The sequence below is a fragment of the Bacillus sp. MRMR6 genome, from assembly GCF_001940785.1.
Classification (GTDB): Bacteria; Bacillota; Bacilli; order Bacillales; family Cytobacillaceae; genus Neobacillus.
In genome coordinates this window covers 171,772-229,442 of the sequence record NZ_MSLS01000001.1, presented here as the reverse complement: position 1 = coordinate 229,442, position 57,671 = coordinate 171,772, and the positions used below count along the sequence as shown (strand labels likewise).

The window sequence follows — 57,671 nt, the reverse complement described above, 5'->3', positions numbered from 1 at the left end:
CTGGGATAACACTAGTGGCTGCTAAAAAACCTTGTTCAAAAACTGCAATCGTTGTCGAACCGCCACCAAGGTCAATAAGAGCAACTCCTAGGTTCTTCTCATCCTTAGAAAGTGCGTACTCCCCCGCAGCAAGCGGCTGTAAAACGATATCTAATATTTCAAGACCCGCTCTTTCAACACAGCGAAGTGTATTAATAATAATTGTCTTAGAACCGGTAATTAAAGTACCATCCATCTCTAAGCGAACACCGATCATCCCTCTTGGATCATGGATCTCGTCTTTTCCGTCAAGAATGTATTGTTTGGCAACAACACCAATAATTTCTCTGTCAGGCGGAATAGAGACTACCTGAGCTGCTTCAACCACACGCGTGACATCTTCGTTCGTGATTTCGCGATTTTGACTGGATACTGCAACTACACCACGGCACGGCTGAAGCATACAATGGTTTCCGGTTATACCTACAATGACTTGGCGGATTTCCATGCCAACCATTCTTTCCGCTTCTTCAATTGCCTTCTTAATAGAATGAACGGTATCATTGATATCAATGATAGAGCCTTTACGTAATCCTTCAGATTTAACATTTCCTACGCCGATAATATTTAATGAGTCATTGACCATTTCACCAATGATAACTTTTACACTGGATGTACCGATGTCAAGACTTACATATATTTCATTGCTGTTCATTCTCTGGCACCTCCTTTTGCATTCCTTCAGTCCAACACCAATTATTTTTATAAGAAAAAAGATAAACATTCTCCACTATATCTTATAAAATTATTCGTCAAAACTAAATGATTCCCTTTAAAAAAATCAAATTTTTTCTAATTTTTCTTTGTTTGTTGACCATTTTGTCAATAAAATCCGTCTAATGACGGCAATATTTTGAAATAAGCGAACACCAAAGGCAAAAACTGCTGCTAAATACAAGTCTACACCAAGATGGACACCTAGAAAAGCTAAACTTGCAGCAAGTAAAATATTGAAAAAGAAGCCTGAAACAAACACTTTTTCATCATAAATATTTTGCAAATGTGCCCTAATTCCTCCAAACAGAGTATCTAAAGCAGCCAAAACCGCAATCGACAAATAATTGGAATATTCATCGGGAATTCTTATATCTGTCAACAGTCCAAGAATAACACCAACAATTAATCCAAGTAACGGAAGCCACATTATGTATCGCCCCCTTCAGTTGCTTTCACAGACTCCAAATAGCGAATTCGTATCTGATTATCATAGGCAGGAATGGTAATTTCCGTACTTGGTTCAGAAATTGTTAGTTTAAGGTTATCAATGAAAAACTCCTCAACCGCTCTCGATACTTTCATCCTATTAAACAGCTTTTCTGCTGCAATGAGATTATCTACGCCTACTCTAATCTCAATAGGTAGGTTTGTTAAAGGATATCCATCTATCTTGGTTTCATTATTAATATCTCTAATAACCGTCGTGTTAATTACTCTTCGGCCATCTATTGAAACATATTTCGCTTCGTACATGTTCAATTCATTTAATAACCGTTTGAGAAGTTCAGGAGATATCCCGCTAGAAGATGGGAGTCCAACTTGGATTTCCTCAAAAATTGGTTGAACTCTCAGGATGATTCCTGGTGATTTTACTTCTGTTAACCCAGCTTCACTTTTTAATTCCTGAAGAGTATCTATTAACACTTGTTCTTTACTTTGCCTTCGCTCAGATTCATAGGCGGTAATTTTTCCTTCAATGGAACCAATTTCACTTAGTAAATTGGATTGGAGTTCTTTTTCCTTAAGTAAGGCTTCCCGCAGCTGCCAAATATCTCGTGTATCTCTTGCAATCGGTTCTTTCACCGTTTGAAATTGAATCGCAAGCATAAAACCAATCACAGCAGATATGACTACAAAACTAAGATTTTTATGTTGCTTGTCCACTTGTTTCACCTAACCTTTTAAATTATTCCTATCTTACGTGGACAATCCATCATTTACGAACTTCCTAAAATTGGATTTAGTATAATTTCGTTCTTTTTCTCTAGAGTAAAAACTATATTGTCATTAACAAGCTGGTCTTTTACACCGCCAGTTAAATTAAGTGCAGAGGACAAAACATCAGGATCGCCAATTGCTGTAATAACAAATGGTGCCGGATGTTCAACACCATCGACAGTGATTACAGGTCCTGTACAAAGAATATATGAATGACTTGTTAATCTCTGGCCATTTACAGCTATCGCTGCAGCACCTGATATGTATAGCTCATTAATAACTTTAAACACGTGATATTCATGAACAAGATAGTTATTAATATTCTCTTCCTTAGGATCATAGGCACCGTCAGCCAGAGTTACACTAACACCTTTACCTTTTACCTTAACCTTTCCTAGGAACATCCGATATTTTTCTGCGTCCTCTGCAAAGGTTAAATAAACCTGTGCCTCCTTAGAGAGGTTCTTTTCATTTTCTAAAACCTTGTCTTGTTTTAGATGTAACTCTTCAGTAAGTTTTCGATTTGTTTCCTTTTGAGCAATCAGTTCATTTCGCAGCTTAAGTGTTCTTTCATATTGCTTACCTGATAAATTAGTATGTTCTAGTTTTGCTTCCTTTTGAGTAAGATGATAGGAGAATGCCATCATGAACCCAAGAACTAGAGAGACGAGGGATAGAACGACGTGTTTACCCTTCACCTTGATCATCTTCACCTGACGTCTCCTCCACTTCTAATTCATAAGCCTTGAAGTACGTACCTACCTCCAGATCAATAATTCCTTTTTTATTTGAATCCAATTGGCTTACAATTGAAGGATAATGAATCATTTTCTCTGAGAAACTCCTTAATGTTGCGTTCACTTCAAAACCGTCATTCATAAATAAAGAAATATGATATTGATCTGTTTCCTTAGGTGTGTAATGAATTTCAGATATAGAGTTTGTAATTTCCTCAGGAAGCTGGTCAAGATTCATAATCAATTCTTCTAGTATTGCACCCTCTTCAAATTTAAGTAGAAGAGGAGCATTTACCGGTATCTCATTCATTTCCCTGTTCAAAAGAATTTTCGCATTATCAATGACAGGATAATATGATTTATCATTTTCTAAATAGGCAATTCTTTTCCGTTCATGTACATGAATCTTGATAGAATTTGGAAATACAACTTCTATTTCCGCTTTCTTAATTTCATCTAATTTTTCTAATTCTAAGACAATATCTTTTTTCTTTACACTCCAGATATTGGTTTTGCTTGTAAGATTTGAGATATTAATAATTTCATCTGAAGAGATAATCTCATTACCCTTTATGGTAATCTTTTTCACATGACTTAAAGGTGATTGTACGTATGCAACAATAGCAATCATTGTAAAAAACAATAAAAGCAGAAAAATTAGTCTTTGGTTTGCCTTTTTACGTCTTTGCTCCTTTAGCTTAGGAATCCGATCCTCAAGAGCAACAACCTTACCTTTATCCATACCTTTCCCCCCTAAAACCAGGTACGCATGTCCTAAAAGAAAACCAAAAAGAGTTAACTCCAGAAAATACCCATCTATAAAGTGAAAACAACGGCACAAAACATCATGCCGTCATTCATTTACCACAATCTTTTACCATATTATAATGTGTAATTATATCACAATATTTGTAATTTTGTAGGACTATTTCTATTTACACCCTACCGATTATTTCTACCTCAGTTTCTATTTTGACTCCATATAATTGATCAATTGTAACTTTCACATGTTCAATCAAATCAAGAACATCTTTTGCTGTTGCGTTATGTGCATTCACAATAAAATTACCGTGCATTTCCGAAATTTTTGCCCCGCCGATACTATATCCCTTTAAACCAGCATCCTCTATTAACCTACCCGCAAAATGGGGAAGCGGATTTCGAAAGATACTTCCTGCACATGGAGAGTTCCAAGGCTGGGTCTCTTTACGGTAATCCTTGTTTTTTTGCATTTGGGCAACGATCGCCGACTTATCTCCCTCTGTAAACTTAAATTTTGCTTCTAAAACAACACCTGGTCGCTTTTTCTGCAAAACAGATGTCCGATAGGAAAATTCCATCGCTTCATTCGAGAGCCACTCCATCGTTCCATCTTCGAATAAGATATGTGCTTCTGTTAAAATCCTACTAATGTCTGAGCCATGTGCACCAGCATTCATATAGACAGCACCGCCGACCGAACCAGGTATTCCACTAGCAAATTCAAGGCCTGATAATCCTTTTTTACTAATCATGGTTGATAAGCTTACGAGTGAATGACCAGCACCAACTGTGATTTCTGTACCAGCAATCGTAAGTGTATCAAGCCCTGGGCCAAGCTTAATGACTATACCTTCAATCCCCTTATCGGAAACCAATAAATTGGAACCCCTCCCAATGGCTGTCCATGGCAGGTTTTGCTTCCTAATTAGTTCCATTACTTTCGTCAAGTTTTCTATTGAAGAGGGTTCTACAAGGAGATCTGCAGGTCCGCCAATTTTCATCGTAGTGTGCCGGGCAAGCGGTTCATTACTTTTAACTGTACCTATATTTAATTCTTGTAATTGTGTGACTAAATGGTCCATACTATTCACCTATCTTTCCAAAGCTTGCGTTAAATTCAGTTTATGCAGAAAATTTAATTGGGCTACCTTTGTTTTTTATTTTACAAGCTGTTTCATCAGTTCATGAAGTTTTGTAGCTGAGTCAGGAACACCCAATTCTTTTGCTTTTATTTTCATCGCTTCTAGTGTTTGTTTGTTTAACAGAATCCTGTCAATATGCTGCACGAGACTTTTACTATTTAATTCCTTTTCTAAAAGTAATGTCGCTGCCCCGTGATTACTTAATGATTTTGCGTTCTTTTCTTGATGGTTATTTGTTACATAAGGACTTGGCACAAGAATACTTGGTATGCCTAAGGAGGTTATTTCAGCCAGTGTGGTTGCTCCTGCTCTTGAAACCACTAAGTCAACGCCCGCAAGAACCTCAGGCATATTATGAATAAATGGCTTAATCACTACATTTTTAGGGTTACCCACTAACTCCACTTCGTTTTTCACGGCCTCAAAGTGGACATCACCTGTGATGTAAAGGACTTGATAAGGCTTTTCTCCCAATTCCGATAGTGATTTAACTACTGCATCATTTATTGGTCTAGCACCGCGACTTCCTCCAAAAATTAATACTACTGGCTTTGTTGTACTCAGACCCGCAGATAATCGGCCGCGTATCCCATCTTGTCCCATGACTTCTGATGCACGCGGATTACCTGTAAATACGATTTTATCAGCCGGGAAATAATCTTTTGCCTCATCAAAGCATACAGCAATTTTGTTAACGTAACGGCTCAAGAATTTATTTGTTAATCCTGGCACACTGTTTTGCTCATGTATGATGGTAGGAATGCCCAATTTTGCAGCTGCATAGACTACTGGACCACAAACATAGCCTCCTGTACCAATGACAATATCGGGCCCAAATTCTTTTAAAATCTTTTTACTATCTCTAACCCCTTTAAAAAACCGATAGACCGTTTTAATATTTTCAAATGAAAGCTTCCTTTGAAAACCAGTAATATAAATTGACTTAAAAGGGATCTTCTCCCTAGGAACAATTGTACTTTCGAGTCCATTCAATGTTCCAATGTATAGAAACTCTGTATCTGCTGATTGTTTTTGTATTTCTCTAATAAGGGCAAGTGCTGGATAAATATGTCCACCAGTCCCGCCACCACTTACTACTATCCTCATATATCCACCTCGATATAAAATGCTAACTCTAATTTCATACACTATCTTACTATAAATTCGATTGAAAGAATGTAAATGAAAGAAGAATGTTATGTAAATGTAAAGTATCATGAATTAAACAAAAAGAACCCTGCCTTAAACAGGGTGATGTTAGTATCTTGCATAGCGGCTTATATTTAGAAGAACACCTATTGCCATTAGCATCAGAGTTAAGGATGAACCCCCATAGCTCAGGAATGGCAGGGTAATTCCTGTAACTGGCATTAAACCTGTTACAACCCCTATATTAATCATAACTTGAATAGCTACCATTGAAATGATTCCAACCGCTAGAAAGCTTCCATATAAATCGGGAGCTCCTAATGCAATTCGAATACCCCTCCATAACAATAATGCAAACAAAAGGATGATAAATGATCCACCAATAAAACCTAGTTCCTCTGATAATATTGCAAAAATAAAGTCAGTCTGAGGTTCAGGCAAATAGAAAAATTTTTGTCGACTCTCTCCTAACCCAAGTCCAAACAATCCACCCGGTCCAATTGCATATAGTGATTGAATAATTTGAAAGCCGCTTCCTAACGGGTCTTCCCAAGGATCTAGAAAAGATGTTATCCGCTTAATTCGGTAAGGTGCTGAGGCAACCAATGCGATAAAACCAGCTAATCCTAATAGTCCTAAAAACGCGAAATGGCCAATTCGAGCCCCTGCAATAAAGATCATGACCACACAAGTCCCAATCATTACAGTACCTGTTCCTAAATCAGGCTGGAGCATTATAAGTGCAAAGGCAGTAAATACTAGTCCAAGTGATGGAACAAGTCCTTTTTTAAAGGAAGTAATGAGCTTTTGTTTTTCAGATAAAAACTTTGCTAAAAATGCAATCATCGCTAATTTCATAAATTCTGAAGGCTGAATAGAAAACGCTCCAATACCAATCCAGCTTCTTGAACCATTCCGAACATTTCCGATTCCCGGAATCAGAACGAGAATTAATAAAACAAAGCAGACAATCAGAATGACTTTAGACCACTCTCTCCAAGTCCAATAATTAATATTCATAATAAAAAACATGGCAGCAATTCCAACACCCGCAAAAAGTGTCTGTCTTTTTGCAAAGAAGAAGGAATCATCAAACTTATATTCGGCCCAGACAGCACTAGCACTGTAAACCATAATAAGTCCCACTGCCAATAGCGTTAATGTTACAATTAATAAAATAAGGTCAGGAGTCGTTTTTTTTGTCGGCACTACTATACACCTCAACAACAAGTTTTTGGGCTTTGCAGTCTCCGTACGTATTTTACTGTCTAGTTGCAGCGGCTAGGGGCTCGGGTCATAAGCTCGTCTAGACTCGCGCCCCTGGGCACTAAGGAAAGCGCCTTAGAATGATCCTCGCAAAAACAAGCTGTGCTTGTTCCGAAGCCGCCTCATGTTTCTGTGGACAAGCCCTTATTTAAGCTTATGCACGGCATCGATAAAAATGTCTCCCCTGACTTCAAAAGTTTTATATTGATCCCAGCTGGCACACGCTGGAGATAATAAAATGACGTCTCCTGGTTCAGAATACCGATATGCAACAGGCACAGCCTTTTCAACATTATCGACACGCTTTATCAGATTTATTCCCGACTCCGCAGCAACCCGCTCTATTTTTGCTGCTGTTTGCCCAAAGGTTACAATTGCTTTTACGTGCTTTAAATAAGGTTTTAACTCATCAAATTCATTTCCTCGATCCAGTCCACCCGCTAAGAGAATCGTAGGTTTGTTAAAAGCGCTCAGTGCCTTAACGGTAGCTAGAATATTCGTAGCTTTTGAGTCGTTATAAAATTTCCGATCATCCATTTCTGCTACAAACTGAAGGCGATGCTTTACACCCGTAAAAGAACGCAGTACTGCCTGAATATCCTTGTTACCAACACCCGAAAGCTTTACTGCAGCCATACTTGCGAGAATATTTTCAAGATTATGTACACCAGGCAAAGCAATGTCATCGATGAGCATTACCTGTTCGCCATGAAAACAGATCCAGCCATCACGTATATCAGCACCCGCACTAAGTAGTTTAGTTGTTGAAAAAGGTACAATGACCGCTCTTGACTCCTTGGTAATCTCCATCACTTCTTGTTGATCCGCATTAACAATCAAATATTCTGTTTCAGACTGATTTTTAGTAATATTCGCTTTTGCCTTGGTATATTCTTTTCGCGTTCCATGGTAATCCAGGTGGGCATCATAAAGGTTAGTAATGATCGCAATTTTCGGATTAAACGTAGTAACTCCCATTAATTGAAAGGAAGATAACTCAATGACAATTAAGTTCTCTTCTGTCGCTTCCTCAGCGACACTAGATGCAACAGTTCCGATATTTCCAGCTATTAAAGGCTGTTTTTGTCCTTCCCTTAACATTTCGTATATTAGCGTCGTTGTTGTGGTTTTACCATTTGTGCCTGTTATGCCAATGAATGGTGCTTCTGAAATTTGGTAGGCTAGTTCAACTTCAGTAATGACTGGAATCCCTTTTTTGACAGCACCTTCAACAATTGGATTTTGATATGGTATCCCAGGATTTTTCACAATAAGTTCGAATCCATCTTCAAGGAGTTCAACAGGATGTTCACCACAAATTACTTTAATTCCCTGTTCTAAAAGCCCCTGGGCTTCTGGATTCTCAGAAAGAGGCTTCTTATCGTTAACAGTGACAAAAGCACCAAGCTTATGTAAAAGTGCAGCAGCAGTTACCCCGCTTTTTGCTAACCCGAGTACAAGTATTTTTTTATGACGATATGTTTCGATCTTCTTCAATTACAACCACACCTCAATATAGATACCAAGTATCGCGAATATTAATCCAACACTCCAAAACGTTACAACAACTCTCCATTCAGACCAGCCAACAAGCTCATAATGATGATGCAATGGGCTCATTCGAAAAATCCGTTTCCCGGTGGTTTTAAAAGATATTACTTGCAAGATAACCGATAATGTTTCAATAACAAAAACTCCCCCAATTATAACAAGTAGCAACTCTAGCTTGATTAGAATCGCTATTGTTGCAATTGCTCCTCCAAGAGCTAAAGAACCGGTATCTCCCATAAATACCTTTGCGGGATGGGCGTTAAAAACTAAGAAACCTAAAACAGCCCCAGCAACTGCGACAGAAAAAATTGCGACCTCAATCTGAGATTGGTTCCAAGCCAGAACGGCAAAAGCACCGAATGCAATCGCAGCAGTACCTGAAACAAGACCGTCAAGTCCATCTGTTAAATTGACTGCATTTGAGAAACCAACAAGCCAAAAAGTGATAAAAAGTACAAAAAACCATCCCAAATCAATGGTATAACCACTAATTGGTACAGTAATGACTGTAGGAAAACCATTTTGTTTATATATAAGATAAAAAATTACAGAAATAATAATTTGTCCTAAAAGTTTTTGTTTTGATGTTAAGCCAAGATTTCGTTTCATCACTACTTTTATGAAATCATCAAGAAAACCTAAAAGCCCAAATCCTAAAGTCACCAGTAGCATCAAATAGGTTTTCACAGTTGGCTCAGCAAATTTCCCTGTCATGACGAGGGTAGTGAGGATAATGGAAAATAAAATCATAATTCCACCCATTGTAGGTGTCCCAGTTTTCGCCTGGTGGGATTTAGGTCCTTCTTCACGAATGCTTTGTCCAAATTTCAATCTTCTTAAGAAGGGGATAAAAATTGGAGAAAGCAAGACCGTTATAAGAAAGCCCATCAAGATTGTGAAAAAAATAACTTGCTCCACCATTTTATTCCCCTCCTTCTTCTTTTTTACTTGAGCGAATCTTTTCCAGCATTACAGCTATATCATATGTTTGTTTATTTTCTTTGAGAAGTTCTTTATTAAAAAGTACAAAATTTGTTATTTTCATCTTATCTATTCGTTCTCCATCTAATTTTTGAATATAGGTTTGCAACAGTCTGCCTGCTGCTATTATTGGATCATCTGTAAAGAAAACAGGAAAGTGGTTCGGGGTATAATGCGGTAATTCTCTTTGGCGGTCCCAAATCACGGCAATTGCACCGTTTGCAATTGCCTTTAATAATTCTCCTGATTCCTCGTTCAACGGCATAAAAACCCCTCTTTGCTGAGGAATATCAGCCCTATCACAGACTATATAGTACTCATGGTCTGCCTCTTTGATCCCCGTTCTATCAACAAACATTGCAGATAAATCGTTAAAGGCTAAATACATTCCTATCTCCCCTCGATTGCTTTCCGAGCAACCACTCGGTCATCAAAATCAAATACATCCTTGCCAATAATTTGATAGGTCTCATGGCCTTTTCCGGCAATTAAGATGACATCACCTGCAGAAGCACGCTTGACCGCTGCATTTATTGCTTCCTCCCTATCTGGAACAACGATGTAATCCTCTCCTTGTACTCCATTCTCCATATCTTTCAGAATCTCGATTAAGTTTTCACTTCTTGGATTATCTGATGTGAAAATAGGATTCGTTGCATACTTACAAGCAATTGCTGCCATTACAGGGCGCTTTGTTCGATCACGATCCCCCCCACAACCGACAACGACAAATATCCTTTTCTCAGCAAATTGCTGAATGGTTTTTAATACATTTTCTAGGCTGTCAGGAGTATGAGCATAGTCGACTACCACTGTAAAATCTTGACCTGCATTAACAAGTTCAAATCTCCCAGCTACTCCTTTTATATTCTCTATCGAGGTGATAATTTGATTTATCGGTATTTTAGATACATATGCAGCAGCAATGCTTGCCAATACATTATATACACTAAATTTTCCAATCAATTGCATCTGAACGGGGTGATTCTTTCCCTCCATTACTAAATCAAAGGAGGTTCCTTTTGATGTCAATTTAATATTCCTAGCTAAGAAATCAGCATCTTGATCAATTCCATATGTAACTACATGTGCTGCAGTTGATTTTCGGTAATCTATGGAGGAGGGGTCATCCGCATTCAAAATCGCAAACTTTGGGTTAGATAGGTTAAAAGTGTTTCCAAGCTGGGCAAACAATAACCCTTTTGCATACTTATACCCTTCCATTGTTTTATGATAGTCAAGATGATCCTGAGAAAGGTTCGTAAACACCGCTACATCGTAGTCACAACCGTGAACTCTCCCGATATGCAAGGCATGTGAGGATACCTCCATAACAGCCACATCCACTTTTGAATCTACCATCTGCTGAAAACTCTTTTGCAAAGTTAAACTATCGGGGGTTGTATTCTTCGTTTCTATAATACGTTCGGCGATTTTAGTATACATAGTGCCAATTAGACCAGTTCGATGATTTGCTTCTCTGAAAATACTTTCGATAATATGACTAGTAGTAGTTTTCCCATTGGTACCTGTTATTCCAACTAAATGCAACTTTTTACTAGGTTGACCATAATAGGCATCAGCAAGAACAGCTTGAGCTCTAGTAGTATCATTAACGGTTATAACTGGCACCGGAAGAGTTAGTGGGCTCTCAGCAATAATTGCAGCTGCACCTTTGTTAACCGCAGACTCAGCAAAGTCATGTCCATCAACCGTATATCCTTTTATACAAACAAATAAGCTTCCCTTTTTAACTTTACGATCATCGTTTTCAATTGAATCAATCTCAGGATTATCACCGCGGTAAGGAACAAGAAGGTGCAAATGTTCAAGTAGTTCATTAAGCTTCATCGTCTCATATCCCCTTATGACTTTTACTTATACCACCAGATAACAGTATTCACCATAAAAGTCCTCAGTTGAAAGTTTCATCTTATTTTACATGAAAATAACCTATAATGCTATTTTATCTTTCCATATTACCTTATCCTACAAAACAGGCGGCGGAAAATTTTCCGGCCGCCTAAAAACTTACTACCCTATTCCTTTTTATTAAAGTAAAGCCTAATAGTTGAACCTTCTTCAACTTTTGAACCAGGAGCAGGCGACTGACTAACGACAACATTTCCTTCCCCGCTGGCATCAATTTTTAAATTTAATAGTTGCTCCGTTATTTCCTGCTTAGAAAGACCTGCTAGGTCAGGCAGGGTAATTAATGGAACATCAGGCCATTTTAATTTTTTTTCAATTTGGTCTTTCCTAGGTTCTACCCCCATGGCTCTCAGCCCATCATTCATAATTGCACCAACAATAGGGGCAGTAACGGTACCACCAAAGGCAAGAGTTCCTTTGGGATTATCAACGGCCACATAGACGACTATTTGCGGGTCATCAGCAGGGGCAAATCCCATAAATGAAACGATAAAGTTATTTTCCAAGTACCTTCCGCCCTGGGCTTTTTGTGCCGTTCCTGTCTTACCTCCAACCCGATATCCATCAACAAAGGCTTTTCCGCCTGTTCCTTGTGCAACGACACTTTCTAAAGCGCGTCGTATTTCCTTGCTGGTTTCCTCAGAGATTACCCTTCTTTTCTCCACAGGTGTATTTCTCATTACAACTTCTTTAGTTACTGGATCGATTAATTCCTTAGCAATAAATGGCTTATATAGAATCCCTCCATTTATTGCCGCAGAAACAGCTGCCACCTGTTGCATCGGCGTAACAGAAACCCCCTGTCCAAAAGCAGTTGTTGCTAATTCAACAGGACCAACACGCTGCAAGTTAAACAGGATCCCCGTTCCTTCGCCCGCTAAATCAATTCCAGTCTTTTGTCCAAAACCAAAATCTTTCACATATTTAAATAGAGTATCTTTCCCTAATCTTTGACCTAGCTCTACAAAACCAGGGTTACAGGAATTTTGAACAACCTCAAGGAATGATTGACTTCCGTGCCCGCCTCTTTTCCAGCATTTCAGTCTGGCTCCAGCCACTTCAACAGAACCCTTATCATGAAAATGCTCTTTCTCTAAGTCAACTTTTCCTTCTTCCAATGCAGCTGCCAGTGTAATGATTTTAAAGGTAGATCCTGGTTCATAGGTAGACCATACAGGTAAATTTCGATTATACACCTCTTGTGGTACATTTCGAAAGTTTGCTGGATCAAAAGTCGGTCTGCTTGACATGGCTAAAATTTCGCCATTGTTTGGGTTCATTGCAATCGCAATAATACCATCCGGATTATAGGTAGCCTGTGCGATATCAAGCTCTCTTTCGACAATGGTTTGAATTTTCGTGTCAATGGTCAGTTTAAGATCAAGACCATCAACCGGATGCTCGTAATCATCAGCCATATCATCCATGCGTTCACCTTTAGCATTGGCATAGAACTTAACAGATCCTCTTTCACCGTTTAGTTCCTTGTCATAAAAAAGCTCTAAACCCATTAACCCCTGGTTGTCCACTCCAGCAAAACCGAGAACATGAGAAAGATAACTTCCGAATGGATAATGTCGTTTTGAGTCTTCACCAATGTAAATACCTTCAAGTCCTAATGCCCTGATTTCCTTAGCTTTTTCGTGTGAAATTTTTCTTCCTTCTTTGATTCGAACGATTGATTGACCTTGAGTAATCTGTCGATAAGCATTTTCTTTTGACATATTTAAAACGGCAGATAATTTATCAGCTGTCCCAGCTGGATCTTTAATCTGTCTCGGAACAACCCAGACTGTCGGGGCACTGACATTTGTCGCTAACGCCACTCCATTCCGATCTACGATTTCTCCACGTTCAGGCTCAAAAGGTATATTTCTGCTCCAAGAACCCTTTGCTTGGCCTGTCAGCATATCCCCAAGAATAAATTGTACATACCCTAGACGAACATCAATAATCAGGAAAATAAGAAATCCGACAAACATTGCCACCATTAACCGTTTCCTAACAGTTACATTTGAAACACGCATATTATGAACGCTTCCTCCCTTAACCCGTTGCATGGGTTTCTACCCCCACACTTGGAGGTTTCACTTATCTTCGTTCATTTATATGCTTGTACTCATTTGATTAGAACGCTTATACAGTTTGATCTCTTAACTAATCCCGGATTAGTTCCTCTAGTTCTTGTTCGCTATCATTTAATTCTTCTCGTTCAGCTTTCAGCTTTTCTTCGGGTGTTTTTAATTCAACAATTAAGAAATCATTTTTCCTTAATAATGCACCCTCTTCAATATTTTGTTTCACCACATAACCGCTGCCAGTGGAATTTAATTTTAATCCAGCCACCTTTGCAATCTTCATTACGTCTCTAAGTGACCAGCCCGCCATATTCGGAGCAGTTAAATCACCTTTTGTTTGTAAAACCACTTTCTCCCCCTCAAGAACGGTTGTACCCTTGACAGGAACCTGAGCGATTATTTCAGCTCCTGAACCTAGCACTACTGGGACAATTCCCTGTTCATTTAAGTATTGGATGGTTTCTTGAATGGATTTGCCTGTATAATTTTCAAGCTTCGTTGATTTCGAAATCTCTTGAACGGAAGGCTGTATGTTTAAATAGTGGAGGCTATTCTTCATGACAGAATTAAAAATCATCGAAACAGGAATAGAGCCGTCACCGTAATAATTTATATCTGGCTGTTGGACTGCTACATAGACAATCAATTCGGGATCATCCTTAGGAGCCATTCCTAAAAAAGAAAAGATGTAATTATTAGCTCCTGTCAAGTATCCCTTAGGGCCGGGAATATTAGCTGTTCCTGTTTTTCCGGCTACACTATAACCTTCAATCTGGTAACGATTCCCTGTCCCTGTCTCTGTATTCGTTACGACAGTTTCAAGTATATCTCTAACTTCCTTAGCAGTTTCAGCCGAAATCGGGGTAGAAACAACCTCGGGCTCTGATTGATAGAATACTTCATCTGAATCATGGCTGACTATTTTGTCTACTACCTGCGGCTTCATCATTTTCCCATCATTCGCTATAGCTGTTGCCGCTTGAATCTGCTGGATAGGGGTAATTGCAGTACCATGTCCGTATGCAGTGGTTGCCTTTTCAATAGGGTAAGTAAACTGAATCTTTCCTGATGTTTCAAAAGGCAGGTCGATGCCTGTGGTACGATCAAACCCAAATTTTGTTAAATACTCGCGAAATTTTTCAAATCCTAATTTTTCTGCTGCAATCTTCGCAAAAGCAACATTGGAGGACCTTTGTACCCCCTCAAGATACGTAATGGTTCCCCACCCGGTACGGTTATGATCATGAATCGGAGTATCTTTAGGTGTTACTTTGTAAGAGCCAGATTTAAAATATTCATTTGGGTTAAAAACATTTTCTTCAATCGCAGCTGCAAGCGTAAATACCTTCATCGTCGAGCCGGGTTCAAAGGACGTTTCAATCGCTTCATTATGCCAGCTGTTATTAATGCCCTCTTTTGTTTTTGGGTGGAAAGACGGTCTTTGACCCATTGCTAAGATTTTACCTGTTTTAGGATCTGCTACAATTGCGATAATCTTGGCAGGTTTATATTCTGTTACTACTTTATTCATCGCATCTTCTAAGAAGGTTTGAATTTTTTTATCAATATTTAAATAGACGTCATTTCCATTTTGAGCTGGAGTTATTTTTTCTTTTCCATCCGGAAGTAAATAGCCCCATAAATCACTGTCATAGTTTATTTTTCCTTTTGTCCCTGTTAACTCATCATTTAACGTTTTCTCAATTCCCATTTTGCCGACATATTGATAAGATCCATCCTCTTCATCAATTCGGTCAGCATAACCAATTAAGTGCGACGCAAAAATACCATTAGGATAGAAACGTTTTGAATCACGTTTAAACGTGATTCCTGGTAATTTTAATGCATCAATTTCTTCTTTTGTTTGATGTGAAATATCTCTGCCAGCTCTGCCAAACTCAACCTGTACTTTGTCTTTTGTTAAGATGCTATAAATCTCTGATTCTTCCATTTCAATAAATTTTGACAGTTCACTTGCTGTAGTCTTAAGGTCTGTGACATGCCTAGGCTTTTTTTCGTTTGTCGTCATTTTCTCATCTAAAACGGCGATTAACGTGTAGGCAGTGGTATCCTCCGCAACAACTTCGCCTTTACGATCATAAATCACTCCTCTTACTGCTTCAAGGTAGCCTTCTCTGCTGTATTTTTGCTGTGCCTTTGCAGCAAGCGGCTGTGAACCTACTTCACCTGTAAATTGTATGGAATAGTATCTAAAGATTAATATAAAAAAGAGCAGGCCGAATATTACAAATAATATCGCTGCTCCGAGATTCATATTTGGCTGTTTCTTGTTCATTTCTCCTGCACAACCTTGACGTTATTTTCATTCAAAACAAGTCCCATTTGTTTCGCTTTGTCCCATATCCGCTCATACGTACTTAATTCTTTCACTTGAACCTCTAAATCACTATTTACCTTTTGCTGCTCAACGACCTGGGATTGTAATGTTTGAATCTCTTTATTTACCTGATAAATTTCCGCTTGATTCGAGATGAGTTGGACAGCTCCAAAGCAAACCATACCTGTAAAAACTAATCCAATTATTTTTTCACCTGGAGTAAGCCAGTACTTTTTAGTTTTTACGATACCTCGTTCTTCAACAGTCCTTTCTACTTGTTGCTGTTGCTGAAATTTCCTGGCAAGATTACTCATTCTTTCCCCTCCAGATTTAATTTATATATAGTGTTTATAGTTTTTCTGCAATACGAAGTTTCGCAGAGCGTGCTCGATTATTTTGTTCTAATTCCTCGTCAGAAGGAAGTATTGGCTTTCTGGTAATCAACTTTAAAATTGGCTTAAACTCGTCAGGAATAATTGGCAAGCCTGGAGGAAGGTTAGGAATTTCACTAGCCTTCTTAAAAGTTGCCTTACAAATTCGATCCTCTAAGGAGTGAAAAGTGATCACACTAATTCTACCTCCTTGATTAGTCAGCTCGATCGCTTGCTGTAAGGATTTCTCAAAAACAGCTAGTTCATCATTCACCGCGATCCTTATTGCCTGAAAAATTCGTTTCGCAGGATGACCGCCTTTTCTTCTAGCAGGAGCGGGTATCCCCTCTTTAATAAGGTCAACCAATTCAAACGTTGTTTCAATTGGTTTTATTTCTCTAGCTTTCTCAATTTTCCGAGCAATTTGCTTTGAGAATTTTTCTTCACCATAACGGAAAAAAATCCTCACCAAATCCTCATACGCCCAATGATTAACCACATCATACGCTGAAAGCTGTGCCTCATTGTCCATTCTCATGTCCAGCGGAGCATCATGATGATAACTAAATCCTCTTTCAGGTGTATCTAATTGTGGAGATGACACGCCAAGGTCATACAAAAGTCCATCTACCTTAAAAACACCAATGTTCTCAAGCTCTTCTTTAAGATGTAAGAAATTACTTTTAATAATGGTAAGTTGACTTCCATATTCCGATAATTTCTCTTTTGCATTTTCAATGGCTACTTCATCTTGATCAAAGGCAAACAACTTACCCTTTTCATTAAGTTTCGAGAGAATGAGGGAACTATGACCCGCACCACCTAATGTACAATCAACGTAAACGCCATCCGGTCTAATATTTAACCCATCAACGGCCTCTTTTAATAAAACAGTAGTATGTTCAAACACTTTATCACCTTTTCCAATAAACGATATATAACAGAATAGAATTATACTAACATAATTTGTCCATTATATATCAAACCCAATCATATTTTCTGCAATTTCAGCGAAAGATTCTTCTGACTGTGAAAAATAGTCTTCCCAAATCTGCTTACTCCAAATTTCAATTCGATTGGAAACGCCCAAAATTACACATTCTTTTTCTAATTTAGCATATTGAAGCAGTGGTGCTGGGATGTTGATTCTTCCTTGTTTATCAAGCTCGCTTTCTGTAGCTCCTGAGAAGAAGAACCTAGTAAACGCACGGGCATCTTTTTTAGTCAGTGGCAAGCCTTTTAGTTTTTCCTCTATTAGCTCCCACTCAGACATTGGGTAACCAAATAAACATTGATCTAGACCGCGTGTGATAATAAACATTTCGCCTAGTTCATCGCGGAATTTTGAAGGCACTATCATCCGGCCTTTGTTATCAATGCTATGATGGTATTCACCCATGAACATACCCGGTACCCCCACTTTCTATATAAAATGTACCACATTCCCCCACTTTCCTCCACCTATTTTTTACTTATTCGTTCCGATTTCTCTAAATCCTCTTAAAACTTGTAATTTTTCTCAAAAAAAGAAACCTCACTTTAATAAGTGAGGTTCCTCTATATTCTTATTACCTTATGACGACCGTCAAACTCGAAAGGAAGGTCCATAATATTATTAACTAATTCCGGCCCGTACAGATTTAAATAATTGAATATATTCCACACCCGCTCTTGTGGGAAGCCGTCTGGGCGGAGTGAGAAGTCTATTCGAGTAAACTTATTCAAGATCACATCGTGCTGTAATCTGACCGAATCCTCAATTTTTTTCTCCATAAATCCAATTTGCTTTAGCAAATAGTTTTCATTCTTCTTGATCAGAGGTAGTAAACTCCTGTCGATTTGATTTGCCTTCTCCTCAATGATTCCATATTGTTCTAAAAGCTGTGTTTTAACCGCTGAAAACAAATCCACTATTTCCTTATCCTTAATTGAATCTAAAAACGCTTCTTTTTCCTCCAGTGTTCCCCTGATTAGGATTGAATGTAAATCTAATTGCAATTCGTTGACATCCGTTTCAATTGACCGGTCTAGGAATGTGATATTTAGCCTAGGGACAATCGGCGGCAGTTTTAGTTGAAAATGTTCAAAAACAAGTTTTAATTCTGCCCAATATGATATTTCACCTGGACCAGCGATAAACGCTAGTGTTGGGAACAACCACTCCTGCATTAATGGCCGAGTTACCACATTATTACTAAGCTTAGCTGGGTCTTGTAGTGCAATATCCACTAACTCATCCTTCGTAAAGGAAATGACTCCACCTTTCCCCACAAAGCGATTAAGATTTGGGTCAAAATCAAGCAGAATTCTTTCGTTCAGCCGCTTATCATAATAAAAAAGGTTGGCCGCTTGTTTATGTGTTTCTATCGTAATCGGGAACCCTGACTCTCTAATCACTGCTTGTTGCTCGAGTAAGAAGCTGGTAATGGAATCATGTTGCTGAATCTGCTGGGTTAAGTATTCCTTTTGCAGCTGACGGATGCCTGAGTCTCCAGAATCCACAATGAGCAGTCCATAATCCTTAAACAAGTCCATTACAATATTTGCGAAGAATTCTACAAAGGTAGAAGATTTCTTTACTTGTTGCTCAGCAAATGCTAACAAGTTCTTTGTATACTTTGTTTCACCAAAGTTTTCAATTAAATTCTTCACCCAAGTTAGACAGACATCTTGATTAAGTTCAATATCTGACACCATAATCTTTTGAAATACCTTCTCTGGATAGGTCCATTTATCTACCTTTTGTTGATGATTAATGAAAACATGATTTACTTCTTGAAAATCGTGGTCTTCACCTGCAATCCAAAATACCGGTACTACAGGAACACCCAATTGCCTTTCCTTTTGTTCCGCTAATTTAACTATTGAGATAATCTTATGTATTGAATAAAGTGGTCCTGTTAAAATCCCTGCCTGCTGACCCCCAATGACGACAACACTATTTGGCTGTTTTAATTTATCAAGAGAATTTTTCACCGGTTTTGAATTTGAAAACCGCTCCATATAACCTTCAATATGGGCAGCAACTTCATCGCGGGGAAAATGGCGTTTACTTAATTCATTTAATCTTTTTTCATCTTCTAAAGTGTCATTAAAACGATAGTGAAAAAAGGGCAATATTTCATTAGAATGCTCGAGGTAACAGGATGCAAAACGGTTTGTAGCTGATAAAGAGAGATTTAAAACCTCCATTAAGAACTTCCTTTCTGATAAAGTGAAACTTCATCAGTGGGGGTTTTCTTGATCTTCCACTGATGGTTAGTTGAACTAATCGGGCTTTTACGGGCAGTTATCCCCCACCTAGAAAATTCTTGTTTTCACTCATTATCTTGAGGTGGGGGTCTTACTGCCCGTTAATGCGGGATAAAACAGTTTCGTTCATTTGAGTATAGCACTAACCTCGAAAATAAAAAAAACCTTTGCTTATGAAAAAAATGTAAAGGTAAATGCACGGTGTAGTAACCCGAACACTGTAAGGGTGAAATAGGCTAAAAAAAAGAAAAGGAAATTAAATCTCCAAAAACCTTTAAAAACCTTACTGAAATCAATTTCACCTTTAACCTTCCAATGGATAATGGCAAAAGCCATTGCAATTATGAGCATAAATAGTACGATTAACCAGAGAAATGATTTTCCCCAAATAGTAATGATTAGAAAATGAACAGCTAATATAAACAATAATGTTGAATAATCAAAAGCTTTATGCAAGGAACTGCGGAGATTATTTGTAATGACTCTAGCAAGAATAAAAATTAGAATAAATCCTAAAACTGGGATCGTTAAAAAAATGGCTATCAGCATGGAAATAACGCTTGTCAATCAGAATCCCCCCTATCCTTTTCTTTTCCTTTTACCAAATAATAATACCCCTCTGTTACGATTGCTTTTTTTCCATTCCTTTTGGCCTCGGCTAATATAAACCCTAGGATTGCATCTACCTCTGTTCTTCTATTTTTCTCTATATCTTTTAGCATGGAAGAACGGTTATCAGCTGTTCTTTTACAAATATTGATTATATTCTTCAAATGCTCATCAGGATTCGTAAGATTTAGTATGACCGAAATCTCAGAAAAAAAGGCTGTTAATGCCTTATAGTAGAATGAATTATTGACTAACTCACCATTATTGACTCTAAGAATTGCTGTTAGCGGATTAATCACCGCATTTGCGATTAGTTTATTTACTAACATGTCATAGTAATTGTCCTTTATCGTAATAGGAAAATTTGTAGGAGCAAGGCTTACAAATCGACGAATAAGGGTACCATCTCCTTTATAGACAGCTATATTCATAACGCCTTTGCCATGATGAAGGACTGTATTTTCGTTTTCTTTGACTGCTCCGTGCTCTACGGATCCGATCAATATAGTATTCACTTGAAGAGTTCTTAGCAGTTCAAGATGTGACATCCCGTTTTGAATAAACAATATCGCTGACACGGGGTTCTTTAAGTCATTAATCTTTTGGATGATTGATTCAAGCTGATATTCCTTTACAGCAACAATCATTAATTCCTCTGTGCCTTGCCATTCAGAGATCGGATAAACACTAAGTTGCGTTCTAGTTATTAGTGAACCCGTTTTCAAAAATAGTCCATTCTGTCTAATTTCTTCTGCTTGGCCATCTGTTCTAGTATAAAGCGTTACTGAAAAAGCACTACTTAAGTAAGATGCAAATAATAAACCAAGAGAACCAGCACCAACAATTGCTATATTCATGAACTACCCCTCATTTTACCTCTACTTTTATACTATTTTAGCAGAAGGTGTCGGGAAATTGTAGAACGATTACAAAAAAGAAAAGTCCCGTTTCGTGAACGGGACTTTTCCTTTTAGACCGGATAAACAGGGTGCTTACGGTCACTAAAGATGACTTCCTTTGTTTCATAATATGAAAATCTTTGAATTAATACATTTCTCAGCTCTGAAGCAGCAACTATTTCATCTACTATTAATTCTGAACCAAGCTTATAAATGTCGATATGTTCCTTATATTCCTGCTGTTTCTCCTGGACAAACCTTATTCGTTCTTTAGGATCTTGAATTTCGTTAATCTTGTTTGAATAAACCGCATTGACTGCAGCTTCAGGACCCATTACAGCAATTTGTGCTGTTGGTAAAGCAATACAGCAGTCAGGTTCGAATGCAGGTCCAGCCATTGCATATAATCCTGCTCCGTATGCTTTCCTGACAATTACTGAAATTTTTGGAACGGTAGCAGAGCTCATCGCAGCAATCAATTTTGCACCATGTCGGATAATCCCAGCACGCTCTACTTTTGTTCCAATCATAAACCCTGGTACATCCGCCAGGAATAATAAGGGAATATGGAAAGCGTCGCAAAGCTGGATGAATTTTGCTCCTTTATCAGCAGAATCGACAAAAAGCACTCCGCCCTTTGATTTTGGCTGATTAGCAATGATACCAATCACTCTACCATCGATTCTAGCAAATCCAGTTATTAACTCTGCTGCGAATAACTTTTTAACCTCATAAAAACTACTCTGATCGATAAGCCGGTCAATAGCCTCATACATATCAAAGGGAGCATTTTGATTTTCAGGAATAATCGCTTCTAATTCACGACCCTCCTTAGGGGGCCTTGACTCGGTTATGATTGATTTCCCCTTGAAACTTGCTGGAAAATAACTGATATATCTCTTTGCAGATTCAATTGCTTCTTCTTCACTGTAGGTAAGGACATCCCCACAGCCACTGATTGTGCAGTGCATCCGTGCTCCGCCCATTTCTTCAAGCGTTACTTTTTCTCCAATTACTTTCTCAGCCATCCTTGGAGAGCCAAGATACATAGAGGCGTTCTGGTCAACCATAATAACAATATCACAAAAAGCTGGTATATAAGCCCCGCCGGCTGCTGAAGGTCCAAATAAAATACAAACCTGAGGGATCATTCCTGATAACTTAACTTGGTTATGAAAGATTCGCCCCGCCCCTCTGCGATTAGGAAACATTTCTAATTGATCTGTTATTCTTGCACCAGCAGAGTCGACAAGATAAAACAAGGGGACCTTTAGTTTTTCTGCTGTCTCCTGAATTCTTATGATTTTCTCAACTGTACGTGCTCCCCATGATCCTGCTTTAATCGTTGAATCATTTGCCATGACACACACCGTCTGCCCATTGATTTTCCCAACAGCGGTTACAACGCCATCTGCAGGCAAATCCCCCGCTGTAACATTAGCAAACTTGCCATCTTCTTCATACTTGCCATCATCAAACAATAAATCTAACCGGTCCCGAACAAACAGTTTATTTTGTTGTTTTAGTTTTTCGTGATATTTTGGGTGTCCCCCAGCATCTATTTTTCCCTTTGTTTCCTTTAGTTTCCCGTTTATGGTATTAGCTGCAGCCACAATTTATCCTCCTCAAGACTTCTATTCTAGTACAATTAGAACATCTTCTTCGTTGACAAAGTCACCTATATTTACTTTTACTTCCTTTACTACACCTTCCACCGTGCTCTCAATCGGTATTTCCATTTTCATTGATTCTAGCATCAAGACTTCCTGCCCTAAACTGACCTGATTCCCAATCGACACAGAAACATTTAAAACGGTTCCTGCCATGGATGCATTAATTACCTTCATAGATTATCTCTCCTTATTTAATTAGTGTTTCTTATACTTTCCTATTAGCTAAAAAGCTTGTAGTATACTGGCCTGCTCTGAATTCAGGGATTGATAATATGTCAAGGAAAAGTGGTACATTGGTTTTTATACCTTCTAGCTTCATTTGTGAGAAAAAATACTCTGCCCTTGCTAGGACAATCTCCCTTGTTTCTCCATGGAAGATGCACTTTGCAACCATGGGATCGTAAAAGGGTGTTACTGTGTTTCCTTTCTCATATCCTGAATCAATTCGTACCCCCTCAGTTTGTTTCCATTCTAGCTTGGTTATTTTACCTGGTGAGGGCAAGAAACGGATGGGATCCTCAGCATAAAGCCGGAATTCCATAGAGTGTCCAAATGACTGAATTTCCGTCTGTAACAACGGCAGTTTTTCACCACGTGAAACTAGAATTTGCCATTTTACTAGATCTAGTCCCGTGATCATTTCGGTAACAGGATGTTCGACCTGAAGTCTAGTATTCATTTCTAAAAAATAATAATTTTCTTCTCGATCGACAATAAATTCAATTGTTCCTGCATTAGTGTAATCAACTGCTTTAGCCGCTTTCAAGGCTGTTTCGTATATTTTCTTCCTTGTTTCATTAGACAAAAATGGAGAAGGAGACTCTTCAATAATTTTTTGATGTCTTCTTTGAATGGAACAATCTCTTTCAAATAAATGAACGATGTTGCCATGGTTGTCACCAAATATTTGAACTTCAATATGGCGGGCATTATCGATAAACTTTTCTAAAAATACTTCATCCGACCCAAAGTACGTCAATGCTCTTGTTTTGGTAGAGGTAAAAGACTTAATGAGCGCCTGCTCATTTTCACAAAACACCATCCCAATTCCACCCCCGCCGGAACTAGCCTTTAGCATCACTGGATATTGGATTACTTCAGCCAGTTTGCAGGCTTCTTCAACGGTCTTCATCCCTTGGCTATTCCCGGGTACAACAGGCACACCAGCCTGCTCCATTATGGTTCGTGAGACAATTTTATCGCCCATCTTTTTTATTGTTTCCGGTTTAGGGCCAATAAAGGAAATGCCTTCTTTAATAACTCTTTTTGCAAAGGCGGCATTTTCAGATAAAAACCCATATCCTGGATGAACTCCGTCAACCTGCTCAATTTTGGCAATCTCTAAAATTTTTTCTATTTGTAAATAAGATTTATTTACAGGCGGCTCCCCTACACAAACGGCTTTAGTAGCTGCTTTCACAAATGGCAACTCTTGATCAGCCTCTGAATAGATTGCAACCGTTTCGATTCCCAACTCTTTACAGGTTCTTATAATCCGAAGAGCAATTTCTCCCCTATTCGCAACTAGAATTTTTTGCACATGTTTTCCCCTTTCATCATGTTTCTAGCTTCAATCAATTTATTTCTACAACCTTAAATGAATATCCTGCTATTTTTGAAAACGCTTTCCCAAAGATTATATAAAGAATTTTTCGTTTATTTGTTATATAATGAAATAAATTAATTAAATTCTTTTCAAGATTAAGTCATCTCCATATTTATTCAGTAGTTCATGAATATATACGATTGATGGTTATCATATTTTAAGGAGGCTAGTTTATGGGCTTTAAGGTAGAAAAGTTGAGAGTAAATTTCAAAACGCTAGAGGAATTTAAAAAGTTTAAGGAATATGGTATCCAAGAGTTATCAATGTCAGAGGATTTAGAAGCCAATATGGTAGATAATGATAGTGAGTCACCTTTCTACGGAATATATTTTGGTGACAAATTAGTAGCTCGTATGAGTCTTTATCAAATTGACGAGAAGTTTGACCGTTATTTTTTTCCTCCACAAAATTACTTAGAATTATGGAAGCTTGAAGTACTTCCTGATTATCAAGGTAAGGGCTATGGTCAAAAGCTGGTCGAGTTTGCCAAAAGCTTTGGCTTGCCTATAAAGACAAACCCACGTGTAAAATCAAATGATTTTTGGGGGAAAATGGGTTTCATAAATGTTGATTATGAAATGGACCGGGACCGTGGTGAAAACCCGCTTGTATGGTACCCTGAAGGTGTCGAGGCACAACAAAAGAATTAAAAAAGCGGACTTCTGTCCGCTTTTTCCTATTTTTCAACTCTTTCCAAATTACCATTTTTATCCATCTGGAATCTAACCTTTTGCTGACGATCTTCATCCTGAAGGACAACCATTTTTCGTGCCCTTTCCATAATTTCAATTAGTGAACGGTAATCTTCTTCAATGGCTCGTAAGTTTTTGGTGAGTCTTTCATTTTCGGCTACAAGAGAATAGACTTTCTTTTCTAGGTCTTTAATTTTTAAATATGACTTTTCTTTTGCCTCTTCATTACTTGCAGAATCCACTGCCCTTTTATTTAACTCCTCTAAGAAATGAATAACACCAGTGAAAGTAATAGGATCTCCCTTGGCTTTATTAGGCTGTATATCTTCACTCGGCAGAAATTCCTCAGTTTTAATCCCTACTTCGTTAGTAACGGTATGTTTCTTCAACTCCTTGCGCTGTTTCTTTGCTAGCTCAATACCAGATTTATATTGCTTTCTTACAAAAGAATTCCATCGAAAACCACAGGCTGCTGATGTTCTTGAAAGTTGTTTTCCTACTTCTTCAAATGCTTGAAGCTGTGTCCCTCCTTCACGGATCTGTCTTAACACAACTTCAGCCAGTAATAAATCTTCATCTTGGGACCATGCATCTTGGCGTGTTGGTGACATCAGTATATCCCTCCTAGTGTTTTTATTCATACATATGCATCTACTAGAAAAGATAGACTGCTGACAGTTTGTCTTTTATTCGGTATTCTGTGTTTTTTTATTAATAAATCTGTTAACTTGTTCAATATGTGTTTCACTTTCCCATAGAACTGCACAATTCATTACTTCTTTTTCTATTCTTTCACGCAGCCCCGTTTCTTCCCATTTCCTAATCCACATCATTTTATATGATTCTAAAACCGTTAAATCAATGGATAATAACCTTCTAAGATAGCGCTCACATTCTAGCACTGAATCTTGATTATATACTTCATTAATAAAGCCAATATCTCTCAAGGTTTCAGCAGTATAGATTTCTGCCTCCATAAGCAGTTTCATGCTAGTTGAAGAAGAGAGTTTTTCTGTTAAAATGGATCCTCCCCCCCAGCCTGTTGTGATCGCCTGATTTCCTTGGACAAATCCCGCTTTAATCCCTTCTCTAGCTATTCGAAAGTCACACGCTGCAGCCAGTTCACAACCACCGCCAATCGCAGCCCCGTTCATTAGGGCAATCGTCGGCTTTGGGCAAATTAGGAGCGAATAAAGAACAGTAGCCATCTTAGAGAGCATCGCATATGCAGCTTCTTTTGTTTTAAGCAAATGGAAAACTGATAAATCTCCTCCGGAACAAAAAGCCCGGTCCCCTTCACCGGTGATAACAAGTGCTTTAATATCTGTCTGTTTTGCCCTGTTGATTGCTTCTGATAACCCATTCATTACATCATAATTAATGGCATTCCTAGTTTCACTTCTCCTAATCGTAAATAACAAATAGCCCTTTTCTCTTATTTCGATTGTATAGGCCAAGGATTCATCCTCCCTTTTAACTTTTTAGATATATTATGTATAAGAAAAGTCTGATTGTAAACGACAAAAGCACAAGGGGTTAATATCCCTTGTGCTTTTTATCCTAATGGAAATTAGTCGTTTACAACGTCTTTTCCTTTGTATGTTCCGCAAGCTTTACATACGCGGTGAGTAAGTTTCATTTCACCACAGTTTGGGCAACTTACCATACCAGGTACGTTTAATTTGAAATGTGTACGACGTTTTCTTTTTGCCGTTTTAGAAGTCCTTCTAAATGGTACAGCCATTCTTCCCACCTCCTTAAAGATTATAAGAAAGTAATGAAGGCCAGGAATGCTGGTTCTTCACTTTGCTTCTTGTTTTGATGATTAGATTTACGAAGAAGAATTGTTTTCGTCAAAAAACTTTGCAAGTCCTGCGAGTCTTGGATCAATCTTTTCAGAACGATCCTTATCGTGAACTACTTCCCAATCCTTACCGGATTGCGGAGCCGCGTCATCACGATTAACATCATCACAGAAAATCTGCATTGGAACTTCAAGCAAAAGGATTTCTCTAATGACTGGCATTAGGTCCACTACATCACCTTTTACTTGATAAACTTCCTCTTCAGTATCGTATTCTGATCCTTGCAAGAGGAACGTTTCAGTTGTTTCGACATTAATTGGAAGTTTAACATCCACTAAAGTACGAGAACAAGGAAGTATTAAATGACCTTCTATTTTTAAATGAAATGTCACTTTTGTTGAATCGATATCCCCCCGACCCGTAATATGCATCGGTGAGATTTCACGTATAGATGAGTCAGTTTCCTTTATCTCCTCATCTACTCGTACTATATCATCAATCAAAAAATCCTTGTTTCGATATTTTTGTAACTGACTTAATGTCCATTTCAATTGAATCACCCCAAGGCAACAAAGGTAATTATAGCCTTCGATTATATTTTTGTCAATGTTTTTTCTTTACACCTATAAAGCGGTTTACATTTAGTACTTTGTCATCAAACATATCCTTATAATAGTTTACCCAGAACCTTTCATTTACAATCCCATGCCAGCTGTATCACAATAATTTCTCCTTTTATTGGCATTTTTGTTATACTAAGAAAAAATATCCTATTTAACGAGAAAATAAAAGGAGATTATGAATGAATGAAAGCTGTTGGTGTAATTGTTGAGTATAATCCTTTTCATAATGGACATGACTTTCATCTGCAAGCTGCTAAGGAAGCTGCTCAAGCTGACTTAGCCATTGCTGTTATGAGCGGAAATTTTCTTCAACGGGGTGAACCTGCTCTTGTTTCAAAATGGTATCGAACAAAAATGGCTCTCATGAATGGCGTTGATTTAGTAGTTGAACTTCCATACCAATTCGCTACCCAAAAGGCTGAAACCTTTGCAAATGGTGCAGTTTCTATTTTAAATGCAATTGGCTGCGATTCACTTTGCTTTGGAAGCGAAAGTGGAGATCTCACTACTTTCTTACAAACCATTAAATACCTCGAAGAACACCGGACACAATATGATGAGAAAATAAAAATGAATATCAAAACAGGTGTAAGTTATCCTAAAGCATTATCGTTGTCTTTTCAGTCTTTGTCAAGTACCGAAAATCTTGTAAGATTAGACCAGCCTAATAATATTCTTGGTTACCACTATATAAAAGCGCTTAAACAGCAAAAAAGTTCGATGGTGCCCATAACGGTCAAAAGAAAAAATGCCGACTACCATGATGAACATTTTGCAACGGAGACGATTGCTAGTGCCACAAGCATCAGAAAGGCATTATTCTCTCCTGAAAAAGATTCAAGTATTATTCAGCAATATGTACCCGCGGCAACAAGTCAGCTACTAAAAGAATACATACAACAGTACGGCACTTTTCACGAATGGGAGAATTATTGGCGTTATCTGCAATTCCGCTTACTTCAAAGTAACCCTGATGAACTTAAAGATATCTATGAGGTAGAGGAAGGAATCGAGCATCGGATTATTTCTGCTTCCCTTCATGCCTCAAACTTTAGAGAGTTTATGGAGAATGTTAAAACAAAGAGATATACCTGGACAAGGCTTCAAAGAATTTGTGTGCATATATTAACGAATACAAAAAAAGTTGAAATGAAGATGGGTTCTGAAAGGGCCACCTATATAAGACTCTTAGGTATGTCCTGCAAGGGAAAAGAGTACCTAAATAAATATAAATCAGAATTTGACCTGCCGCTCATCTCTAAGTTATCATCATACAAACAGCCAGATATCTCACTAGATATTAGAGCTTCCCGAATATATTCTCTTGGCTTAGCGGGGGGCATGGCTGCAAATGGATTATTACAGCAAGAATACACTCAGCCACCTATCTATGTGGATTAAAAAAGAAACTCGCTTGGGCGAGTTTCTTTTTATTTCATTGGCAGTTTCTTTAAATAATTTACAGCATCATCAAAATCATCCACTGGAATTATTTTCATTTTAGATTTTATATCCTCAGCAGTCTTTAATGCTGCTTGATAATTACTGCCGCTATTTCCGTTTTCATTAGGAGCGAAAAAGATATCTGCACCAGCCTTATCCGCCGCCACAATTTTTTGTTCAATCCCTCCAATGGGGCCAACTATCCCCTCCGAATCAATTGTCCCAGTCCCAGCAATTCTATAGCCTTTCGTAAGGTCCTCTTTCGTTAATTGATTATAAATTTCTAATGAGAACATTAATCCAGCTGAGGGACCACCGATTTCGTCAGTATTTACCGTGATTTCTGGTTTAACGATAATTTCCTTATCATCTACCAAAGAGATGCCTATTCCCACTTTATTCGGATTGTCTTTAAAAGGCTGTACATTTACATTAACTGTTTTGGTATCGTTTTTCCTATTAACGGTAAAGGAAAGCTGATCGCCAGCTATTTTCTTACCAACATAATCAATAAATTCTGCAGATGAAGTAAGTGGTTTTTCATCAACCTTTATTACATGGTCTCCTGGAAGTAATTTTCCTTCTGCAGGCATTCCAGGAATAACCTGTACAACGTAGATTCCGTTAAATTTATAATCAACGGTTATTCCTGCTTTTTTATAAGCTACTTCAATGGCATTCAATTTAGAACCTGACATGGCATGAAGCTGTCTTGCATTATATTCCTCAGGTGATTCAGTATCATGTAATATTGCTTCTAGAGGATAGATCTCCTCATAATCAAAAAGCATTGCTTCAATATAAGAGTAAATATTTGCCCGCCCCATTCTTACTGTTGTAAGCATAAAACTTCCCTTGCCATCGAAACCATCTTCAACTTGGATAATTGGTTCTAGTTCTTTGGCCATTCCTGGCTTTGAGACATAATAGGGCAGAGAATAAAATACCCCGCCAATCATCAGTAATGAAAAAAGAATCATCGAGCCTATATATATTTTCTTACGCATTACTGTAACCCCTTCCAACTCTCAATTGAGCTTTTTATCTCTTCAAGGTGTTTATATGTTTCTTCTTCACCAAGTTTAATAATTTCCTCTATATTTGTAAAAGCTCGAGAGCTATATGTTTCTACAGGAGGTCGAATCATGATGTCCGAAGCAATTGCCCGATTATTGATGATTTCTTTTTGCATAATGTCTATGCTTTGCATAATCACATCATAAATGGAAGTCATCTCAGCATTTCGCTCTACTCCAGATACATCTACTGCAATAATAAAATCAGCACCCATCTCCTTCGCTACGGATACAGGAACACGGTCCGAAACACCGCCATCAATTAAAATCCTGCCGTTGTATTTTTCAGGAACAAATATGCCTGGAATGGATATACTTGCTCTCACTGCTTCCGCTACAGGACCTTGTGTAAAAACGACCTTTTCTCCCGTCAATAAATCAGTTGCTACTATTCCAACAGGGAGATCCAACTCTTCAATGTTTTTACCATGAGTGAAAACTTTTATAAACTCTTTTACACGCTTCCCGGCGATAAACCCCATCTTTGGAACTGTAAAGTCCAAAAAGTATTTACGCTTAAAGGCAGTAGATAATTTATATAAGTGGTCAATTTCGATACCTGCTCCATAAAAACTGCCTACTAGAGCACCCATACTGCTGCCAGCGATTAGATGAATGGGGATCCCCGCTTCCTTAAGTACCTTTATTACCCCTAAATGGGCAAACCCCCGTGCTCCCCCAGAACCCAGCACCAGCCCGATCTTAGGTTGATCCATCTCCCTCACTCCTTTTTTACAGTACATTAAGCCCTCGGTAGGACAATCTTTATATATACAAAATCTCGTTCAATCTTATGGTCTAATTTAACTTTCTATGAGTATATTTATTTTATATGGTGACAGGGACAAGGTGTAACGAATCACATTAATAAATATTATTATTTTATCATTCATTTTCCAGATTGCACAATGAATAGGTGCAGCAAGCATATTGGCACCTATTCTGTACAACCTCTTGGGAGGAGGAGCCTTCATTGTTACGTTCAAAGATAAAAACAATTTTTCTATCGGTATCGGCCATCATTTTGGCAGCATCGTTAATTTCTTATCCACAGGAGTCTTTGGAAGCCTCCATCCGCGGACTTAATATGTGGTGGGAAGTCGTTTTTCCTTCTCTGCTTCCCTTTTTCATTGTTTCTGAAATGCTAATTGGCTTTGGTGTCGTTAAATTTATTGGAGTAATGTTAGAACCATTAATGAGACCGCTTTTTAAAGTACCTGGTGTTGGCGGTTTTGTATGGGCAATGGGGATGGCATCCGGTTTCCCTGCAGGGGCAAAATTCACAGCAAGACTGCGTCAAGAAGGCCAGCTATCCCGTATAGAAGCAGAAAGACTAGTTTCTTTCACCAATTCCTCAAACCCTTTATTTATCTTCGGTGCCGTTTCGGTAGGCTTCTTCTATAACCCGCATTTAGGTGTTTTACTTGCCTTATCCCACTATTTAGGCAATATATGTGTCGGTTTAATCATGAGATTTCATGGAAATGAGAGTCCTGGGGAGAAAGAGAAAGTAACCACCAAAAGTCAATTTAAGCTTAGAGTTGCCCTTTCAGCCTTGCATCAAACTAGATTAAAGGACAAGCGCCCTCTTGGAAAACTTCTAGGTGACGCTGTTAGCTCATCTATTCAGACACTGTTAATGGTCGGCGGTTTCATCATTCTTTTTTCTGTTATTAATAAGCTTCTCTACCACTTACATATCACGGCAGTCCTTGCGAAAGGATTTGACTTGGTACTCAAATCATTATCATTTCCTGAGATGTTAAGTATCCCCTTTATCTCAGGACTTTTTGAGATTACACTTGGGAGCCAGTTAACAAGCCAGATTCAAGAGGCGACCTTGTTACAGCAAGCAATGTTAACTAGTTTTATTTTAGCCTTCAGCGGTTTTAGTGTTCAGGCTCAGGTTGCCAGTATATTAGCACAAACAGATATCCGCTTTCAGCCATTTTTCATAGCCAGAATCATTCATGGTTTGTTTGCAAGCCTTTTTGCGTTACTATTATGGAAGCCTATCTATGTTCGTTTTTATGGTGATGACCAGCCATCTAATGCCATTCCAGTTAGTTTTTTTGAGGAAGGGACATGGCTTCATGGCTATTATCATAAATTAATCGAAGCAGGCCCACTCATTACAATCTTTTCTCTAGCAATTTACGTGATGCTCCTCTACTTTAGAATGAGAAAAAGTGTTCACTAAAAAAGCCTTTGGATCTCCAAGGCTTTTTAATTTTATCTATTAAATTTTTTATCAAGTGCTTCTTTTACAACTGCTGGAACCAGTTCTGCAATGTCTCCATTGTATTTTGCAACTTCTTTAACAATGCTTGAGCTTAAAAAGGAATATTGGTTATTTGTCATGATAAAAAATGTTTCAATCTCCTCATTAAGGACCCTGTTCATGGAGGTAATTTGCATTTCATATTCGAAATCTGAAACTGCCCTTAAACCACGTATAATCGCGTTTGCATTAACAGCCTTTGCATACTCGACAAGGAGTCCAGAATGCTCATCTACTTTGACATTTGGCAGGTCCTTCGTCACTGCTCTAATCAGGTTCATTCGTTCCTCTACACTGAATAGAGGGTTTTTTGCTGAATTGTTCATAACACTCACATAAACCATATCAAAAACCTTTGCACCTCTTCTGATGATGTCTAAATGACCATATGTAATCGGATCAAAACTCCCTGGACAAACGGCTATACTAGCCATTTAAACTCCCCCTTACTCTTCACCTTTATATGAATAAATGGTTATCGCAATAATGCCGTATTTTTCATGCTTAATTTGTGTAAATTTCCCTACTGTTAGTGGTAATTCTACATCAAAACTATGCTCACAGACAATCCTTCCAGCCTGTTTTAATTGATTTTGTTCACCGATTTTTTGCATTAAGCTAATTAGCTGCTGTTTTTTATAGGGTGGATCTAAAAATATGTAATCAAAGTCGATCTCTCTTTTCAACAATGCTTTTAATGCACGGTCAGCATCATTGCGATAAACTTCTGCTTGCTCTTCCATCCGGCACATTTTTATATTTTCGTGAATCGTTTGGATTGCTTTTTGATCACGGTCAATAAAAATAACCTTTTCAAGACCTCTGCTAAGCGCCTCGAGTCCAAGACCGCCACTTCCAGCAAATAAGTCCAATCCCATACCTCCGTCAAAATATGGCCCTAAAATATTGAACAAAGCTTCTTTTACTTTATCCGTTGTGGGTCTAGTTGTATTACCTGGAACAGCTTTTAATGGCCTGCCTTTACAAACTCCTGAAACCACTCTCAATTAATCATCACCGCATTTTTCCTAATATATATTTCCTTCATCCTATCATAATTGACAGCACCTAGCCAAATTTACCTTCAACAAATATTACGCTGAAAAAATAATTTAACTACGTATAAGGTTCCTCCTTATGGGGATAATATTACTAACAACATCAATTCGAGGATGTTGTTGCCAACCGCGGAGAAGACTTACGTTTCCCCATAAGTTCTTCCTCCGGTTTCTCCTCTCCCTTTGCCTTCTATCCTTTATAAGGATGTAGAAGGACCCTGCAGAGCGTATCTGCAGGGTTTTTTTCTTTTCTTAGCAAGAATGATTGATATATGGTAAAGTAATGTTGAAATCGTTATGAAAAGGAGAGTTTCTTTTGATACAGCGCTTTATTGAACTAGGAGAAGGTTATTCAGACTTATATGAACTTCTCGAACTTGCCAAAGCAAATCAACACCGCCTATTGCACCTGATGGCATTACATACGGAAGTTAACGATAAGCAAGTAACTTCTTTGGTTGTTATATTACAACCAACTGATCCAGGGAAATTCCAAGCACTCTATATATGTCGTGAAGGTATTCCTAATCCAAAATTTATTCCGAATAAAAGATATGAGCTTTTCTCAAGACTGGCGGAGGAACTAGACAAACTAATTATTGAGCTAAGTGTAAAGCCTTCAAGCATCTTTCACGAGAAGGACTTATACTACCAGCACTTAATCGGTATTTTAAGGCTAAATCATTATATAAAACCTCTGCAATAAGAAAAAGGTGAGGTTATTTCCCCACCTTTTTCTGAAATGCTCAAAGTGCCAATCGTTTTGAGTTTTTCGTTTATATGCCCATTTTGTAATCGTATTCTTTTGCTTTATCGGGTGCTGCATTTTCAAATTCCATTTTTAAGAAAGGTTTATACGAAGGTTCCACTTTCTTAACAAATGAAAAGGTGTTTAATTTTTCAACAATCCCATCCAAATCTTCCTGATTACAATATAAAACAACATACTTTAATTTCTTTGAAACATAATGAACATTGCCAAATCGTCTTAGCATTTTTGCTTGTTTTAACGAATAAAGCCAAACTACCAATCCTTGTCTTTGAACAAACATACTTTTTTCCCCTTCAATAAAACCATCATTTAACTAAGTCTAGCATATAAAAACGATACATTTCAATTTAAACTTCACTCTCTTGACAATTATACTAAAAACAGGCTGAAGTAATCTTTGTAAAGATTGTACGCGGTTAAGAAAATAAAAAAAAACGGCTTTAAGAGCCGAATTTTCACGCGGAACAACTACAACTTCCTCCACCGCCGCATCCACTGCTGTGAGAACCAGACTGGAAAAATGGATTCCCGGTAGGTACCTTAATATGCGGTGATACAGCGCCGCCGACAAGCAGACTAATTTCATCCAGCAAGGCTTGGAGGTCATTTTCCGCTAATTTAAAATCCGCCACCAACGTGTCTAAATCCATGGCCCTTTTGTACTCGCGAATTTGCATCATCACCCTTTTATAATCAGGATGATATTTACCAAAGCGCTGAACCTCTTCATATAATTCCTTCATTTCAACAAACTGACGAATTTTTTCCTGTGTATCCTTACTATTTTGGAGCTTATATAGGGAAATTCGATATTGTTCAGCAATATCAGATTCTAAAACCATCTTAGCCAACAGTTCGGCATTTTCTAATAGTTCAATTCTTTCTAATGTAGCAAGCACTGATCGCCCACCTCCATACACATTTTATCATGAATGAGTAACAAAAGTGAAATAATCTAATCTTTAGGTATATTTACCATGAATTCCTTAGTTAGACCAAATGGTTTATGATTTAAATCTACTACATCAAGTTTCACTTTATGTTCTCCTACTGGGAGATCTTTTACAATAAATGCTGCTGCAGTTACCTCCTGAACCTTTTTCCCATCCACTGAAACAATTAACTTGCCAGTCTTTTTCCCAGAATTCGTTTCTCTAAAGCTAATTCCAGTTAAGATACATTGAACCAACAGGTCCTTATTCTTTGTTTCATATTGTACAAAAAACGAAGGCTGCTCCTCAGCGTACACATTTGAACTATCGTTTAACACCGGCAAGTGGATTTCTGCGATCGCCCCAATAACAAAAATAGTTAGTATGAACACTTTAAGTAATCTCACCATTGTTTTTCACTCCTTCGTATTCTTATATTGTTCACCTTCCCTTATTTTTTTACTCCGTTCACCAAATAAAAAAAGATCACAATCATTTGATATGTGATCATTCTTTATTCTGTTCTTTCATTGACTGAAACATATAAAACATCATTGAAGCCATCTGTACATTATTTGAAAATTTTTCTATCTGATGTGGAATTGTCTTTTTGTAGTAATGGAGTGATTCTATTTCAAGCTTCTGCAAATCATAAGGATTCCTCGAGAGCTTTCGATACCATATAGGCTGTTCACGAATAAACTTCTTTAGTTCTGTTTGACGGTTTAAATAATCTAATACATCTTTTCTCATAAGTACGTTCCCTTCTGTTAGTCTTTACGAAATAAAAAAGGGTGCCTATGTTCCATTTGCGGCTTTACTTGACCAGTTGGGTTATTACTTCCTTGAAACTGTGAAATAACCCCTTGAATTGCACCTAAAGCTTGACTTAAATTACCTATATAGTGCTGGATTTGATTAGGATCCATGTTTTGCAAAGTTCCCATTATTGTGCTCATCCAGTCACCTTTAGCTTCCGTTTCCTCTTTCACATTAGACGTCTCTGTCTTACCTATTGATTCCCACCTTGAATCCTCTTCGCCAAGTAAATAATAATCCTCAAATAACTCCTGCCAAGTAGCCTTTCCACTTCTAACTTCTTTAATCAAACTCGGGTTATTTCTTACAAATTCCTTAAACTTAATAACGGAAGGATGTAAATTTTTTTTTGACATTTTCCTTTCACTCCTACCCATATAAACCGCCTATATTACAATATGTTATAAAAAGAAATATGTGAAAATCCTCCTACTGTAAAAATTAGGTTTTAAATGATAAGATGACTACAGATATGAAATGAAAGAGGTAATTTACGATGAAGCAGCACTTACAACAATTATTAGAAAAATGTATTGATATGGGGTCTGAAGAGGATTTAAGTGCCCTTAAACATCTATTAGAAGGAATGCAAAAAAAGATATCAAAAGGGGCTGGACAATATATTGATAGCTTGCTGCATATGGAGAGAAAAGTTGATATAGAAAGGAAAATATGTGAAATCACCGTTCCTCTTAATGAACTGCTAAATAACAATTTAAATATCGTTCATGGAGGGTTTACAGCCACTATTCTCGATACCACAATGGGTACCATCGCGAATGCAATTCTGCCGGAAGGGTACGGAGCAGTAACAAACCAACTAAATATACATTACATCGCCCCTGGTATAGGTGAGGGGCTCTCCTGTAAAGCAGAAATCATTCACCAGGGCAGTAAGACTATTGTGGTAATGGGAGAAATCTACCGAAATGATGGGAAGAAAATTGCCTATGCAACTGGTACTTTTTTTATCATCCAAAAATAGAGATAAGGGGTCTGAACAAAAATCGTTACTGCCATTGTAGTACCAATTATCTGCTTATATTTCTTCTGGGTAACTAGAAAAGAAATGAAGGAACATGATGCGAAGTGGCTTGCAGCTGGTGAAGTGAATGCAGAGGCAATGATATCAGGCCAAATTAAGAATATTAATTCGGAAAAACAACGCTTTTATTACCATCGCTATCTGTTTATACAGGAATTAAAGATCCAAACGGATACACAGCTAATAAAGGCTAAAAAAATTTCTCCTCTAAAAAAGGAAACAAAACCTGATGTCTTTGTTAAAGGAGACTCTATTCACCTGTACGGCAGCTGGCAAGGGAGTTATTTCTTAATTAGTCATTACGAAAATATAAATTCAAATGAGTAATCAAGAACTAAATAGAAAAAGGTGATAACTGTCACCTTTTCTATTTATTCTTCAAATTTCTGAATGAAATTTTGCGTATAATGTTTTTGATAAACCCCCACACCAAGATGCGAAAACTCCTTATTTAATAGAGCTTCACGGTGCCCTTTACTATTTAGCCAGCCTTCAACCGCTGCCGGACCGTCTGTATAATTTGCAGCAATATTCTCACCAGCAGACTGATATAATACTTCTGCAGCTTTTAACCGGTCTGATAAGTCTCCATGCGTCTTGGACGTATGGGAGAAATCATTATTCTCAGCCATATCCTTACTATGACCAAATGCAACACTTGCAGTTTGTTCATCCCATAGAAGCGGCTGCAAATTATGTCTAATTCTCAGTACATTTGTAATATCAAATATTTCTCTTGCAGCAGATTCTTCAATCTTTTGCCAAACTAATTCATTAGGATCCTCAGGTTCGATTAATTCTCCACGATAAATTAATTCATAAGGCCGCTGTTTAATTAAAATTTCCTTATTTAAAAAACGGACACTTGAAAGCTTACCCGTAAACTTATCAATATAGAGCTGAACAAATACATCTCCAAGAAGTACAAGTGGTCTAATATTGAAATCCATATCATCTAATTCAAAGCGATAGGTATTTCCATTTAATTCAATATCTAAATTTGTACTAATATACTGGGAATTATATATTTCCTCTACTGGCTGACCTATTTTAAATGGGGAAATATCCAATTCCTCGCCAATTGCATAAACAGTTACGACTTCATTTTCTTTTACCCCAACCTGTACATAGCGGGAATAATCTATATTATAGATATACCATTGGTAACCATATAATGATTCATCGATTCGCTGTGGTTCACCTAATTCACTGATTAGGCTGGAAATGTCCTGCCCTATTAATAAACCTAATCCCTGTTCGGGCTTTTCGGTTGAGGTGCTACTTTTATTACTCTTATCATGATTCTGATATAACGCCTGATCCTTTTCAGAAGTATGATCCTCTTTAATAAGAACCTCGTTATTGTCTTTTTCATTTAAATTAACATAAAACCCTATCGTGACAAAGACTGCTGATAGGACCAGAATTCTGATGAGAGAACGCAGAGATCTTCACCCTCTCTATTACTATTTCTATCATTATGTGTAGAGTTATAATAATTATAGCACTATTTAGTAATAGAGATTATCAAATTTACCATAATTAAATAAAACAAAACAGATAAGAAGCATCTGTTTTGTTTTATTATTATTTAGTGTTGAGCACCATTATAATTTGGTTCAGATATTTCTGTAAGAGCAGCTTTAGCCTGGTCATCGGTCTTTTCCCTGATAGCAAAATCTCCAAGAGAAACAATTCCAACCAACTTGTCACCTTCAACAACTGGAAGTCTGCGGATTTGATGTTCAGCCATCATTGTTGCAGCTTCCTGTGTTGATGCATCAGGAGTAATCGTTACGAGCTTACTACTCATAATGTCTTCTACTTTAGTTGAGCCAGGGTGTTTTTCTGCAACACCTCGCACTACAATATCACGGTCAGTGATCATGCCTACCAGCTTGTTCTCATCGACAATCGGGATGGCCCCTACATTCAATTCCTTCATCTTAACGGCTACCTCAAATACATTATCCAACAAAGTACAGCTTTCAACTCTTTCGGTCATAATATCACGAATTTTACCCATAAGGATCGCCTCCTGTAGTTAAATAAATTTTTTAGCCATCCTTTAGGCTTTCCCATTAGGTTTGTTTTATTCGAGAGATCTATTCATTGCATGTTTGAAGAATTTCACTTATTATTAAATTGAATTATCTAGATCTTATATAAAACACAAGGGGTATCGTTTTTAGGAGGGATTTATTGTGAAATTTGAAAATATGGGATACGAAAACATGAAAGCAGACTTAATCCGATTAGATGAAGTTATGCTTGACTATGGTCTAGTTCGTGAAGGCCAATGGGATTATGAGCGTGTTACATACGATCGTAAGTTTGAACTTAAAGAAGAAGTATTTTACTTACGTGTTCGCGGTTATGCAGTTGAAGGTGATGTAGGTGCACATAAAGCAACTATACAACTACTGACACCACTGTTAGGAAAGTATTACTACCCTTTTGGAGTAGAATATGGAGAAGGTGAAACATTCCCAACTTCACTTGTTAACCAGTGCAAGAAAATATTAGACGATGTAAAAGCAGAAGTTGAAAAATTTGCACTATAATAAAAAGGACGCATGAACAACTCATGCGTCCTTTTTATATTCTATAAACCGAGAATGGCTTTAATGACAGAGGTTGTTTCTCCACCGTGATAAAAAACATAAAGTAATAAATAAACTGCCACACCCGTTATTGCAGTAAAGAACCAAACAATACTCGTAACAGGGCCGAGCTTACGGTGGGTTGATAGCTTATTCTTAAATCCAGTATATAAGCTAAAAATACCTAATACCGCACCGGTAGTAGCTAAGGTAATATGGAAAATTAAGAATAACGTGTAATAAATTTTCAAGTTATCTGGACCGCCAAAGGCAGTATTTCCAATGAAAATAGTTCTTGATGCATAAATTATAAAGAATATGATAGCAAAGATTGCCGCGAGAAACATCGTCTTTTTATGTGCCTCAATATTCCGCTGCTTAATTTGCCACCAGCCTATTGCAACGGTAATAGCACTTAAAACAATAAAAGTAGTACTAATCGTTGGTAAAATCGGTAAGGAATTCATAAGAAGTGTCCTTTCTTTTTTATATTATACAATAATTTTAGTTTACTTCTTTATATTTTTCAATCAAAAGAAAATCTCCCAGTTCGGGAGATTATTCAATAAGAGTAGGTTTAAAGTTTTGATTCATATCAGTTTTAGATTCAGCTTTAGATTCTTCCTGATCTTTCTTAAACCATTCAAAAAATACATGTGCTAAGACAGCACCATAGACAATTTCTTGAATGATCTTCATGATCACTCCACCAAGCTGTTGATCATGTAATAAGGACATAGAGCTAAACAGCTCTGGACCACTAATGTTTAAGGCTGAAAAATTCGACGCTCCCACACAAAGACTCATTACCTGGCCCCAAACTTCTGGGTCGGAATAAGTTGCATAGAGTGATCCTGGAGCAAATATAATTAATGCACATGCAGGCGTAAGCAGGATACCATCTGCAAAAATATATCCCACCTTTTTTAGGCCACTCAGTCTTTGATGCTCTGGAACAGGGTTAATTAATGGCCACCACATAAAAATCGCGACGATAAACAGTAAGATGGAATAACCGGCATGAAGCCAAATATTTTGCATAACGTGATCAAAAATAATCGGAACATGATAGAAAGAAAACAAACCGTTAAAAACAATTAAAGCTATCAATGGCTTTGTGAAGAACATAAATAATTTATTAATAACTTGTACATTGATTATTTTTCTCCACAGCCAAGCAGGGATACCGAAGATGAAAATAGGCGGTATTACAAGAACTAATAAAGCCATCTGAATCATATGAATATAGAACATCAAGTGTGCCATTACATCAAGTGGAGACCCTTTAATTGCATAGATGAGGCCTATTGCTAATAAAAATAATCCCGCTTGCTTTCTAGTTAATGGCTCACTACTTGAAAACTTAGTACGGAATGTAATCGTAATCAAAAAGTAAGCAGCTAGCACTACTAGCAAGCTTAGTAGAAAGTACGGGCTCCAAAGCGCTTTAAAACCAAAAATATCTAATGTAAGCACCGCAAATCACCTCAATTTTTTTTAAAAATCCTTGTGTTTATACAACGCAATCTACAAACAGCAAAGACATCGTAATCCGATTAAAAAAGAAAATCGGCTAATAGCCGATTTCTTTTTCTGTCTTACACAAAGCCTACCACCAAATAATAGTAGTAAAAGCGAGAACTGTCACTAATCCCACAAGTAAGCCTGAGTATAGAAAGAGTGATGGAGCCTCATGGCCCTTATGACTCATGTGCATGAAGTAGTACAATTGAAAAATAACTTGAACGACAGCTAACAAGAGAATGAAAGGTACAATAAACCATGCTGAAAATCCCTTAATAGCCACCGCAGCAAAAGCAATAAGAGTTAAAAAAATCATCAACGAGAAGGAAACGACCTGTTGTCTCATTTCTTCAGCGCTTTTTCTACGGCGATATTCAATGTCTACTCTTGGGTTTCCTGAACTTAATTGTTGATTTGCCATCAGTTTATCCCACCATCCCCATTAAATATACTACTGTAAAAATGAATACCCAAACAACATCAATGAAATGCCAGTAAAGACTAGCTGTATAGAACTTTGGTGCATTATACAAATTCAATCCACGTTTGTAATTTCGAATAATTAATGTAAGAATCCAAGCAAGACCAAATGCCACGTGTCCACCATGGAATCCAACTAATGTATAAAACGCCGAACCAAACGCACTGCTTGTAAAGGTATGACCAAAATGATGTACATAATGATAGAACTCATAAACCTCTAATGCTAAGAATCCTGCACCCAATAGCAGGGTAATAATTAACCAAAGGTTCATTTTCTTAGCGTTAAAATTTTTCATATGGTACATCGCGTAAACACTTGTTAATGAACTTGCTAATAACAGCATGGTTGCTACAAAAGTAAGCGGCAGATCAAACAAGTCCTTAGCTAAAGTATGTGTTGAGTCAGGTACTTTATCCTTTAACGCCAAGTAGGTAGCGAACAAAGAAGCAAATAGTACTGTTTCTCCACCTAGAAAAAACCAAAAGCCTAAAAATTTATTTTTTGCTTCAAGGGTTGATCGTTCTGGATCTGCAGGCCATGTTTCATAGGTTAATTTTTCATCCGTATGCATTATGCCTTCCCCCCTTTTTCATCATCCATTAAGTCTTCCTTATGAATATGGAAACCATGGTCATCCTTCACAGAACGCATAAACATGGCACCGAATGTAATAAGTAGACCAATCACAAGTACTGGAATTGCCCAGACTTTATCATCGACATTATACATTGCTCCAAAAGCTGCAACAAATAATCCAAAGGACATCACAAATGGTAAGAAAGAATTATTAGGCATATGGATATCACCAAGTGGTTCAGCAGGTGTCATACCCTTTTTACCTTCCATTTTTTCTAACCAGTACGCATCTAATCCACGTACAAGCGGAAGCTGTTTAAAGTTGTAGAACGGTGGTGGTGATGGAAGTGACCATTCTAGTGTTCTTCCATCTTCCCAAGGGTCATTACCAACTTTAACGTTTTTCACAGAAGTTATTATAATATTGTAAAGCATAACAATTGTTGCGAGTGCCATAAAGATTGCACCAAACGAACTGATTAAGTTAGCAGTTTCCAATCCTTGTCCTGGAAGGAATGTGAAAATACGGCGTGGCATTCCCCAAAGACCTAGGAAGTGTTGGATGAAGAATGTTAAATGGAATCCAATGAAGAATAACCAGAAGGTTACTTTACCTAATGTTTCATCTAACATTGTTCCAAATATTTTAGGCCAATATAAGTGCGTACCTGCAAAGATCGCAAATACAACACCACCAACAATTACATAATGGAAGTGTGCTACAACGAAATACGTATCATGATACTGATAGTCTGCCGCCGCTACCGCTAGCATAACCCCTGTAACACCACCAGCTAAGAACGATGGAATAAACGCGAGTGCCCAGTGCATCGGTGTTGTAAATTTAACACTGCCTCCCCAAACGGTTAAAAGCCAGTTAAATATTTTAATACCAGTTGGAACTCCGATTGCCATAGTTGCAACTGCAAAAATAGCATTGGCAATTGGCCCTAATCCAGTTGTGAACATATGGTGGGCCCATACCATGAACCCTAAAAACCCAATTAATACTGTTGCAAAAACCATAGATGAATATCCGAATAATCGTTTTCTGGAGAAAATCGGAAAAATTTCAGAGAATATACCAAATGCAGGTAGAACTAAGATATAGACTTCTGGGTGACCAAAAATCCAGAATAAATGCTCCCAAATCACGGTATTACCACCAAGGTCAGGGTTAAAGAAATTAGACCCAAACAACCGATCAAACATCATTAAAACTAATCCAACAGTTAGTGGAGGAAAAGCAAATAATATAAGTGCTGAGGTTACAAAGGTTGACCATGTAAACAAAGGCATTCTCATATATGTCATACCTGGTGCACGCATGTTGATAATCGTTACAAGAAAGTTAATACCACCAATTAATGTTCCTATACCCGATATCTGAAGACCTAATATATAGAAATCAACACCATGTCCCTTTGAGGCCATAGCCAAGGATGCATACGATGTCCAACCTGCATCGGGTGCCCCGTCTAGAAACCATGAAAGATTTAAAAAAACTCCTCCAAAGAAGAATAACCAAAAACCTAGTGCATTTACAAAAGGAAATGCTACGTCACGTGCCCCAATTTGCAAAGGCATTACCGCATTCATAAATGCAAAGATTAGCGGCATGGCTGCAAGAAATATCATCGTGGTTCCATGCATGGTTAATATTTCATTATATAATCCAGCACTGACAAAATCATTATTAGGTACTGCTAGCTGGATGCGGATGAATACTGCTTCTAGTCCACCGACTACGAAGAAAAATCCACCTGCGATAAGATAAAGGATGGCGATTTTTTTATGGTCAACTGTTGTAAGATAGTCCCATATAGTCGAACCAATCCCGTTTTTTTGAGCGTAGGTACTCACGTTTTTTACCTCCCTTTTAATCATTTCCCCTATTCTTCTTGAACTTTAAGACCCAATAAATATGCTGTTAAAGCATCAATTTCTTCGGGTGTAAGCTCACCATATGTGTCAGTCATTAAGTTACCAGGCTTGTATTTCTCAGGTTCACTCAACCAATTTTTCAAGTCTTTTTCGCTGTGGTCTAATACACCAGCAATACGAGAGCGCTCACCAAAGTTTGTTAAGTTTGGAGCAAGTCTTGCATCTGGTGGTGCAGCATTTGAAGGTGTAACTGCATGACAGCCGATACAGCTTTTATTGAATATTTCTTGACCTTGCTGTGCTAAGTCAGTTTCTGCCTGTTTAGGTTCTTCCACTGCCTGCATATCTGCAACCCATTGATCAAATTCATCACGGTTCATGGTTTTTACTTTAAAGTCCATTAAAGCATGTGATGGGCCGCAAAGCTCAGCACATTTACCGTAAAATAAATTACCTGCTTCTTCTGCTTTAGCACTATTAAATTCTAACCAAAATTTATTGACGTTATCTGTATTCGTATCAAGTTTCCCGCCTACCGCCGGTACCCAGAAAGAGTGTTTTACATCTGAAGATATTAAGTTAAAGTAAACTTTCTCATCAGTAGGTACGACTAAATCTTGGCCAGTTACAATGCCTTGTCCTGGATATTCAAATTCCCACCAATATAGGTTTGAACGAACATTAATCACAAGTGCATCAGAATCTTCTTTATCCATTTCAGATACATCTGCAAGCTTAAATGTAGCAGCTACAGTTGGAACTGCAAGGATAATAAGTAATAAAATTGGAATAACAGTCCAGATGATCTCTAGTTTATGGCTTCCTTCTACTTGTTTCGGTATTGTTTCGTCTTTTCTTTTGAACTTAACCAAAACCAAAACAAATATCACTGTAACAACAAGGATTACCCCAACCATAATTAAGGTGCTTAGCTTCATTAAATCATATTGCATTTGTGCAACTTCACCAGCTGGCCTTAAAGTTGATAGGAAAGGTTCACCACATCCGGAAAGAATAAGCGTTAAGATTGCGAATATTGAAACCAAACGCCCTTTTGCAAGCCTTTTCATAGCTAAATCAAACCCCTCTTTCGCTAATAAATTTCTTAAAATGCATGATCAAAAATGTATATGTAGAATCTTCCTTCTATATTAAATAAACTCGGCGACTATTTTGTGAGAACACGACTTAGCCGCCAAATTGCATTTAATTAAAGGCAGTTGGAAACCCCTGTTCGGAAAGATCGTTCCAACAAAGCTAAACCAATGTAACAATTACCATTGCTACAAAGATAATAGTTAAGTATTGCAATGAGTACACAAACATTAGCTTTGCCCACTTAATATCATCTTTGATCTTATATCCATAAATCCCTAATGCTAGCCAACCGATATTCAATATAGTTGCCAAGATTAGAAATGGGATGCCTAATGAGGTTAGTAAAAATGGTGTTGGCAGCAATAATGCTACCCAAAGGACAATATGCTTCTTTGTAGTTTTAAACCCTTTAACTACCGGAAGCATAGGTATTCCCGCCGCACGGTACTCCTCTACGCGTCTCATAGCTAGTGCATAAAAGTGTGGAGGCTGCCAAATAAACATAAGAATAAATAATGACCATGCCATGATATCTAAATTACCATCTATAGCTGCCCAACCAATTAGAGGCGGTACAGCCCCTGAGATACTACCGATAATTGTGTTTGATACCAATTGCCTCTTAGACCACATCGTGTACAATACAACATAACTAAAAACCCCAAGCAGTCCAATAACCGTTGCAGTCAATGTTGTAAATAATAGAAACATTGTGCCCAGTGCAATAAGTATAATACCTAAGGTTAGGACTTTTGCAGGGACTACTTTACCTGTTACTGTAGGTCTTGCTTTAGTTCTCTCCATTAAATGGTCTATATCACGGTCGATATAATTATTTATGCTGCAAGAGCCTGCAATAATTAATGATGAGCCTAAAATCGTAAAAATAACGGTGTCTAAGTTTGACAGGAAACTTTGACCTGAGAAATGTAAGGCTAACCAAAGTCCAGTGAACGTAGTAATCAGATTTGAATTAACAATTCCAATTTTGATAAGTGCTAAGAAGTCTTTCAAAACTGAATTTTTTCCTATGTTAGGATTGATGCTAGCGGCTCCGTTCTCGATAGTCGCTTCACCAAATGCCTTAGGATTAGACATCTACTCTCCTCCTTTAAGTGGAAAAACGCATCATAGATTTAGTAAGTTATATACCAGTTCATCCCTCTAATTCAGTCTAATGAATTTTAAATTGTGGTTTTTTTAACACTTTCTCTGTATATTAAATCACACTTTCGGGTGTTTTTGTGAACTTTTTTTGAATAATTTATAACTAATTTATGTCTGGAAGTATTTGCCGTTATTTATAGAGAAAAATTGGTCAATACAAGGTTTTTTTGTTGTTATATCTATAATCACCTAAGCCGAATTTTATCACTAATTAATTACCCTTCCATTTCTAACAGATTACTATGTGAAATTCAATTGTTTTCACTATAATAATAGTGGTAACTAAAAATTATTCAACTTCTAAACGTTTTTTGAAGTTGCGGAATTTTCCAGACAGAAATTCTGTTCTTTTTTGAAGTTATTCTGTATGATTGAGTAGGACAATTCCCCCTCACTTTTTACTATTATACTGTCAACATTATTCTTTGACAAATTATTGAACTTATTAATTAAGTAGGTGATTTTTTTGCGACACTCTTTAAAATGGCTTGCTGTTGCAACTACGATTGGGATGATTTTTGTATTACTAGGTGGTGCACTAGTAACAAAAACGGATTCAGGTATGGGTTGCGGTAGATCATGGCCACTCTGCAATGGTGAATTTGTGCCGACAGATATAACACCTGAACTAGTTATCGAGCTTGCTCATAGACTTGTTTCTGGTGCTGTTGGTATTATGGTGCTCTTATTATCTGTTTGGACTTGGAAAGCCATTGGTCATATAAGAGAAACCAAATTTCTATCTTTGCTGTCATTTTTCTTTTTAGTACTACAAGGGTTAATTGGTGCTGCAGCTGTTATTTGGGGACAGTCAGATTTTGTACTTGCTCTCCATTTTGGTATATCGCTAATATCTTTTGCTGCTGTATTCCTCCTTACCTTATTAATCTTTGAAATTGATAAGAAATTTGAAGCAGATAAACTTATTATTGACAAACGAATGGGCAATCATATTCTTTCTGTTTCGATATATAGTTACGTAGTTATTTATACCGGAGCACTTGTCCGACATACTGAATCAAGTCTAGTTTGTCGTGATTGGCCTCTTTGTATCAACGACGCACCAGCACTTCCCGGAAACCTATATGAGTGGGTGCAAATGGGTCATCGTGCCGCTGCAGGTGTAATATTTATTTGGATTGCCTATATTCTTTACCTAGCTATTAGGGATTATCGACACCAAAAGGTCGTTTATTGGGGATGGATCACTGCATTTACTCTAGTATCTTTACAAGTATTATCTGGGGCTCTTGTAATCTTTACTCGCCTTAACCTTTTTATCGCACTCATGCATGCGCTCTTTATTACTTGTCTATTCGGGGTTCTAAGTTACCTGCTACTATTATTGTCAAGGTCACGAAAAAATAGCAAAAAATAAAAGTTGCCATTAACGGCAACTTTTATTTTTATCCCGCATCATGGGCAGTAAGACCCCACCTCAAGGCTATGAATGAAAACAAGGAATCCTAGGTGGGAGATAACTGCCCATAAAAGCTCGGGTAAGTTCCACTAACCATCAACGGAGGATGAAGAACCCCCCATTGATGGAAGTTTTTCACTTTATCCTTTTTTCAACTCCACTAAAAGATCACCAGTTTGAATCGAATCATCCTTCTTCACGTATAAATCTCCTACTATTCCAGAGAAGGGCGCCTGAACCGTGGTCTCCATTTTCATTGCCTCAGTTATCATTAAATGATCACCTCGTTCTACACGTTCGCCCTTTTCCACAAGAACTTTAATGACCGTCCCCGGCATAGTAGCAGATATATGTGTTTCATTTTTGGAATCTGCTTTAATTCTAGTAAGCACAGTAGATTTAATGTTCTCATCTTTAATATTTACTTCTCGAGGCTGACCATTTAATTCAAAATAAACAATACGCGTACCATCTGCTTGAGGCTGACCTATTGATACTAGTTTTACAATCAAAGTTTTACCTGTTTCAATTTCAACCTCAATTTCCTCTCCAAGCCTTAACCCATAAAGGAAGGTTGGAGTATCTAGAACAGAGATATTATCAAACAGGTCTAAAGTATTTAGATACTCTAGAAACACCTTAGGATAAAGAGCATAAGAGATGACATCTAATTCGGTTAATTTCTTCTTTGTTTCTCTCAAGAACTCTGTTTTTAATTCCTCAAAGACAACAGGTTCAAGCAATTCGCCAGGTCGAGTTGCTAAAGGCATTTTCCCCTTTAATATTATGTTTTGCAGCTCTTTAGGGAACCCTTGATGCGGTTGACCAAGATAACCTTGAAATAACTCTACCACTGAATCTGGGAAGTCTAGCGTCTCCCCCTTGGTCATCACATCAGTTTCTGATAAACCGTTTTGTACCATAAACAATGCCATATCACCGACTACCTTGGATGAGGGTGTTACCTTGACGATATCTTCAAACATTTGATTAACCTTTGCATACATTTGCTTCACTTCATCCCATTGCTCACCAAGTCCAACGCCTTTGGCTTGTTGTTGAAGGTTACTATACTGTCCACCGGGCATTTCATGCTTATATACTTCCGAATGAGGTGACATCATGCCACTTTCAAAATCTTGATAGTATTTACGGACATCTTCCCAATAATATGACAGCTGTTCAAGAGCCTCAATATCTACATTGGGCCTTTCTGTTCTACCATCTAGAGCGTAATAAAGTGAATTCGCACTCGGCTGAGAAGTTAACCCTGCCATCGAGCTTAATGCGACATCAACTATATCAACCCCCGCTTGAATAGCACGGGCATACGTAAATATTCCATTACCGCTGGTATCATGAGTATGCAAATGAATAGGAATAGTAACACTATCCTTTAACTCAGATACGAGTCGATACGCTGCTTCAGGCTTTAATAAGCCAGCCATATCTTTTATACCTAATATATGTGCACCTTGCATTTCCAATTCTTTTGCTAGTGTTTTATAGTAATTGGTATCATACTTTGTTCTAGTTGGGTCTAATATATCACCTGTATAACAAATAGATGCTTCAGCAATTTTTCCCGTTTCTCGTACTGCAGCAATAGTGGTTTCCATTCCTTTTATCCAATTTAAACTGTCAAAAATTCGGAAGACATCGATTCCTTCATTTGCCGATTTATGAACGAATTCACGAATTAGGTTATCCGGATAGTTTTTATAACCTACCGCATTGGAACCACGAATCAACATTTGAAATAAAAGATTCGGTATTTTCTCCCTTAGTAATCTTAAACGCTCCCATGGATCTTCTTTTAAGAAACGATAGGCAACATCAAAAGTGGCTCCTCCCCACATTTCAAGCGAAAATAGATTTGGAAGAAGTTTGGCTGTTGGCTCTGCAATATGCAATAAATCGGTTGTCCTTACCCTTGTTGCAAGTAAAGATTGATGAGCATCCCTAAAGGTGGTATCTGTTAACAATACATTCTTTTGATCGTTGATCCACCGTATGAGTCCTTCGGAACCACGATTATCTAGAATTTGCTTCGTTCCCTCACCATAGGGGAAGTCATATCGAAGCTTGGGTATACGCGGCTTTGAAAAAACAGGCCTTTTCTTTTTCTCAACCCCTGGGAAACCGTTCACCGTAACATTGCCGATGTATGTTAACATCTTTGTTCCCCGGTCTTTACTAATCGGGAAGACAAACAATTCCGGTGTGGTATCTATAAATGAGGTATCATATTCCCCACGTCTGAACTTTTCGTGCTTTACTACATTTTCTAAAAATGGAATATTCGTTTTGATTCCCCGTATTCTAAACTCCTGTAAATTTCGGACCATCTTTGAAGCTGCTTGTTCAAAAGTCAAAGCCCATGTGGAAAGCTTCACAAGTAAAGAATCGTAATATGGCGTGATTACAGCTCCTTGAAACCCATTTCCGGCATCAAGTCTTACACCAAAACCGCCTCCAGATCGATATGCCATAATCTTCCCAGTATCAGGCATGAAATTATTTAGCGGGTCTTCTGTTGTTACTCTTGATTGAATGGCGAATCCATTCGTTCGAATCTCCTCCTGTGGAGGTATCCCTATAATAGGACTGTGTATGTTTTGTCCTTCCGCAACCAATATTTGTGTATGTACAATATCTATTCCCGTGACCATCTCTGTTACAGTGTGTTCTACCTGAATACGAGGATTCACTTCTATAAAATAAAAGTTTTCACCCGACACCAGAAATTCTACTGTTCCCGCATTTAAGTAATTTACATTTTTCATCAATTTAACTGCCGCGGCGCAAATATCTTCTCTCAATTGATTTGAAATGGATACGCTAGGGGCAACTTCGACCACTTTTTGATGGCGTCGCTGTACAGAACAATCTCTGTCGAATAAATGAATGATATTTCCCTGCTGATCACCAATTATTTGAACTTCTATATGTTTAGGTTTCTCAATTAACTTTTCTAGATATACCTGATCATTTCCGAAGGCTGCTTTCGCTTCTGATTTAGCCCTTTCGAATGCTTCCTGAGCTTCCTCTTTCTTTTGTACAATTCTCATTCCCCTTCCACCGCCGCCAAGGGCTGCTTTAACGATAATAGGGACACCATGCTTTTCAATAAATTGGTGGACATCAGAAATATTGTGAACAGGACCATTGCTTCCAGGAATAACAGGAATGGCTGCGATCTCTGCCTGGGATCTCGCTTTTACTTTATCTCCAAACATATCAAGATGGTGTGAGGTTGGTCCGATGAAAATAATTCCCTCTTCTTCACATCTTCTGGCAAAATGAATATTTTCAGATAAGAACCCATAGCCTGGATGAATGGCATTTGCACCACTGGCTTTAGCAATCTCTATGATCCCTTCAATATCAAGGTAGGCATCAATTGGTTTCTTGTCTTCACCGACTAAATAGGCTTCATCTGCTTTGTATCGGTGGTAGGAACCGGTATCCTCCTTGGAGTAGATCGCAACTGTACGTATGTTTAATTCAGTGCAGGCACGGAATACACGAATCGCAATTTCTCCTCTGTTAGCTACTAGCACTTTATTAATTTGTCTCACCATTATCAGCACCTCTTATCTTTTTTTCTAAAAAACGCAAGGAATTTAGCGATTCCTTGCGTTATGTACGAAATTGATATACATTTCTTTCTCGTTGGTTTATTTTGTTTTCTGTGTCTGGTTGTTTTTGATCATATTTCCTTTCATAGTTAACGTATCTTGAGATATTTACCAAGATACCTGCGGCAATGGCCAGTTGAAGGAGTGAAGAGCCACCGTAGCTAACAAACGGTAGCGGGACACCTGTAAGCGGGATAACACCTGCTACCCCTGCTAAATTAATGAAGGATTGAATCCCAATCATACTTGATATTCCAATTGCCAATAAGGCTCCAAAAGGTTCCCTGCACTGCAGCCCAAGATAAATCCCTCTTAAAACAATGTAGCCGAGGCAAATAATCACAAAGCTAACACCCCAAACACCTAACTCCTCTGCAATAATCGCCATAATGAAATCTGTATGTGCTTCAGGTAAGTAACCGAGTTTTTGAATACTCTTGCCTAATCCTAAACCATTTACCCCACCTGAACCTATCGCTATATAAGAGTTTGCTAGATGAAAGCCTGTGTTTAGTTCATCTGCGAACGGATTACTTAAAACGGTGAATCGAGCCAAACGTATTTCAGAAAATATTGCATCTTGTAAGGCAATAATAAACGGAACAACAATAATCGCCGTAATCAAAACTAATTTCATGATGTTTTTAAAATTCATTCCTGATGAGAGGATAATCATAGTTCCAATTAATGCAATAATTATTGCAGTTCCGAAGTCAGGCTGGAAAGCTATTAACGCACAGACTATGATTAAATAAGCTAAAGGCGGGAGTACACCTTTGTTAAACTGGTTAATGTATGCCTGCTTTTTTGCGTAAACAGCAGACAAATAAATAATGACAAATAGTTTTACAAACTCAGCAGGCTGTAGACTAAAACCAAAGATTTTAAACCAGCTTTGGGCATTACCCGCAACATGTCCAAACATAAATAAACCTAATAGCCCTAAAACAGAAGAACTAACCATAAAGATTAAGAACTTAGTATTTTTCATAAACTTGTACGGAAGTAAGGCGAAGAAGGTAAAAGCCACCGCGGCTACTCCTAGAAATAACTTCTGCTTTTGAAAAAAGTGATCACTCGGAACCTTATACCATTGAACAGCCCAAGCCATACTTGCACTATAAATCATAACTAGTCCAAATAATGACAGAAGGATCATTACAATAATTAATGTGAAATCATATGATTTTAGTTTCTTCATTACCATAAATGTTTACTTCCTCATTTAAAATTGATATTAATGCTATTATAATAGAAATTTCACCAGAATACTTGAGGAAAAGGTTACTGTGTAATGATTTTTTGTTATAAAAAAATTCAGAAAGTTAAAACAGGTAATAAAAAACTCAAACAGTCTTTTGTGTTTGAGTTTTTTCTATTATTTTCTTATGGATGCCTCATGAAGCGCAGATAATTCTCTTTCAAGTTTATCTAAGATCGCTTTTCCATCCTTGACATCGATTAAACCTAATTTAACAGCAAATTCTATCTCTTTTGATAATCCAAACATTTGCGTGTCCAATACCTCTTCATAAAGAGGGCATTGAGGCATCGTGAGATTATCCATTTGCACTTTAATTAGCTTTAGTATTTTTTCAGCGTCAGCCTGTAATAAGGCATATGCTTTTTCCTGGTGATTTACAACCATTTCAGACGCCAACATTGATCCCCCCATTTCAGAGCGATTAACAACTTATCTTTAAATTTTACCTTTAACAATTGAAAATTGCAAGAAAATAAACATAAATGGATGAATAATGAGGATACTTTATCTATGACATCCTTCTCATAACAGGTTATACTTTTAATGTTACGAACTGGAGGAATGAAGATGGAAAATATCATTATACTATCAGGTGAGGTTAAATTTTCAATCACACTTGATCCTGGAGTTTGGATTTTTGATGATCGAAAAATTGATTTAAATACTTATTTTATCAATAAGCATGAGGAAGTAAATAGTCTAGAGGACTATACGAAGGCAGTATCAAAACATTGGGACCGTGAAATCATAGAAGGCGCAATTTATCCGCCAACTTTAAAAACCGAGAAGAAGTTTGAAAAGGAAAAAATCTTAACCGGAACCTTCGGCATTCCATTTAAACCATTCTTGCAAAATGCAGAACCTACTCAAACAGCTACAAAGATCATCATAGTGAGTAAAAATGGAGAACAACAGATGCCCCTAGAAGAAGCAGCAGAGCTGATATTAGGGTTCTCAAAAGATGGTAAACCCCTGACTGATAATGGGCCTGTTCATGTATATTATGGAGATGGCTCAAATCATTTAAATCCAATAAAAGAAGTAATACAATTTAAATTTGTATAAGGTAAATAACGGGTGCCCAGAGTGGGACCCGTTTTATTGTTAAAATTAAAGTAAGTCTGCTGCTAATCTTGCTAAGCCTGACCTTTCTCCCTTTAGTAATTTTACGTGTCCAGAGATCACTTCGTTTTTAAACTTTTCAACCACAAAGGTTAGGCCATTATTATAGGCATCAAGGTAGGGATGGTCAATTTGTTCAGGGTCACCCATTAAAACAATTTTGCTGCCCTCCCCAACACGAGTTAAAATTGTTTTCACTTCATGTTTTGTAAGATTCTGTGCTTCATCAATGATAATAAATTGCTTTGGTAAACTTCTACCCCGAATATATGTTAGTGCTTCTACTTCAATTGAGCCCATTCCTGCTAAAATCGCATCAAGTTCACCTGGTTTTTTTGTATTAAATAAATATTCAAGATTATCATATATTGGCTGCATCCAAGGTCGCAGCTTTTCCTGTTTTTCCCCTGGCAGGAAGCCAAGATCCTTACCTACGGGAACAATTGGTCTTGCTACCAACAGCTTTTTATATTCTCTACAATCCTCTGTTTGCATAAGTCCCGATGCTAAAGCTAGCAAGGTTTTTCCAGTACCGGCTTTCCCTATTAAGGTAACAAGTGGTATATCCTTACGAAGCAATAACTCAATCGCCATTGTCTGCTGTACATTTCTTGAGTGAATGCCCCAGACATGATCTTGGTTGATTACAAGTTTTTTCACCTTTTTACCAGTTTTATCAACCATTCCCAAAGCTGATGCAGAACCTCCAAGTGCATCTCTAATGATTAAGAATTGATTTGGATAATAAGCGTTCTTACCACATTCAGATAGTAGAATTTCACCTTGATTATAAAAACGATCTAACAATTCCACGGTTAAAAACACTTCAAGAAATCCTGTATATATATGGTCTATCTCCACAACCCGATCACTTAAAAAATCCTCTGCTGTCAAACCGATTGCATCTGCTTTCACTCTGACTAGTGTGTCTTTACTAACTAGTATAACCGGCTTCCCATTCTCCTTCATTTGCTCTTCCGTATACAAATTTTTAGCAACTGCGAGTATACGGTTATCATTTGTTTTTTCGATAAAGATATCCTGCAGTTCATGAAATGAACGATGATTTAACTCAATTCTAATGCTTCCGCCATTTTCTAGCGGGATTTTCTCATGAAGCTTCCCTGCTCCACGCAGGCCATCAATTAATCTTGAGACATGGCGGGCGTTCCTGCCTATTTCATCCATGTACCTTTTCTTTGAGTCCACTTCTTCAAGAACTACAGCTGGAATTACAACTTCATTATCTTCGAATGAGAATATGGAATACGGGTCTTGTAACAAGACGTTTGTATCTAACACGTATATTTTACTCAAAGCAACGCCTCCGCTTTCTCTAGTTTGAGGTCTTTTACCAGTTTTAAGGGGACCTTTTACTAGATTGGACTTTGATTAAAATATATGTTTGTTCGAATAAAGATAGAAGAATTTCCGCACAATAAATGTATATTAACAATGAAAAATTAGAGATAGTAATCATTTGCTATTCACAAGTCTCATGGAGGTGGGTTTAAATGAAAAAAACCATTACGCTAGTATTAGTAATGTTCTTCCTAGCCGGATGTAACATCACTGATAATTCCGCACAAACAAATGACAAGCAATCATCAATAAACGTAAGGAATACTAACATTGAAGAAGTCGACCGAAAAACAGGGCAGGAGATTTCAAAACGATTAGTGGAACTCGCTACTAGTATTCCTAATGTAAATGATGCAACAGCAGTGGTATTTGGCAGGTATGCGATAGTTGGTATTGATGTGAACGGAAAAATTGAGCGCTCTCAGGTAGGAACAATCAAATATTCCGTTGCTGAGAGTTTGAAGCAAGACCCTTATGGGGCGAGAGCAATTGTGGTAGCTGATGCTGATACGAATGAACGATTAAAAGAAATACAAGGTGATATCCAAAAAGGCAGACCAGTCCAAGGAATCATGGAGGAGCTTGCAGATGTTGTTGGTCGTTTAATACCTGAAGTTCCAGGTGACATGGTTACCCCGACACCACAAACAACCGAAAAACAAAAGAGAACGCTTCCGAAGGACCAACAAGAGGAATTAGACGAAAAACAAGATAAACAATCCAATCATCATAAATAATAATAGCCTGCAATCAAAAAAGCTTAGCCAGTGGACTAAGCTTTTTTGATTGCATCCATAACTTGTTTATCAAGTTTCGCAGCAGCATCTTTATCATAAGTTTTATCATATTCTGGTTCTGTAACTATTTTTGAACCATAAAACATGACGTCTCTCACTTCGTTAATACCGATCTCCACTAAAGCCAGTTTTAATGGAACATCCTTTAACCGTTCTTCTTTAACAAAAGCCGTGCCAGTTATTGAATATGTAGACTCGTTGGCAATTATGTTAATAACCGCAAGTTTATTATTTAATACATTTTGGATGATTCTTGAACGATTATCCACGGCAAAGCGAATGGTATTTTCATCCTTCGCACATACCCATGAAATTGCACTAACATTTGGACCACCTGTTTCATGATCGATTGTTGCTAAGGTAACGAACCTTTCCTTCTGGAGTTCGTTAAACAGTGCACTAGTGAGCTTAGGTTCTACTTGATTTGCCATATTTTCAACCCCTTTTCTGTAGACTCTGTGCTGTTAAAACTAAACAGACAACTTCATCTTACTATTATCTGTTTTTCAGAGCAAATCAGGAGCCCAATTGATTCCCCTAGCATCCCTCTGTCATGATATACTATAATAAACATTAGATATCTGATTTGAGGTGTAAAATGAGAGTAAAATGTGTGATTTGCGATAAAATTGAAGGAATCGAGGATCAATCATTAGTAGCTAAACGCCTTCGGAACCGCCCCATTCATACATATATGTGCGACGAATGCAGCACTCGAATATCTAATAGAACCAAAGATAGAGTTGACACAGGAAATTTCAGGCTTTTCCGTGCACGCTCTGAAAAAGACGAATGGTAAATTAAAGATAAAAAAGCCCACATGAATAATGTGGGTTTTTTTATTCTTCAATCGGAAAGTTACAATATTTATCCGGTTCTTGATTGATTTGATTAAGCATAACCTCAATTAAATCACGTGGAAATCGTGCCTTCTTACTCTCGCCAGTCTGAACATATGAAACATAGTACATTTGTTCATCGGTTGAAATCTTAATATCAAGTAAATGATGTTCGCTCGTTAAAATTTCATCAAAGAGGTCTAACGTCTCTCTTGCTGCCGTATCATCTGGACGAGCATCGCATACAACCTTGATTGTAAGCCAATTATAAAGCGCATCTTGAACGGAATTCATTACTTACCCTCCGCTATTTTGCTTTGGTGTAAGCGAACTTTATAAATAATTAAGATTAAGGCTGCAACCACCAGTCCCTCTGCAATAGGTAAAAATACACCTAATGCAGTAAGAACCGTACAGCCAGCACTCAAGAAAATATAAATCATAATCGATTTTCCAAAGGGCAATTTTTTAGCAAAACCAAGTTTATAAACAAGGATGGAGAGACCTACAATAGTCAAATATAGAAGCCACATTCCTAGTTCAGGTTGTTCCGTTACGTTGTACAGTGCAGGGAAAAATGAAAGCCGCTCTGCTACATTCACGCGCAAAACCTCCAAATTAACTCATTTCAGCAAGTTTTTTCTTCTTAGTAACTCTTTCACGTTCATTTTTTTCTAAAATCTTTTTACGTAAACGGATTGATTCTGGTGTGACTTCACAGTATTCATCTTCGTTCAGGTACTCTAAAGACTCCTCTAATGTCATGATACGTGGTTTTTTGATAACTGACGTTTGATCCTTATTAGCTGAGCGAATATTTGTCGCCTGTTTAACTTTTGTGATATTTACAGTAATATCATTTTCACGAGTGTGCTCACCAACAATCATACCTTCGTATATTTCCGTTCCTGGTTCAACGAAAATAGTACCACGGTCTTCAACGTTCATTATACCATATGTGGAAGCTTTTCCGGATTCCATTGAAACTAGAACTCCTTGACGGCGTCCTCCAACTTGACCTTGA

At 37.6% G+C, this 57,671-nt stretch carries 64 protein-coding genes (2 of these 64 only partly in view); 11 read left to right on the top strand and 53 right to left on the bottom strand.

Features of this window, described 5'->3' with window-relative positions:
- The 23 genes from ftsA to BTR25_RS01115 all read right to left on the bottom strand — a co-directional run.
- Positions 1 to 694, bottom strand: the 5' portion of a protein-coding gene (ftsA, locus tag BTR25_RS01225; protein WP_075685324.1) for a cell division protein FtsA. The gene continues 590 nt to the left of window position 1, outside the view; 694 of the gene's 1,284 nt are visible here — the first part of the coding sequence; the start codon lies at positions 692 to 694; its stop codon lies beyond the left edge, outside the window.
- Positions 695 to 820: 126 nt separating this feature from the next.
- Positions 821 to 1,183: a small basic family protein gene (locus tag BTR25_RS01220; RefSeq protein ID WP_075685322.1), complete on the bottom strand. Its 363-nt coding sequence runs from the start codon at positions 1,181 to 1,183 to the stop codon at positions 821 to 823.
- The gene (locus tag BTR25_RS01215; RefSeq protein WP_075685320.1) at positions 1,183 to 1,920 is read right to left on the bottom strand and encodes a DUF881 domain-containing protein; all 738 of its coding nucleotides are present in this window, start codon (positions 1,918 to 1,920) and stop codon (positions 1,183 to 1,185) included. The genes BTR25_RS01220 and BTR25_RS01215 overlap by 1 nt, the downstream gene beginning before the upstream one ends.
- 53 nt (positions 1,921 to 1,973) lie before the next feature.
- Positions 1,974 to 2,681, bottom strand: coding sequence for a DUF881 domain-containing protein (locus BTR25_RS01210; protein WP_075685717.1), 708 nt, complete (start codon positions 2,679 to 2,681; stop codon positions 1,974 to 1,976).
- Positions 2,662 to 3,453: a cell division protein FtsQ/DivIB gene (locus BTR25_RS01205; RefSeq protein WP_075685318.1), complete on the bottom strand. Its 792-nt coding sequence runs from the start codon at positions 3,451 to 3,453 to the stop codon at positions 2,662 to 2,664. Before BTR25_RS01205 ends, BTR25_RS01210 begins: the two co-directional genes overlap by 20 nt.
- A 193-nt stretch (positions 3,454 to 3,646) precedes the next feature.
- A complete protein-coding gene (gene murB / locus BTR25_RS01200) occupies positions 3,647 to 4,555 on the bottom strand; it encodes a UDP-N-acetylmuramate dehydrogenase (protein WP_075685316.1) in 909 nt (302 codons plus the stop codon).
- 75 nt (positions 4,556 to 4,630) lie between these two features.
- Positions 4,631 to 5,722 (bottom strand): undecaprenyldiphospho-muramoylpentapeptide beta-N-acetylglucosaminyltransferase, encoded by a 1,092-nt coding sequence (murG, locus tag BTR25_RS01195; protein ID WP_075685314.1) that lies wholly within the window; start codon positions 5,720 to 5,722, stop codon positions 4,631 to 4,633.
- A gap of 150 nt (positions 5,723 to 5,872) precedes the next feature.
- A complete protein-coding gene (spoVE, locus tag BTR25_RS01190) occupies positions 5,873 to 6,973 on the bottom strand; it encodes a stage V sporulation protein E (RefSeq protein ID WP_075685312.1) in 1,101 nt (366 codons plus the stop codon).
- Positions 6,974 to 7,174: 201 nt separating this feature from the next.
- The gene (murD, locus tag BTR25_RS01185; protein ID WP_075685310.1) at positions 7,175 to 8,527 is read right to left on the bottom strand and encodes a UDP-N-acetylmuramoyl-L-alanine--D-glutamate ligase; all 1,353 of its coding nucleotides are present in this window, start codon (positions 8,525 to 8,527) and stop codon (positions 7,175 to 7,177) included.
- A complete protein-coding gene (mraY, locus tag BTR25_RS01180) occupies positions 8,528 to 9,502 on the bottom strand; it encodes a phospho-N-acetylmuramoyl-pentapeptide-transferase (protein WP_075685308.1) in 975 nt (324 codons plus the stop codon). It abuts the gene before it with no gap.
- A 1-nt stretch (position 9,503) separates the two neighbouring features.
- Positions 9,504 to 9,950 (bottom strand): hypothetical protein, encoded by a 447-nt coding sequence (locus BTR25_RS01175; protein WP_075685306.1) that lies wholly within the window; start codon positions 9,948 to 9,950, stop codon positions 9,504 to 9,506.
- Between the two features lie 2 nt (positions 9,951 to 9,952).
- Entirely contained in the window at positions 9,953 to 11,413 is a 1,461-nt protein-coding gene (locus BTR25_RS01170; protein WP_075685304.1) for a UDP-N-acetylmuramoyl-L-alanyl-D-glutamate--2,6-diaminopimelate ligase, read from the bottom strand.
- A 188-nt stretch (positions 11,414 to 11,601) separates the two neighbouring features.
- Positions 11,602 to 13,521: a stage V sporulation protein D gene (locus tag BTR25_RS01165; RefSeq protein ID WP_075685715.1), complete on the bottom strand. Its 1,920-nt coding sequence runs from the start codon at positions 13,519 to 13,521 to the stop codon at positions 11,602 to 11,604.
- Positions 13,522 to 13,651: 130 nt separating this feature from the next.
- A complete protein-coding gene (locus BTR25_RS01160; protein WP_075685302.1) occupies positions 13,652 to 15,868 on the bottom strand; it encodes a penicillin-binding protein in 2,217 nt (738 codons plus the stop codon).
- The gene (ftsL, locus tag BTR25_RS01155; protein WP_075685300.1) at positions 15,865 to 16,224 is read right to left on the bottom strand and encodes a cell division protein FtsL; all 360 of its coding nucleotides are present in this window, start codon (positions 16,222 to 16,224) and stop codon (positions 15,865 to 15,867) included. Before ftsL ends, BTR25_RS01160 begins: the two co-directional genes overlap by 4 nt.
- A 34-nt stretch (positions 16,225 to 16,258) precedes the next feature.
- Positions 16,259 to 17,191, bottom strand: coding sequence for a 16S rRNA (cytosine(1402)-N(4))-methyltransferase RsmH (rsmH, locus tag BTR25_RS01150; RefSeq protein WP_075685298.1), 933 nt, complete (start codon positions 17,189 to 17,191; stop codon positions 16,259 to 16,261).
- A 63-nt stretch (positions 17,192 to 17,254) separates the two neighbouring features.
- The gene (gene mraZ / locus BTR25_RS01145; protein WP_075685297.1) at positions 17,255 to 17,686 is read right to left on the bottom strand and encodes a division/cell wall cluster transcriptional repressor MraZ; all 432 of its coding nucleotides are present in this window, start codon (positions 17,684 to 17,686) and stop codon (positions 17,255 to 17,257) included.
- Positions 17,687 to 17,838: 152 nt separating this feature from the next.
- The gene (gene bshC, locus BTR25_RS01140) at positions 17,839 to 19,473 is read right to left on the bottom strand and encodes a bacillithiol biosynthesis cysteine-adding enzyme BshC (protein ID WP_075685295.1); all 1,635 of its coding nucleotides are present in this window, start codon (positions 19,471 to 19,473) and stop codon (positions 17,839 to 17,841) included.
- A 231-nt stretch (positions 19,474 to 19,704) separates the two neighbouring features.
- Positions 19,705 to 20,100, bottom strand: a complete 396-nt coding sequence (locus BTR25_RS01135) for a DUF3397 domain-containing protein (protein WP_075685293.1) — start codon at positions 20,098 to 20,100, stop codon at positions 19,705 to 19,707.
- Entirely contained in the window at positions 20,097 to 20,999 is a 903-nt protein-coding gene (locus tag BTR25_RS01130) for a 2-dehydropantoate 2-reductase (protein WP_075685291.1), read from the bottom strand. The genes BTR25_RS01135 and BTR25_RS01130 overlap by 4 nt, the downstream gene beginning before the upstream one ends.
- Before the next feature lie 113 nt (positions 21,000 to 21,112).
- Positions 21,113 to 22,654, bottom strand: a complete 1,542-nt coding sequence (locus BTR25_RS01125; RefSeq protein ID WP_075685289.1) for an acyl-CoA carboxylase subunit beta — start codon at positions 22,652 to 22,654, stop codon at positions 21,113 to 21,115.
- A gap of 21 nt (positions 22,655 to 22,675) precedes the next feature.
- Positions 22,676 to 22,888 carry a biotin/lipoyl-containing protein gene (locus BTR25_RS01120; RefSeq protein WP_075685287.1) on the bottom strand — a complete coding sequence of 71 codons (213 nt, stop codon included), beginning with the start codon at positions 22,886 to 22,888 and terminating at the stop codon, positions 22,676 to 22,678.
- A gap of 31 nt (positions 22,889 to 22,919) precedes the next feature.
- A complete protein-coding gene (locus BTR25_RS01115) occupies positions 22,920 to 24,254 on the bottom strand; it encodes an acetyl-CoA carboxylase biotin carboxylase subunit (RefSeq protein WP_075685285.1) in 1,335 nt (444 codons plus the stop codon).
- A 239-nt stretch (positions 24,255 to 24,493) separates the two neighbouring features.
- Here BTR25_RS01115 and BTR25_RS01110 point away from each other — a divergent pair, with 239 nt between their 5' ends.
- On the top strand, positions 24,494 to 24,970 hold the full coding sequence (locus BTR25_RS01110; protein WP_075685283.1) for an N-acetyltransferase: 477 nt from the start codon (positions 24,494 to 24,496) through the stop codon (positions 24,968 to 24,970).
- A gap of 26 nt (positions 24,971 to 24,996) precedes the next feature.
- Here BTR25_RS01110 and BTR25_RS01105 read toward each other — a convergent pair whose 3' ends face one another.
- The 4 genes from BTR25_RS01105 to BTR25_RS01090 form a co-directional block, all read right to left on the bottom strand.
- Positions 24,997 to 25,623, bottom strand: a complete 627-nt coding sequence (locus BTR25_RS01105; RefSeq protein ID WP_075685281.1) for an RsfA family transcriptional regulator — start codon at positions 25,621 to 25,623, stop codon at positions 24,997 to 24,999.
- Positions 25,624 to 25,698: 75 nt separating this feature from the next.
- On the bottom strand, positions 25,699 to 26,469 hold the full coding sequence (locus tag BTR25_RS01100) for an enoyl-CoA hydratase/isomerase family protein (RefSeq protein ID WP_075685279.1): 771 nt from the start codon (positions 26,467 to 26,469) through the stop codon (positions 25,699 to 25,701).
- 113 nt (positions 26,470 to 26,582) lie between these two features.
- The gene (gene rpmF, locus BTR25_RS01095; RefSeq protein WP_026574777.1) at positions 26,583 to 26,756 is read right to left on the bottom strand and encodes a 50S ribosomal protein L32; all 174 of its coding nucleotides are present in this window, start codon (positions 26,754 to 26,756) and stop codon (positions 26,583 to 26,585) included.
- 87 nt (positions 26,757 to 26,843) lie between these two features.
- Positions 26,844 to 27,368: a YceD family protein gene (locus BTR25_RS01090; protein WP_075685277.1), complete on the bottom strand. Its 525-nt coding sequence runs from the start codon at positions 27,366 to 27,368 to the stop codon at positions 26,844 to 26,846.
- A 255-nt stretch (positions 27,369 to 27,623) separates the two neighbouring features.
- Between BTR25_RS01090 and BTR25_RS01085 the strand changes: the two genes are divergently transcribed.
- Positions 27,624 to 28,841, top strand: a complete 1,218-nt coding sequence (locus tag BTR25_RS01085) for a nucleotidyltransferase (protein ID WP_075685275.1) — start codon at positions 27,624 to 27,626, stop codon at positions 28,839 to 28,841.
- A gap of 29 nt (positions 28,842 to 28,870) precedes the next feature.
- Here BTR25_RS01085 and BTR25_RS01080 read toward each other — a convergent pair whose 3' ends face one another.
- Positions 28,871 to 29,890, bottom strand: coding sequence for a SepM family pheromone-processing serine protease (locus tag BTR25_RS01080; protein ID WP_075685273.1), 1,020 nt, complete (start codon positions 29,888 to 29,890; stop codon positions 28,871 to 28,873).
- Positions 29,890 to 30,684, bottom strand: coding sequence for a patatin-like phospholipase family protein (locus tag BTR25_RS01075; protein WP_175596683.1), 795 nt, complete (start codon positions 30,682 to 30,684; stop codon positions 29,890 to 29,892). Before BTR25_RS01075 ends, BTR25_RS01080 begins: the two co-directional genes overlap by 1 nt.
- A gap of 248 nt (positions 30,685 to 30,932) precedes the next feature.
- Between BTR25_RS01075 and ylbJ the strand changes: the two genes are divergently transcribed.
- Positions 30,933 to 32,159, top strand: coding sequence for a sporulation integral membrane protein YlbJ (gene ylbJ, locus BTR25_RS01070; RefSeq protein ID WP_075685269.1), 1,227 nt, complete (start codon positions 30,933 to 30,935; stop codon positions 32,157 to 32,159).
- A 32-nt stretch (positions 32,160 to 32,191) separates the two neighbouring features.
- Here ylbJ and coaD read toward each other — a convergent pair whose 3' ends face one another.
- Both coaD and rsmD read right to left on the bottom strand, forming a co-directional pair.
- The gene (gene coaD / locus BTR25_RS01065; protein ID WP_075685267.1) at positions 32,192 to 32,674 is read right to left on the bottom strand and encodes a pantetheine-phosphate adenylyltransferase; all 483 of its coding nucleotides are present in this window, start codon (positions 32,672 to 32,674) and stop codon (positions 32,192 to 32,194) included.
- Positions 32,675 to 32,686: 12 nt separating this feature from the next.
- A complete protein-coding gene (rsmD, locus tag BTR25_RS01060; RefSeq protein ID WP_075685265.1) occupies positions 32,687 to 33,247 on the bottom strand; it encodes a 16S rRNA (guanine(966)-N(2))-methyltransferase RsmD in 561 nt (186 codons plus the stop codon).
- Between the two features lie 367 nt (positions 33,248 to 33,614).
- On the opposite strand from rsmD, the gene BTR25_RS01055 reads away from it, so the two are divergent.
- Positions 33,615 to 34,004, top strand: a complete 390-nt coding sequence (locus tag BTR25_RS01055; protein WP_075685263.1) for a DUF7147 family protein — start codon at positions 33,615 to 33,617, stop codon at positions 34,002 to 34,004.
- 70 nt (positions 34,005 to 34,074) lie between these two features.
- On the opposite strand, the gene BTR25_RS01050 is transcribed toward BTR25_RS01055, so the two are convergent.
- The 5 genes from BTR25_RS01050 to ylbD form a co-directional block, all read right to left on the bottom strand.
- On the bottom strand, positions 34,075 to 34,350 hold the full coding sequence (locus BTR25_RS01050) for a YlbG family protein (RefSeq protein WP_075685261.1): 276 nt from the start codon (positions 34,348 to 34,350) through the stop codon (positions 34,075 to 34,077).
- Between the two features lie 175 nt (positions 34,351 to 34,525).
- Positions 34,526 to 34,969, bottom strand: a complete 444-nt coding sequence (locus BTR25_RS01045) for a YlbF/YmcA family competence regulator (RefSeq protein WP_075685259.1) — start codon at positions 34,967 to 34,969, stop codon at positions 34,526 to 34,528.
- 56 nt (positions 34,970 to 35,025) lie between these two features.
- The gene (locus BTR25_RS01040; RefSeq protein ID WP_075685257.1) at positions 35,026 to 35,412 is read right to left on the bottom strand and encodes a hypothetical protein; all 387 of its coding nucleotides are present in this window, start codon (positions 35,410 to 35,412) and stop codon (positions 35,026 to 35,028) included.
- A gap of 97 nt (positions 35,413 to 35,509) precedes the next feature.
- Positions 35,510 to 35,755 (bottom strand): YlbE-like family protein, encoded by a 246-nt coding sequence (locus BTR25_RS01035; protein WP_075685255.1) that lies wholly within the window; start codon positions 35,753 to 35,755, stop codon positions 35,510 to 35,512.
- Positions 35,756 to 35,772: 17 nt separating this feature from the next.
- Entirely contained in the window at positions 35,773 to 36,177 is a 405-nt protein-coding gene (ylbD, locus tag BTR25_RS01030; protein ID WP_075685253.1) for a YlbD family protein, read from the bottom strand.
- A 140-nt stretch (positions 36,178 to 36,317) separates the two neighbouring features.
- Here ylbD and BTR25_RS01025 point away from each other — a divergent pair, with 140 nt between their 5' ends.
- Together BTR25_RS01025 and BTR25_RS01020 are read left to right on the top strand one after the other, a co-directional pair.
- Positions 36,318 to 36,806, top strand: a complete 489-nt coding sequence (locus tag BTR25_RS01025) for a PaaI family thioesterase (RefSeq protein ID WP_075685251.1) — start codon at positions 36,318 to 36,320, stop codon at positions 36,804 to 36,806.
- An 84-nt stretch (positions 36,807 to 36,890) separates the two neighbouring features.
- Positions 36,891 to 37,193 carry a hypothetical protein gene (locus BTR25_RS01020; RefSeq protein WP_254842609.1) on the top strand — a complete coding sequence of 101 codons (303 nt, stop codon included), beginning with the start codon at positions 36,891 to 36,893 and terminating at the stop codon, positions 37,191 to 37,193.
- A gap of 44 nt (positions 37,194 to 37,237) precedes the next feature.
- Here BTR25_RS01020 and BTR25_RS01015 read toward each other — a convergent pair whose 3' ends face one another.
- Positions 37,238 to 38,092, bottom strand: a complete 855-nt coding sequence (locus BTR25_RS01015) for a CAP domain-containing protein (protein WP_368482959.1) — start codon at positions 38,090 to 38,092, stop codon at positions 37,238 to 37,240.
- A 365-nt stretch (positions 38,093 to 38,457) separates the two neighbouring features.
- On the bottom strand, positions 38,458 to 38,892 hold the full coding sequence (locus tag BTR25_RS01010) for a CBS domain-containing protein (protein WP_075685245.1): 435 nt from the start codon (positions 38,890 to 38,892) through the stop codon (positions 38,458 to 38,460).
- A 178-nt stretch (positions 38,893 to 39,070) separates the two neighbouring features.
- On the opposite strand from BTR25_RS01010, the gene BTR25_RS01005 reads away from it, so the two are divergent.
- Positions 39,071 to 39,430, top strand: coding sequence for a YugN family protein (locus BTR25_RS01005; RefSeq protein ID WP_075685244.1), 360 nt, complete (start codon positions 39,071 to 39,073; stop codon positions 39,428 to 39,430).
- A gap of 41 nt (positions 39,431 to 39,471) precedes the next feature.
- On the opposite strand, the gene BTR25_RS01000 is transcribed toward BTR25_RS01005, so the two are convergent.
- The 7 genes from BTR25_RS01000 to cyoE all read right to left on the bottom strand — a co-directional run bounded on the left by BTR25_RS01000 (position 39,472) and on the right by cyoE (position 46,133).
- Positions 39,472 to 39,936, bottom strand: coding sequence for a DUF420 domain-containing protein (locus BTR25_RS01000; RefSeq protein WP_075685242.1), 465 nt, complete (start codon positions 39,934 to 39,936; stop codon positions 39,472 to 39,474).
- Between the two features lie 91 nt (positions 39,937 to 40,027).
- Complete coding sequence (ctaG, locus tag BTR25_RS00995; RefSeq protein ID WP_075685240.1) at positions 40,028 to 40,945, bottom strand: cytochrome c oxidase assembly factor CtaG; 918 nt, start codon at positions 40,943 to 40,945, stop codon at positions 40,028 to 40,030.
- A gap of 133 nt (positions 40,946 to 41,078) precedes the next feature.
- On the bottom strand, positions 41,079 to 41,414 hold the full coding sequence (gene ctaF / locus BTR25_RS00990) for a cytochrome c oxidase subunit IVB (RefSeq protein WP_075685238.1): 336 nt from the start codon (positions 41,412 to 41,414) through the stop codon (positions 41,079 to 41,081).
- Positions 41,415 to 41,418: 4 nt separating this feature from the next.
- On the bottom strand, positions 41,419 to 42,048 hold the full coding sequence (locus tag BTR25_RS00985; protein WP_075685236.1) for a cytochrome c oxidase subunit 3: 630 nt from the start codon (positions 42,046 to 42,048) through the stop codon (positions 41,419 to 41,421).
- Complete coding sequence (gene ctaD / locus BTR25_RS00980) at positions 42,048 to 43,940, bottom strand: cytochrome c oxidase subunit I (RefSeq protein WP_175596677.1); 1,893 nt, start codon at positions 43,938 to 43,940, stop codon at positions 42,048 to 42,050. Before ctaD ends, BTR25_RS00985 begins: the two co-directional genes overlap by 1 nt.
- A 5-nt stretch (positions 43,941 to 43,945) precedes the next feature.
- Positions 43,946 to 45,007, bottom strand: coding sequence for a cytochrome c oxidase subunit II (coxB, locus tag BTR25_RS00975; protein WP_075685232.1), 1,062 nt, complete (start codon positions 45,005 to 45,007; stop codon positions 43,946 to 43,948).
- A 187-nt stretch (positions 45,008 to 45,194) separates the two neighbouring features.
- Positions 45,195 to 46,133 (bottom strand): heme o synthase, encoded by a 939-nt coding sequence (gene cyoE, locus BTR25_RS00970; protein WP_075685230.1) that lies wholly within the window; start codon positions 46,131 to 46,133, stop codon positions 45,195 to 45,197.
- Between the two features lie 535 nt (positions 46,134 to 46,668).
- Here cyoE and BTR25_RS00965 point away from each other — a divergent pair.
- Positions 46,669 to 47,580: a COX15/CtaA family protein gene (locus BTR25_RS00965; protein ID WP_075685228.1), complete on the top strand. Its 912-nt coding sequence runs from the start codon at positions 46,669 to 46,671 to the stop codon at positions 47,578 to 47,580.
- 182 nt (positions 47,581 to 47,762) lie between these two features.
- Here BTR25_RS00965 and pyc read toward each other — a convergent pair whose 3' ends face one another.
- The 3 genes from pyc to BTR25_RS00950 form a co-directional block, all read right to left on the bottom strand.
- Positions 47,763 to 51,206, bottom strand: coding sequence for a pyruvate carboxylase (pyc, locus tag BTR25_RS00960; protein ID WP_075685226.1), 3,444 nt, complete (start codon positions 51,204 to 51,206; stop codon positions 47,763 to 47,765).
- Positions 51,207 to 51,264: 58 nt separating this feature from the next.
- Positions 51,265 to 52,470 (bottom strand): FtsW/RodA/SpoVE family cell cycle protein, encoded by a 1,206-nt coding sequence (locus BTR25_RS00955; RefSeq protein WP_075685224.1) that lies wholly within the window; start codon positions 52,468 to 52,470, stop codon positions 51,265 to 51,267.
- Positions 52,471 to 52,641: 171 nt separating this feature from the next.
- Positions 52,642 to 52,923 (bottom strand): Fpa/YlaN family protein, encoded by a 282-nt coding sequence (locus BTR25_RS00950; protein ID WP_139311156.1) that lies wholly within the window; start codon positions 52,921 to 52,923, stop codon positions 52,642 to 52,644.
- A 171-nt stretch (positions 52,924 to 53,094) separates the two neighbouring features.
- On the opposite strand from BTR25_RS00950, the gene BTR25_RS00945 reads away from it, so the two are divergent.
- Positions 53,095 to 53,592, top strand: a complete 498-nt coding sequence (locus BTR25_RS00945) for a molybdopterin-binding protein (RefSeq protein ID WP_075685220.1) — start codon at positions 53,095 to 53,097, stop codon at positions 53,590 to 53,592.
- Positions 53,593 to 53,637: 45 nt separating this feature from the next.
- Here the strand turns inward: BTR25_RS00945 and BTR25_RS00940 are convergent, their stop codons facing one another.
- A complete protein-coding gene (locus tag BTR25_RS00940) occupies positions 53,638 to 54,966 on the bottom strand; it encodes a PhoH family protein (RefSeq protein WP_075685218.1) in 1,329 nt (442 codons plus the stop codon).
- Between the two features lie 197 nt (positions 54,967 to 55,163).
- On the opposite strand from BTR25_RS00940, the gene BTR25_RS00935 reads away from it, so the two are divergent.
- The gene (locus BTR25_RS00935) at positions 55,164 to 55,748 is read left to right on the top strand and encodes a YhcN/YlaJ family sporulation lipoprotein (protein WP_075685216.1); all 585 of its coding nucleotides are present in this window, start codon (positions 55,164 to 55,166) and stop codon (positions 55,746 to 55,748) included.
- A 35-nt stretch (positions 55,749 to 55,783) separates the two neighbouring features.
- Here BTR25_RS00935 and BTR25_RS00930 read toward each other — a convergent pair whose 3' ends face one another.
- The gene (locus BTR25_RS00930; protein ID WP_075685214.1) at positions 55,784 to 56,239 is read right to left on the bottom strand and encodes a pyridoxamine 5'-phosphate oxidase family protein; all 456 of its coding nucleotides are present in this window, start codon (positions 56,237 to 56,239) and stop codon (positions 55,784 to 55,786) included.
- Positions 56,240 to 56,406: 167 nt separating this feature from the next.
- On the opposite strand from BTR25_RS00930, the gene BTR25_RS00925 reads away from it, so the two are divergent.
- Positions 56,407 to 56,607: a YlaI family protein gene (locus BTR25_RS00925; protein ID WP_075685212.1), complete on the top strand. Its 201-nt coding sequence runs from the start codon at positions 56,407 to 56,409 to the stop codon at positions 56,605 to 56,607.
- Between the two features lie 40 nt (positions 56,608 to 56,647).
- Here BTR25_RS00925 and BTR25_RS00920 read toward each other — a convergent pair whose 3' ends face one another.
- The 3 genes in view from BTR25_RS00920 to typA are tightly spaced (at most 16 nt apart) and all read right to left on the bottom strand, a layout consistent with a single transcriptional unit that may run on beyond the window.
- A complete protein-coding gene (locus BTR25_RS00920; RefSeq protein WP_075685210.1) occupies positions 56,648 to 56,941 on the bottom strand; it encodes a hypothetical protein in 294 nt (97 codons plus the stop codon).
- A complete protein-coding gene (locus BTR25_RS00915) occupies positions 56,941 to 57,249 on the bottom strand; it encodes a YlaH-like family protein (RefSeq protein ID WP_075685208.1) in 309 nt (102 codons plus the stop codon). The genes BTR25_RS00920 and BTR25_RS00915 overlap by 1 nt, the downstream gene beginning before the upstream one ends.
- Before the next feature lie 16 nt (positions 57,250 to 57,265).
- A protein-coding gene (typA, locus tag BTR25_RS00910; protein ID WP_075685206.1) for a translational GTPase TypA crosses the window boundary here: on the bottom strand, positions 57,266 to 57,671 show its 3' end. 1,433 nt of this gene lie beyond the right edge of the window; only the last 406 of its 1,839 coding nucleotides appear in the window; the start codon falls outside the window, past its right edge; it ends in the stop codon at positions 57,266 to 57,268.

Bases quoted from the DNA above. Each gene is read 5' to 3' on its own strand.
- BTR25_RS01110 (WP_075685283.1), top strand. From the start codon at position 24,494: ATGGGCTTTAAGGTAGAAAAGTTGAGAGTAAATTTCAAAACGCTAGAG.
- murG (WP_075685314.1), bottom strand. From the start codon at position 5,722: ATGAGGATAGTAGTAAGTGGTGGCGGGACTGGTGGACATATTTATCCA.
- bshC (WP_075685295.1), bottom strand. From the start codon at position 19,473: ATGGAGGTTTTAAATCTCTCTTTATCAGCTACAAACCGTTTTGCATCC.
- ylbD (WP_075685253.1), bottom strand. From the start codon at position 36,177: ATGTCAAAAAAAAATTTACATCCTTCCGTTATTAAGTTTAAGGAATTT.
- BTR25_RS01105 (WP_075685281.1), bottom strand. From the start codon at position 25,623: ATGTCACCAACACGCCAAGATGCATGGTCCCAAGATGAAGATTTATTA.
- BTR25_RS01050 (WP_075685261.1), bottom strand. From the start codon at position 34,350: ATGTTTGTTCAAAGACAAGGATTGGTAGTTTGGCTTTATTCGTTAAAA.
- BTR25_RS01120 (WP_075685287.1), bottom strand. From the start codon at position 22,888: ATGAAGGTAATTAATGCATCCATGGCAGGAACCGTTTTAAATGTTTCT.
- ctaD (WP_175596677.1), bottom strand. From the start codon at position 43,940: ATGATTAAAAGGGAGGTAAAAAACGTGAGTACCTACGCTCAAAAAAAC.
- rpmF (WP_026574777.1), bottom strand. From the start codon at position 26,756: ATGGCTGTACCATTTAGAAGGACTTCTAAAACGGCAAAAAGAAAACGT.
- BTR25_RS01175 (WP_075685306.1), bottom strand. From the start codon at position 9,950: ATGTATTTAGCCTTTAACGATTTATCTGCAATGTTTGTTGATAGAACG.
- BTR25_RS01080 (WP_075685273.1), bottom strand. From the start codon at position 29,890: ATGCGTAAGAAAATATATATAGGCTCGATGATTCTTTTTTCATTACTG.
- BTR25_RS00930 (WP_075685214.1), bottom strand. From the start codon at position 56,239: ATGGCAAATCAAGTAGAACCTAAGCTCACTAGTGCACTGTTTAACGAA.
- BTR25_RS01165 (WP_075685715.1), bottom strand. From the start codon at position 13,521: ATGCGTGTTTCAAATGTAACTGTTAGGAAACGGTTAATGGTGGCAATG.
- murB (WP_075685316.1), bottom strand. From the start codon at position 4,555: ATGGACCATTTAGTCACACAATTACAAGAATTAAATATAGGTACAGTT.
- BTR25_RS01035 (WP_075685255.1), bottom strand. From the start codon at position 35,755: ATGAGAAAAGATGTATTAGATTATTTAAACCGTCAAACAGAACTAAAG.
- coxB (WP_075685232.1), bottom strand. From the start codon at position 45,007: ATGAAAAGGCTTGCAAAAGGGCGTTTGGTTTCAATATTCGCAATCTTA.
- BTR25_RS00945 (WP_075685220.1), top strand. From the start codon at position 53,095: ATGGAAAATATCATTATACTATCAGGTGAGGTTAAATTTTCAATCACA.
- BTR25_RS01210 (WP_075685717.1), bottom strand. From the start codon at position 2,681: ATGATCAAGGTGAAGGGTAAACACGTCGTTCTATCCCTCGTCTCTCTA.
- BTR25_RS01170 (WP_075685304.1), bottom strand. From the start codon at position 11,413: ATGAAGCTTAATGAACTACTTGAACATTTGCACCTTCTTGTTCCTTAC.
- BTR25_RS01220 (WP_075685322.1), bottom strand. From the start codon at position 1,183: ATGTGGCTTCCGTTACTTGGATTAATTGTTGGTGTTATTCTTGGACTG.
- BTR25_RS00955 (WP_075685224.1), bottom strand. From the start codon at position 52,470: ATGGTAATGAAGAAACTAAAATCATATGATTTCACATTAATTATTGTA.
- mraZ (WP_075685297.1), bottom strand. From the start codon at position 17,686: ATGTTCATGGGTGAATACCATCATAGCATTGATAACAAAGGCCGGATG.
- BTR25_RS00925 (WP_075685212.1), top strand. From the start codon at position 56,407: ATGAGAGTAAAATGTGTGATTTGCGATAAAATTGAAGGAATCGAGGAT.
- BTR25_RS01025 (WP_075685251.1), top strand. From the start codon at position 36,318: ATGAAGCAGCACTTACAACAATTATTAGAAAAATGTATTGATATGGGG.
- BTR25_RS01000 (WP_075685242.1), bottom strand. From the start codon at position 39,936: ATGAATTCCTTACCGATTTTACCAACGATTAGTACTACTTTTATTGTT.
- cyoE (WP_075685230.1), bottom strand. From the start codon at position 46,133: ATGTCTAATCCTAAGGCATTTGGTGAAGCGACTATCGAGAACGGAGCC.
- pyc (WP_075685226.1), bottom strand. From the start codon at position 51,206: ATGGTGAGACAAATTAATAAAGTGCTAGTAGCTAACAGAGGAGAAATT.
- coaD (WP_075685267.1), bottom strand. From the start codon at position 32,674: ATGGCTAGTATAGCCGTTTGTCCAGGGAGTTTTGATCCGATTACATAT.
- BTR25_RS01085 (WP_075685275.1), top strand. From the start codon at position 27,624: ATGAAAGCTGTTGGTGTAATTGTTGAGTATAATCCTTTTCATAATGGA.
- BTR25_RS00920 (WP_075685210.1), bottom strand. From the start codon at position 56,941: ATGAATTCCGTTCAAGATGCGCTTTATAATTGGCTTACAATCAAGGTT.
- mraY (WP_075685308.1), bottom strand. From the start codon at position 9,502: ATGGTGGAGCAAGTTATTTTTTTCACAATCTTGATGGGCTTTCTTATA.
- BTR25_RS00935 (WP_075685216.1), top strand. From the start codon at position 55,164: ATGAAAAAAACCATTACGCTAGTATTAGTAATGTTCTTCCTAGCCGGA.
- ctaF (WP_075685238.1), bottom strand. From the start codon at position 41,414: ATGGCAAATCAACAATTAAGTTCAGGAAACCCAAGAGTAGACATTGAA.
- BTR25_RS01010 (WP_075685245.1), bottom strand. From the start codon at position 38,892: ATGGGTAAAATTCGTGATATTATGACCGAAAGAGTTGAAAGCTGTACT.
- BTR25_RS00985 (WP_075685236.1), bottom strand. From the start codon at position 42,048: ATGCATACGGATGAAAAATTAACCTATGAAACATGGCCTGCAGATCCA.
- BTR25_RS01040 (WP_075685257.1), bottom strand. From the start codon at position 35,412: ATGGTGAGATTACTTAAAGTGTTCATACTAACTATTTTTGTTATTGGG.
- ftsL (WP_075685300.1), bottom strand. From the start codon at position 16,224: ATGAGTAATCTTGCCAGGAAATTTCAGCAACAGCAACAAGTAGAAAGG.
- BTR25_RS01020 (WP_254842609.1), top strand. From the start codon at position 36,891: ATGAAGGAACATGATGCGAAGTGGCTTGCAGCTGGTGAAGTGAATGCA.
- BTR25_RS01160 (WP_075685302.1), bottom strand. From the start codon at position 15,868: ATGAACAAGAAACAGCCAAATATGAATCTCGGAGCAGCGATATTATTT.
- BTR25_RS01205 (WP_075685318.1), bottom strand. From the start codon at position 3,453: ATGGATAAAGGTAAGGTTGTTGCTCTTGAGGATCGGATTCCTAAGCTA.
- BTR25_RS01130 (WP_075685291.1), bottom strand. From the start codon at position 20,999: ATGAATATAGCAATTGTTGGTGCTGGTTCTCTTGGTTTATTATTTGCA.